Here is a 57,671-nt window from a genome sequence, read left to right as displayed (position 1 = left end):
TGACGATAAAATACGCCGCCGAGATCTGGAAGTAGCGCAGAAGGAATTCATGGACTACGGAAAGCAGTTGGATACGGCCGTTCAAAACCGTGACCGTTTACAAGACAAGGACTTCGATATGAAGTTCATTCAAGGGCAGATGCCTTCCCTTCAGGAAGTTCGGGGTCTGTTCAATCAACAGCAAAAAGCCCAGGAACGAATTGATGCCGCCAATAGGGAATTAAAAAAAATGCCGAATCCTGATGAATTAAAAAAGCAAATAGATAACTTATCTAAAATTCCATTCCAAGGGATAGATATTCTTGATAATTCGCGTTCTGCTTTACTCAAAGAACTTAAAGAGAAACAAGAGAAACAGCAACGCCTTTTGTCTGCCCGTGATACCGCCCAGGATGAAGGAAACGCCGCCAATGTCAGAATAGATGAACTCCGGGATTTGTTTCGTCAATCCGGCGTGAACTTTGAACCCTCCTACAAGCGGGGAACGGACGTAACCAGCCGAACCGGGGAATATCAAAAAGCCCTGGAAGACCAGAACAGCAAGGCAAAAGAACTTGCGGACAAACTTGCCGATGCCAGAGAAGAAGCCGGGAAGCTGGGGGATATTATGGGGGCCTATGAACGCAACATTGTTGATCAGGAGCGGAGCATCAGGACGCAAGACCAGCTCAATTCAGCCAATATCGACTTGTTCAACAAGCGGGCCGACAAAAAGGAAGCTCAGGAAGCCAAGAAGGCCCAGGAAAAGCTTGAGAAAGAGCATGAGCGGGAATTGAAGAAGCTTCAGCGGGAACAGCAAAAAGATGCTAAAAATACGTCTAAAACTTTTGTACAAGGATTGCTTATGAAGACTGGCGAAAGCTCTAGCCCCCAGCAATCAGACCTAGCCAACAAGGCACTTGATGCCATACGTAAAAATATAGAAGCTGCGGCAGCTGATGGACACATTGATGAAGCTGAAATGAGAGAATTAGGTAAGCTCTACGTTGCTAAGCTTCAGGAATTAGGACTGGCAACAAAACGTGCCGTCAATGGACTAAAAGAGGAATTAACCCAGGGGCTTAGAGGAATCAATGCTCAAATTGACGCAATAGGAAAATGGGCTAATACTACCGAAAGGCAGAAACGCCCCGGGGGCATTGTTAATCTTCCTTACCGTAAAAGATGATGGACAAGCCCTTAGCATTCACGTCCTTATTTTAGGGGCGTTTTAATCTTTGTTCCCAACGTTATATAACCTCTTGGCTATTGTGGAAAGCAGGTCAACGACACGAGAGAGCAATTTGATAACCTTGGCACACCAGAAGCACCCAAGGCAGAAGAAGGCTCCGGAAAGCAGGTAAATAATACCAATAGCGGCATATCCTGGCCCCGTGTTGCATAAAGCTAGTATCACCCCAGCGAGTAGAGCAAGAATACCCATGATCTGGAATAATCCCTCAACAGTTATCTCCAACGGTTCAGATTCGCTTGGTCGCGTATCCTGTTGTTCATGAATCTTTTGCCAAGCAGGTTTATTTAATTGTGCCTGTGCTTCATCGAACCTTCTTCGTGCCTCTTCCTCTTTTTTACGGGTAGCCTCACCCCTTTGAAAGGCTTGTATTTTCCGCTCATGTTCTAAAAGGGCGTAAAATCGCATCCATCTTTGATCCCCAGCAATGCAAACAAGAGTATCATCATTTATCTTGCCTTCGGTGTAGAAGGTTTCCAAAGATTCAAAAGAATACGGCCCCTCCGTTTGCCCTTCCTCCGTTGCAATGTAATACCGTTCCATTGCTTTTTATCATTTCCAGATAGTATTTTTCTGCAAGTCCAAAATAGACAAGGCTGATTTTTTCTGGCACTCTTCCTTCTGGAAAGAATTACCGAGAATACGAGCGAGAAATGAATCGTAAAAACTGAAATAGTTACCCAGTAGTTACCTATGAATCGTTTTCTAATAAAAATATTGAAATACCAATATTTTGAATTTGTCTTAAAATCTGTTGTCCGCAAGGACGTACCGGTTCGAGTCCGGTCGGGGGTACTTCTCTAAATAACAGTAAATTATGTAAATTAAAGGCTCGTTTTTGGCGGGCCTTTTTTGTTTGGCTCCACTCACTATTTGCTGGCTGAAATGGAAACACGGAGTATGAAGTTGTTGGGTATCTTCAGGTCGGGAAAATCAGATGGTTCATGGTTCCCTGGAAAAAAGGGAATGCTGTTGGCGTTGAAAATAGCAGGAGGCATTCTTGCGGCTGCGGTTGTGATGTGCGTTGCTGCAGAATGGTACATTGATTCCGTTTCAGGGGGCAGGATTGTTGAGCATTCCAGGGATGTCCCCGTTCGTGCTCCTGTTCTGGTGTTAGGATGCTCCCCGACATTCATGGGCGCCCCTAACGGATATTTCCATAACAGGATGGATACGGCCTCGGAACTTTGGAAGAATGGAAAGGCAACGGTTTTCATCGTTTCCGGAGATAATAGTTCTCATGCTTACAATGAACCGGAATGGATGAAACAGGCTCTGGTGGAGCGTGGCGTCCCAGAGGAGCGGATTGTATGTGATTTTGCAGGGTTGCGGACTCTGGATTCTGTCGTGAGGATGAAGGAAATTTTTGGTGTTTCGGCGATGATTATTGTTTCTCAGGAATTTCACAATGAACGCGCCCTGGCAATCGCGGCGCATGAGGGGATGGATGCCTGGGCCGTCAGCGCGCCGGATGTTCCTAACCGCCGTTCCCGTATGAAAAGCTGGTTCAGGGAGCGTGCGGCCCGCGTATGGATGATGCTGGACTTGTGGGTTTGGAGTCGTGAACCTCGTTTTTTGGGTGAACCTGTGGTTTTGCCGGAAATAAAAGAGGAAAAATGAACAACACCTTAGCGGCAGGGCGCATCATAAGATGTCTTTTGATGCGGTACGATCACCCGGAAGGAGAGAGTACCCGCGCCTTGAATTATTAAATGCTGAATGGCCTGCTCATGTCGGTTACGTGGGATGATTGCCATGAAGGTGGGAAAGGAGCCAGAAGGGCTGAGTGAACAATTCATTATGAAAGACGGCAGGGGGATGGAATGGGAGAGGTTAAGACGGACGATTTTTCAGGGAAGCAACGTACTGCCAGTGAAAAAATGTTGATGTTTGCAGTCCATGCCGTGTGTCTGGAGGTCATGAACCAGTTCGTGCGCAAAAATACGGTCAGAATTCAGGAGAGAGGCTGGGCTGGCAGTGGAGGCCGTGCGCTTTATTGTCCTCCATAGAAAAAACAGGCGCAATCCTTCCCCTTATCTTATGCGTATGGGCGGGCAACGGTTGAAAAAAGGATGGTTGGAAAACATCAGAAAGCTGATGGTCTGGTTGGGATAAGCTTGTCTCCATGTCTTTGGAAAAAACACGCCTGAACAGGTTCTGTTGCGCTTTGAGGCGGCTGATAGCCTCCTGTTGGAATTCCTTGTTTGATTAAAAAGGAGAAAAAATACGGTGAAAATCATTGACTCTTTCCGGGGAAGTGCTATGCAAGCTGTAGCGGCTTGTGGGAAGCAGGCCGTTTTATTCCGCCTGTCATGTTCCCTTCTTCTAGCGGTCAGGAAGGCCGTCTCTCCAACGGCAAAGGCTCGGTTCAACTCCGGCAGGGAATGCCAGCGGCAGGCATGTTTTTTGTTTTTTCGTGAAGAGACGGCAATTTGCATCAGAAGAAGCAAGGCGCTGGGTTATGATGGGAACACGCTTTCAATGACTTTCCCCGTCCATTCCGGTAGTGGCTTTCCTCCGAATAAATGAAGAATCATGGGAGCGGTATTGGTGGTGTTGTTCGGTTCGGTGATCAGGAAATTTCTCTTAATGCCCGGGCCTGAAATTCCCCATGGAATTATCATTTCCGCTGCGCTCGTACCCCCGTGGCCTTTTCCGATTCCCCCATGATCCGTCAAAAATAAAAAATGCGTATCGTTGAATAAGTTTTCCTGCCTCAATTTCTGAAAAAAGATTCCAATTTGCTGATCCGCCTCTTCAATAGATTGAAGATATTCATTGGACATCCATCCGTACTTGTGCCCCGCATTATCTGTATGAACGGAATAGAGGAAAACCACAGTCGGGATGTGGCGGTGTTTCATGATGAATTGGAAAGCCTGGTTGTAATTGGGGATATAGGCATCGTCTTTCAGATACTTGATTTCATCCAGATATTTTTCGTTGAACGGATAGGCGAGAGGTTTCCAATTATAATAAAAGGCTGTTTTACAGGAAGGCTGGCATTGTTTCAGGGCCTGAAATACGGAGGGATAATATCCGTCTTCGTCTTTCCGTACGGCGGGGTAGGAGGAAGTCGCCAGCGTCCAGTTATTATTGAAGACACCGTGCTGTTCCGGGCCGCTGCCGGTTAAGTGACTGGTCCAGTTCGGCAAAGTGACGGAGGGCATCACAACCCTCGTATCCAGAGAGAAAGCTCCCTGTGACATCATTCCTTTTAAGGAGGGAGCATGCGCCTTTTGAAAACCTTCCAGACAAATCCCGTCCAGGGAAATCATGATCACTCTTTTGGCGGAATTGTCGGGAGTAATATCCGGTACGGAATTTTTAGGAATGCCGGAACCATATTGTGTGGCGGAAAGGGCTGTATCGCTCGTCGCCATTCCTGCCGCCGCCAGACCTAATTGATTCAGGAAATTCCGGCGGGTTGTTTGATGAGAAGAGTTTTCCATATAAAATACATACTGTCGGCTTGGAATATTTTTATCAACTCTTGCCAGCATGCCGGACAGGAGCGTGGTCTCAATCTGGACGTTTTACACAGGATGACATTTTCCGTGAGCGGGAGCAGATTTTCAGGGAAGTGGTGTTATGTGCCGCCGTTATTGAAATCAACCGATTAGCGTAATCATACCATGAGAGAGATACAAATACAGTTTTCCAAGCCCGGCAACTGGCGAGAATTCACGCTGACAGCCATCTACCAGGATTCGGATGGATATACCCGTATAGACCGCTATAAACAGAATGACATACCGGCCAACCAGGCCCCGGCTTTAGGCGCGGCTGTAGCCGTCATTGAGGACATGGGAGAGGACTGGCAAGCTGTCCAGGTATGGGCAAGGCTGGGAAATACCTCTGTGCTGAATCATTCCGCAGGAGATGATGAGGCCGTTGAGTTTGGTGAAGCCGTTCTGCTGACGATTGAGGCTGTCAATAGCCTTGGAGGCCGCCGTATTTTTACCCCTGTTAATTATGCACAGTTCATACTGGTGGATTTTGCCTCCATATCATTCTTCAAGTATTTTACCATCAGAAAATAATAAGGATATCAGCAAATAAGGTAGGACTGACTGCATGATGGCGGCTGGCTGGGGATATGTGATGCAGCGGCTTTAGAGCATGGCAATGAAGAGGGGGTGAATAGATGAAATATCTTGTTCCTTATCAAGGATGCTTCCTCCACATCCTTTTCCGCCTACTGCCTGGGAGAAAGGAGTATTCCTGCGTACAAATTGCAGCACATTGTTTCCAAAAGCCGTTATCATGTACTGCGGCTCTATAAAAACAACAACCGCAAGCATTCTGTTTCAAACGCTTGCGGTTGTTTTGAGATGGTGGAGGCGACACTATATCCTTATTGTTTCTAAAGTGTAAAACAACGTATTTACAACGTTTTTCTATGTCTTCAATGTTGCCAAAATGGGCTAAACAATCTATAAATGTCTTGCAGTTTGTCTTGCAGTATCATGGCTTCCTTATTCAAAAGAGACACAACAAAATATTGGTACGCCTCTTGGCGGAGCGGTGATAAACGAAAACTTGTCTCAACGAAGGTACCAGTAAAAGGTGAAATAATCAACGGCATCAAGGAGACTCCCTCCCAAGCCCGAACCCGTGCCCAAATCATTGCAGATGGATATGAGGCGGCTGACAAGGAAGGCGTCCATGCCATTAAGGTAAAAGCGACAATAGCCACCTTAGCCAACGAAGAAGCAAAAGAAGTTCCCAGTGTCAAAAAGTTCCTGAACGACTACATTGCCTCGCGAGAAGGGCAGCTCTCAAAAGGAACACTCGTCAACTCTAAAACCGCCATCAAACTCTTCTTGGAACACCTCGGAAAGAAAGCATCCATGCCAATCTCCTCCGTCAAAAGGTCGGACGTCAAAGACTTCGTCAACGAACAGGTCAAGCACGTCCGAAAGAAGACTGTCCAGAAGTACATGACCTCTCTGTCACCTGCATTCATGGCGGCTCTCGACAGCGAAATCATCGACAAAAACCCATTCTTCCGAATCAAAGTTCCCGACTCTCAAGCTTTTGAGGAAACGGAGAAGGAAGCATTCACCATTGAAGAAGTCACTCAAATGCTTCAAGAACTGCCTTCTGAATGGAAAAGCATGGTCATCTTCTCCCTCTACACCGGAGGGCAACGTCTCGGAGACATGGCAACCCTCAAATGGGAGCAAATAGACCTTGAAAACGGAATGATCATTCTCCGAACGGCCAAGACAAAAAGGCCAATGAGAATACCCATTGTTGCGACATTGGCCGAACATATCAAAACCCTGTCCCGCAATGGACAGTATGTCCACCCAGTAGCAGCAAGACGGTATGAGCGCAATGGTGCAGCCAATCTTTCCGAGCAATTCAGAAAAGAACTGGAATATTCCGGTATCGTCCCGAAACTCAAACCCTCGAATGGCAACCGTTCACGCACCGTCTCTCCCAAATCCTTCCACTGCCTCCGGGCTACTGCTGCCACTCTGTTACACACATCAGGGGTAGATGCAGCTTTGGCCCGTGAAGTAGTAGGTCATGACTCAAAGAAAGCCCACCAACTCTACATCAGGCCAGACGACGAACAACGCCGGGCTGCCCTCGAAAAACTCGCGGACGCTATGACTCCTCCGTCCCCCGAACCAACGGATCCGAAGGGAGAGATTTGAGCAGTGAGGAAAAAGACAACTCGCTCTTCACCTCAATTTTCTCTGGTTCGTAGGCTCCATCCATCTTATTCAGCTCCGCAATAGCGGACAGTTTGTTTGGCATCGTTATCTTGACAGTCGTGCCGAACTCGCTTTCTGTGACGCTGTGGGATTGGCACAAATCGGATTTTTCATCTACTTTGCCAATTGGAGTATTAACCACACGGGAAAGCCAGATCATGCGTTGTTGTTTAGTCAGAATGAGGGGGCTTTCCGCTTTTTTATTCAATTCGGAAAGATACTCCTGCACCTTAGCATTTTTTAGCAAACGTGACGCATTTGCAGAACATGTGGAGTCCTTGAGATGCTTTCCTCGTCCGTATGTATCACGGTATGCTTTGGAGCCATTCTTACCATTTTCAAAATAGCACCGGGCAAAATCCTTTAGCATTTCTTCCTTTTTCATAACTCAAAAATTTTCTTCGGATTCTGGACAATGGGAACGACACCAAATTGCCCATGTAAACTCCATCGCATGTGGCGAACCATTTTCACAATAGTCCTCACGCCCTGCTGTGTCACATAAAACTTCCGTCGTGTTGTTGGCGATATGTCTGCTCTGTTGGCATGCTTTTTGCGAGTGAAGACCACGTCTCCACTGCCAATCAGATACCCTAGAAGCCGCCCCACAGAAGGCAGGCTCAATCCTGTATGATTGGCAATGATGCCCGACGTGGCACCGGGGAACCGGGCAATCGTCGTCAGTACGGCCACCTGTGAAGCAAGTAACTGCTCCTCTGTAAAACAAATGGCGACATCGTTCAGAAGTTCCAAAGATGACAGTACCTTCTTCATGACAATCTCCTCTTCCTTTCAAAGCAATAATCCGGGGCGTTTTCCACTTCGCAGACCACATTGTCCCCCCTGTACATTCGGGAAGCTATTCGCACGTCAATCGTCTTGCCTATATCATCGCTCAACAAGTTTGACGTCCACAATGTCCATTTTCCAAGTCTACCGTCTGCAATTCGCACCAACATAGACCTTACGGCCTCTGTCGTATTTTCTGCCCCAATATCATCTAAAACCAGGACATATGGATTCTCCACCAAATGTTCCACAATCCCGAAATCTCCGTCTCGGTAAATAGAAACTACCTTCTGCCACTTCCAGCACTGCACAAGCCAGCCAGGCCGTTCCTTCTTCAAAATGGCCGCCACTGCTTCGGCAAGGTGTGTTTTACCTACACCGGACGCTCCCAGTAAGGAAAGCCACCGTCTCGGCCTTTGCTTGTTCAAAATATCATTTACGAACCATTGTGCGGCTCGGTGCATACCATGTACTTCTGGATGCACAGACTCGTCAAATCCTCCCATATCATAACGGACAGGCTTGTAGCCTCTCACAATCCCATCATGTGGATTATTGGCCGATTCCATAGCATCCCCAAGCAAAGAACTCGCATGCTTCATCATCGTCTGTAACTCCTTCCTTCGTTGGCATCCTTCCTGGGCACATTCCCTTGTCGCCCCTTCTGGATATTGTTCACAGCCCATGAACGGGCATATTTCCGGGCCGCAGGCTTCCAATCTGCAAGAGGAATGCCCCTCGAATCCTTCCAACCTCTGGCCGCGAAATCGTCAAAGAACGACTCCGCACACCGGGCCAGCTCATCCCCCTTCGGGGCCTCAAGCAAAGCCGCCATAAAGCGGTGAACCTCCTCGCTACACCGTGGAAACTGTTCTACACAGTGGCTCCCAGATAATATATTCGTCTCCGTCTTCTCCTGATCCTTCGTCTCCGCCTTCGCCTTCGTCTTAGCCGCGAGTGGCGGCGGTTCGCCGCAGTCCGCCGCGCTTCGCCGCGAATCGCCGCGCAACTCCGCAAACTGCGGAAAATCGCTGAACAATTCCGCAACCTCTGGCGTGACAGGGTAACGCGGTTTCGATTCCTTGCGAATGCGCTGCCCGTAATTCACAATTACCCCATATTGCTTTCCTTTGACCTCATAGAGACGGACAAGCCCGGCTGCCGAACAATCGTTCAGGCAACGTTGAATGTTGGTCTCCCTCATCTGGTCAAGTTTCAGCGGGTATAGGGATGGACGAAGAATTGCGGGGCGAGCATCGAATAATCCGAAATCGTCACCAACCGACAGCAAGCGGCGATAAAACACCTCCGCTTCCCAATCGAGCATATTCACTCTTTCGGAAGTCAAAATCCCATCTCGCAGAATTCTTGTAGGCATAATCAGGCAACATCCTCCTTTCCGATTTGAAAAACTCTCCTACTGATAGATGATCTAATTTTCAGAGGCTTATGAATAGCAAGACAGGCTGTCAGGAGACTTAGTTCTTCGGCGCGATCCGCCTCAAACCGTTGACTTCTTCGAAGTTCGCGCACTCGGCCGCCTTGCAGTACATGGAGTAACCCCCAACGCTCCGGCAAGTCATCTATCGTGATGACATCAGGCTCGCAAATGTAGTAACGGTAGATGCCCATGCCATCTTGAGGATTGGCTCTAAAAGGCTTCTTGGCATCTGCCAAAAAGTCAGAACGGCTTGTCTTTGCTTCCACGAGTACGCTGACCCGCCCATGCCATCCGATTGCATCCGGTTGTTCCGTGGTGATGATGCAATTTGGTTCCGCGATAGCAATACGGCATCCATATTTGCCAATGAGCCAACGTTCCGCAATTTCGCACAGCTCGCGGTGTGAACGAGGAATTAAAAGTGTGGATTTTTTACGAGCCATATTACTCAACCTCCTTTCCTTCAAGATCCTTCATCATCTTCCCCCTGTTCTGTTTCTTCTGGTTTGAAATCGTCACAGGCCGGATGATCCGCGGGCATTTCTTCCCACAAGTGACCGGATGCGAGAGACATGCAACAACCGTCCCAGCCGCTCCACAACTGGCATTCAACACACATCTTTGAAGTCAATGACGCTGCCTTTTCCAAAATGACCGCCTGCTCCGGGCTGATGTACTGCCACGACAGCGGCGGGCGGGTCAGGCCGATGACAGAGAGCGGCACGGCGGCGGGGAGCCTCACGGGGTCCTGGACTCCCCAGGCGTAGCAGGGGAGATAGGTCCGCAGGCGAGTTTTAGAGACGCAAGCATCTTTGATGAATAATCCAAGAGCTTTCCCGAATGGCATGTGGCGCATGTACACATAGGAAACCATCCGGCACTTGCCGATGATGGCCCGTTTTCCGTCTTTCCCGGACTCGTAGAGCCACAGCGTTACGGAGTCGCCTTTTTTTAAGCGCGGTACGTTTTTCCGCAACTCCCATCTCTTTTCCCCGGACAAAATTTTCTCGGAGAAAGGCCGCCTGACGGATAATAGGATGTTAATCATTGCTGGCCTCCTTTCATGCAAGCTGAACATCCCTGATCATGGCCGCGCAAAGAACACTTGTCGTTCACACAATCTTCACAGCGTCCAAAACTCAATTTAGGGGAATGAGGCGTCAGAGCATCCCAGCCTTTACGGCGGTCCTCAAACACGATTTCCACTTGTCCGGCGCGGGCCAGGTCATGCACGCGGTCAATCCCGGCACAATCCAGCGTCCTGTCATCAATGCCCAGGGCCTTGCATGCCCCGTCCAGGTAAGCCTTGCAGCGGGCAAGGCAGTTGTCCGCATCCGGCTTATTACCCTTGTAAAACCAGATCACCCGGTAATGCGTTGGTTGCATCCTCCGGCCATTCAGGGCTTCACAGGTGCGGCCCCAGGCTATATTCCGGGCGCGGCTCTTGGCAGCCGTCTTCTTGTATTCGGCCACCATGGCCCCCCTCGGAGTGAGAGGGGCCTTGGCATTGGGAGACAGGCAGCGCGGCGTGTGGGGCAAGGTAATTTTTAGTGAATCCATTTATATATCTCCCTTTAAATGCTGCTTACAAACTCACGTAATTTCGCGCGGTATTCGCTCCTTTCTTCCGATTCCTGCTCGTTCAGCTCGTCGTACAGACTGCGATCAAACAATTCTTCAATCGCATCCGTGCACAACCTTTGGAGCTTCTCGGGCATGACGGCATCAAGTTCCACCTGGCCCAACCCGTCCCAGTTGGCCGTGCGACTGTCCGTTTCCTTGGCGGGAGCCGGAGGCAGGTTCCAGTCAAGAACCTGGTGTTTCATCAGAGCGATACGTCGGACTTCGATGCTTTCGCATCCAAGCTTCCTGATATTTTCCTCAATGGCCCGCGGTATATCCTCACCGGATGGGTCGTAATCCCCAAAATACAGGATGACGGGCATTTTCCCTCTTTCCTCCGCTTCCCGGAAACGCTGTGTGGCTTCGTTCAAAAACGTAAGGGAGGGGTACCCTTTGCATGCTCCAAGGGCGACATCATAGCGCATACACGGGCTTTGAAACACGCCTTGCAGGGCTTTCTTCTCGATAAATACTTCGGGATAATACGGCTGGTTCTCCCATCGGTTTTTACAATAGAAATCCATCCATGCCTGAATCTGCTCCTTGGCTTTGTCGATAGAATCGTCAAGGTTGGTTTGTTCATAATCCGTCTTGCCGACCATCGTCCTGTCAAGGTCGGAAAAAGCATCGAAATCGACCAGTCCGGCCCAACGCGCTTCGATCATGGCGGCCACAACGCGCTTGTAGTGCTTGATGCTGTTGGTCAATCCCATGGACACAAGCTGATAATGCAGTGCACGGATGGTTAAAATGCCTTTTTGATAACGGTCTAACACGTCGATAGCGTTCTCCGTTATCCACGCCCGCGTGAATTCGTCTCGGCTCATGCCGCACCTCCCCCTATCTCCTTCACGGAGCCTTCGGAAACCTTCGTAGAAGCACACCCGGCAAGAGTCTTCCGCAGCCATTTCTTCGATTCGTCCACAGTGGTCGGGATTCCTTGGAGCTTTCTGACGGAGTGCACCAGCTTATCTAGCTCTGTAATCCCCACTTTGCAGCAAGAGGTGAACGCAGCCGCCCCGATAGAATCGGGGAACAGCTCATGCAAAACATTGAAAGCGGCTGCCGGGTCTGTTACCGTAAATGCCTTCTTCCCGGAAGTAAGACACAACCCTGGAATTTCCAGTTCGGCCTTCAAATCGGCTTTTACCTTCGCCTCCACAGAAGCGGCCCATTTCTTGGCGAGTTGAGCGAGGTCGTAGGCTTCTCTACGTTTTTCCGGGGACCACTGTTCCCATGAGGCAGTCAAATCCCCGGACGTCACATTTACCAGGGCCATCTTCACTGCCGGGCATGCCGTCTTGGCACGACAATACCGACAAGCTTTTTCATCGGGGCGCAGTGGAGCGTTGGGAACCTCCGCATCGGCAATAATCTTTCGCAGATACCTTTCTGCTCCATCCAAATGTTCGGGGAGGAACTTCACAAGCTGGGGCTTCCGGCGGCTCACGTAAGGCTGGATAATCCCTGCAAAAATGGTAGAGGGACAAGAACCCAGCTTATACCGGAGCAAGACGGCAAGGGCGGCAAGCTGGCGGTTCTGTTCAACAGGATCCACGGCAAGACGTCCGAACTTGTAATCCAGAATCAGGGCAATGTCTTTGAGGGGGGAATAATACACCTTATCCGGCTTACCGGAGAAAATGACATTACCGTCTTCATCCGTAGCGAACATCCGCTCTTCCCGGATGATTGTCAGATTGCAAGCTTCTGCGTCGAAAATATCCTCTACAAGCTCTCCTTCCACTTGGAAGCAGAACTCAATGAGTTCTGCCTGTTCCGGGTCGTCCGGTGTCCGGTTATGCTCCATGCAATCATGCAGGTATGTCCCCGTGGCTGCATCCTCGCTTTCTTCTTCCGGGGGACATTTTGATTCAGCAAGCCAACTTCCGGGACATTGTGCAAGGCGGAAAATACCGGATGCAGAAGGACGTCCCATGCGGGAATCTTTGTTAATAAGAGTAGTCTTCATATATACTTTATCCTTTCTATATTTTTGATTATTAGGACTAATATTAACGTCGTCTAATGGTCTAGCATAGTTCCAAACATGCCTCCTCCTTCTGGAACATCCAGACCGGGAATACCATCTTTGAAATTGTTAGATGCGGGGTCCGGGGAAGGGGCAGGAGCTTCCGGTACTGATGGAATGTTGGGATCCTTCACCTCACTCTGTTCTTCCGTCGGAAAAACATCATTCATGCGTATCATCCCGTCGGCAATGGACGTATAAACCCTTCCAAGACGATACACTTCGGCCATCGTCATATCGTTGGGTTCCAAGGAATGCCCCAACTTCTTCTCAAGCTGGGCGCGCGATACACCCAATTCGAGGAACTTGGCTTCCATAGACTGGATTCTTTCAGGCAGCTTTTCTGCATTGTCATCCTTCTTCAAGGTTGCGGAAACTATTTCCAAGGCTTCTTCGGTAAGCCAGCCGGGCACAACCTGTAAAATACAGGCACGGATGCGGCGGCTCGCCATATTGGCACACAGTTCGTAAATATCCCGCTCGTTGTCGAGGGCGACGCGCAGCATTTTTCCGGTCTTTTTCCCTCTGGAATCGGTCTCATTCTTGTCGCGGGTATGAGGCACGGAAAAAGAAATTTCTCTCCTTACGTTAGTCTCTTTATCAAAACAATAAGCGACACATTCCGATACATTGCAGCCGTTTCCGTCCGCGCCTTTGGGATCCCAGTGCCGGGCAACTTCCTTCCACCCGGCTTCTGCATTTCCCCAGGCGGAAATAAGGGCCTCCGCCAGTCGGATGCTCGGCCCCTCCACAGAAGTTCCCCCTCTCGGAAAAACATAAGTGGCAGATCTGGCTAAAGACAACTGGGAACAAGACTGCTTCATGCGGTCTTTAACATCATCCACATTACGCGGAAATTGCTTGGCAATCCAGATAGATGCCAGAACCTCGGTTACGGCTGCATTGCCAGTGATAGCAGCCAAGGCTCCACCTCCGGCGGAAGCCTGTATGGCAAACGGATTGCCCTGTGCTTGTGGTTGAAGAGGATTTGTAGTATTCATAGCCTTGTTACTTTGTTTGTTGGTCATTTCAATTTACGGGTAACATGGCCGGAAGTCCGTTGCCGCGGACTTCCGGCAACATTCAATTACATTCGGTACAAAATACCGATCGCGTCCGGACAATTGATGGCGATCGCTTCCATTTGTTTTCGTGAAAACCGAAGCTCATTTGTTCCATCGAAATAAGAGAGGATATTCCGTGTGCGTTCACTGAATATCCTGATAGCTTGCGATGGGGTTGCAACAACCTCACAATCACATGCTCTGAGATAATTACCCCTCCACCCCGTTGATGATGCAGCATGGCAATCGCCATCACTATCTATGTCAACAATCTTGTATTCTTCCCCTATTGTGTAATATGATCGTTTGAATTATTTGTAACTTTCACGATCGCTCCAATCTTCATGCCTTCTACAATCGGTCTGGGAGAAGGTTCAATATGCTGTGATTTGAACGAACAGCCTCTCAGCATGTATGCAAGAGCTGATTCACTATTTATTGATAGAGAGCTGTAGCCATCCATCTCGGATAGTACCTTGAACTCATTTGCGGGGAGGCAGGATTTCAGCAAATCCAATCCAATTTCCATGTAAGGTTTCACATGTCGTGGGTTTATGTAACCTCTTACGGCTTCACCTTGATAACTTAATCGGTAGTCTCCATCCGAATCAATACCTCTGACCGTAAACACTGTCCCTGCGGGATGGCCTTCAAATGATCGATTAAGTACTACTTTTGATCCGACTTGTATTGTCATAATTATTAGTTCTATTGGTTAATAAATGAGAGCGTTTCAGTCTTCGCATTCTTCACATTCGCAGCCCGCCGATTCCGAGCATGGCTGCAATGGGGTTCATCCGATCCTTCATTTTCTCTTTCCTTTGTGCCTCAAGGAATAGACGAACTCCTTCTCCTATGGTTTTTGCATTAGAATCAAAGCATTCATTTGCTTTAAGGAGATAGCCGCAGGCTCCCGTCCAAGCATAAACCTTATTATTCGCTCCATCCGACACAAACAGGGCATCAGAAGCTCTGAATATCCGGCGGATTTTTTCTTCATCTTCAAGGATGGCTGCAACGGCAACGTGTCCGTCGTAACGGCCAACCAGATCCATGACATGATCGATCGCTTTCTTGAGTTCTTCCTTTGTGACGGGTGCTTGTTCGGCAGTAGGATGGCAGTAGGCTTCGTCCGGCGTGCAGGTCTGCGTATTATTTTCTTCGGTATTGTCCATTGTATTGGTTTTCTATTGGTTATTGCTTTCCCCAGTCCGTAGGGAGCGGGACGGTTTTTCAAAGCCGTCAAAAGCTTTCATTGGCGTGGGAGACTCCGGGCAAAACCCGGAATGAGGAGACTTCCCTGCCTTCAACTCCGTATCGTCCTGGCTCACTACAAGCCAGTAAACCCATCCCACAAGCGCACCAAAAGCCGCTGCGCCAAGACATTCTCCGATAAACTTCAAAACCTTTTTCATGACGCTTGGAAATGGGCTGCTAAATACTCATCCAGACTCTTCTTCTGGATTCGGATAAAAGGGCGTCTCCTGCTATTCCTCGCTCCATTGCGGAAATCCAGCACAGCCGTTTTAATAGGCATTCCCTTTTCTTCCGCATCCTTCATGAGTCGGAACAGCGTAGTTCGGGAAATCCCGTAAACCGCTTCAACATCCTTCGGGCTATACCATTCCCGCTTTTCTGATATGGGCAACAGCTTAGGCATGGCACACCTCCTCCTTTCCGTCTTCTTGCTTTTTGAATGAAAGTAACGGGGAGGAAGTCTTATCGGGGAATGATGGCAGCATGCGGCGGGCAACGACCTCTAAAACGACCTTCAAAGCTTCATCCGGGGTGACATGATAAGCAGTCGCCACACCGAGAAGATAGACGCTCGCCCGATGGCTGAACTCCGAAGGGTTAATCTCAATGGCTGATTTCGTCTGCATGAATAAAAATTAGGTCTATAGACACATAATGTCAACATATATGTGTCCAAGGACACAAAATAATAGCTTTACAAATGTGTCGCGTGACCTATAATCGCCTCATGCCCAGCGATGAAGAAAATTTCAAAAAAAGTGTGAAGGATTGGCTGAAAGCCACCAAAAGGGACAGAGAATGGCTTGCGGAACAATGTGGAGTAAAAAAATCAGCCGTGGATGAATGGTTTAAGAAAAGAAGGGACATACCAACACCCTCGGCCATCATCATCAAAAAACTGATGGAAGAATCTCCCATTAAGGACTTCGGAAACCCTCCCGGACTCCCGGAAAATATCTTGGACAACAAACTCTATTTATCCATCTCGCCTGACCTTCACGAAACGCTTGAAACGCAGGCATTTCTCAACAACATGACACTGTCCGCATATTGTTCCCTCATCATCGAATGGGCGGCAGACCATGAAGGAATCATCCTCAATGACATCCTCGCCATGTTTGAAAAGAAGTGGAAGGATAGAGAAGAAGACGGAGAAAAGTAAACACTCTGCTCAACGCAGTAACCCCCACACAAGTAGGGCGGCAGCTTGTATGGCAAAAATCCATACTGCCGCCTTATCGTGTTTCTTGGCAAGCTCCGTCAGAAACACAATTTCGCCTATGCCTACCCATAGGCTCCATAAAAGAATAACAGGGAAATGGAACCAAGCATCCTTGGAAATGTGGAATACTCCATAGCCTCCGGCTATTGCAACAGCAGCCCATATCAAACAGCACTGAATGGCAGGCTTACACATATTTTCCCCTTTCTTCCTTTCTCCCAAAATACCACGGAAACAACTTCTTCGCCCCCTCTTCGGACAACGCACGGCGTGTAAACTTCGCCGCTACCCACTCATCGCGCTCCTCTCCGGTAGTGAACATCCGCAGGCGTAAGGTGGGAATCCGTGTTTCTTCGATGGCGTAAAACCTGATCATTCGCAGAAAAACGTAACAAAAGCGGAAGCGAATGTCAGGCCCTTTTTAACACCGTGAGCATATCCGGGGTACGGTGGCCCGCTCTATCATGGCCCCATGAAAAGAGTGGCCTTCAACGGCGGAGAACTGTCACCGGAACTCGCCCTGCGCTCGGACATGGACGTCTACATGCGCGGCGCGCAAACCTTGGAAAACTTCGACGTCTCCCAAATGGGCGGCATCCGCCGCCGCCGTGGCATGCGCCCCTTTGCCGATGCCTTGGATGGCTCCCGAATCATCCCCTACATCTACTCCACGGATGACCGTTATATCGTGGAAATCAACTCGGAAAAACTCCGCGTCTTCAACACCTCCGGCGCGGTCATCTCGGAACATGACTCCTACATCGGCAGCATAGACAAGCTGCGTTTCAAGCAAGTCAACAGCCTGCTCGTTCTCACATCGCCGGATTACCCCGTCATGGTACTCAAGCGCAACGGTGCAGGGGAATGGACATTTGAGGAATTCCAATTCAAAAGCGTCCCATGGCGTGAGGAAGGCTACCGGGACTACCCCGTCACCGTCTCGCGCGATGCTTCCGGGGACTACTCCGTTTCCTTTCCTGAAGAACTCGAAGATGTCGAAAGGGAATGCAGCTCTGGCGACCTCCTCCGCGTCTCCTACTACACCACCCAGCAAGACCTCTTCAACTACGCCTCCCAGCTTCTCAACGGCGTCTCCATCATCACCGTCCTCTCGCCATCCTCCAACATCGCCAAAGGGCAGAAAATCGCCCGGCGCACGGATGAAACCAAACGCTACTACTCCTGCACGGATGACTGGACAGGATCCACCTCATTTGTCACCGGATTAACGGCCCCGGAAAACTACCCGGACAACTTCCTCGCCGCAGAATCCATAGACGGCTACGACCAAGTCACTCCCATCAATGCACTCGCCCAGGGAATGAGTTTCAAAAAGGGAGACAAAATCGTCTTGGACTCCGGTTACTGGGAATACTGGACGTGCATCAGAGACTTCAACGCTGCCTCCTACGTCTCCGGTTCCGTCGCTCCGGAAGACTACCCCGGCCACTTCATCCGGGGCCTTGCCATTGGCTCTGCCGCCCCATGCCGGGGAACATGGCAATTCTACTGCTCCGGTTCTTGGATTGGCGAATACGAAGTCCGCCGCTCCTACGAAGGCCGGGAACTCACCGACGAATGGGAAACTCTCGGAAACTCCTACTCCCGCATCGGTTCCACCTCCAACACCCTCCTCACCGGAGACGAACAAAAAGAAGAATGCTGGCTGCGCCTCTTCATCACCCGCTCCCGGTATGAAGGAACTTCCATCATCAACGGCTTTCCTGCGGACTCGTGCAGCAACCGTCTCGTTATCTCACCATACAAACATGACATGCTCCTCCGTTACACCACCGTCGAAGACGAAAGCGGGGAAATCATCTCCTACTCGTGGGACTACATCAACGACATCAAGCTCAACTACACCGGATCCCGCGACGTCATCGACTGGTCTTGGCAGGCGTATAGCGACAAATACGGCTATCCCTCCCTCTGTGACGTCTACAACCAACGCCTCGTCTTCGCATCCACCGCAGCCCAGCCTCAAACAATCTGGATGTCCGCCACGGACGACATCAACAACTTCCATGTCGGAAAAACGGATGACTCCGCCTTGGCCGTGACCATGTCCACCACCACACAGAACCCTATCTGCTGGCTCATGGCGCAGGGAGCGCGCCTCTTGCTCGGCACCTCGGACGCGGAATGGGTTGTCTCATCCGGTGGCAGCCAGTCCATCACCTATGCCAACGCCCGTATCGACAACCACGGCTACGTTGGCTCCGCAGACACCCCGGCAATCATGGCTACGGACAAAGTCGTCTACTTTGAGCGCGGTTCGGGCCGTCTTTACCAATACGGATATGACTTCTCCTCGGACGCTTACGTCTCCCGTGACCTCACTGTCTTCTCTGACCATATCCTCCGCAATGGCGGTGGCGTCCGGGACGGCTGCTTCATCCGCAAGCCGGACTCCCGCGCCTTCTTCGTCCTGAACAACGGCACCGCCGCCCTCATGACCTACAACTCCCTTCATGAAGTCAACTGCTGGCATCGCTACACCACCGCTGGAACCATGGAATACTGCGCCGTTCTCCCCAACGGCACGGAATCGGACTCCCTCTACCTCATCGTCCGGCGGGCCGACGGACGATACATTGAAGTCATCGACGACCAAAGCCCCTATATAGACCGCTACGAACACGACTACACCTCCACCATGATCACCAACGCCCTCACCAGCGTTGAATACCGGGCCAAGCAGCAACCATCGGCGGAAATTAAATTCTGCTTCGCGGAAGAAACGGAAGTGGAAGGCATCCAAATCACCACGGACGGCACCACATGGGACAACCTTGACCGCAATGACCCCACCATCCCCAAAGGCTGGAACTCCCTTGTCTCCTCCGGGCACTGGGACTATGACGTCATCGTCGGCATCCGCGTCACCGGAGAACGTCCCCTCCACATCCTCGCCATACAAGGCTGAAACATGGAGCTGACCCCGGAACAATATGCCACCCTGAAAATCCTCCTATCCAACCGCGAATGGCGGTTGAACCACCTCTACCATGTCGTCAACAAAGACGGAAAAATCGTCCGCTTCTCTCTCAACTGGGCGCAGCGGCAAATCCACAGCGGCCTCCACCACTACAACAACGTCCTCAAAGCCCGTCAGCTTGGCATCTCCACATACACCGCCTTGCTCATCCTGGACATGTGCATGTTCACGCCCAACTACACAGCGGGCATCGTAGACCGCACCGGGCCGGAATCCAAAAAGAAACTCGCCAAAATAAAATTCGCCTTCGACCACCTTGACCATCTTCCTCAAACCCCCACAGAACAAGACAGGGAACTTGCCCTCATCGGCGCATGGCTCAAGGAAGAAATGAAAGGCTGCTACATCGGAGCCACGGAAGCCAAATTCCCCAACGGCTCCACCATCTACGCCGGAACATCCCTGCGCGGCGGCACCCACCAATTCATTCATGTCTCTGAACTCGGATCCGTCGCCGTACATAACCCCTCCAAGGCGGAGGAAACCATCACGGGTACCCTCAACTCCATTGACCAAACCGGAGTCGTCATCTTGGAATCCACCCATGAAGGCGGCCAATACGGCCTCAACTACCGCCTCGTCACGGAAGCAATGGACTTGGTAGGCAAACCACTCACACCTCTTGACCCTAAATTCTGGTTCTTTAGCTGGGTGGAGCAACCCGAATACCGCATCAAGGGTGGCAAATTCTCCGGCGCGCCGGAACTCGCCAAATACTTTCATAGTCTGGAAACCGACTACGGCATCATACTCGATGATGAACAAAAAGCCTGGTACGAATCCAAAAGCCGCACACAAGGTTATAAAATGAGACAGGAATATCCCACCGTCCCGGATGAAGCCCTCAACCCCATAGCCAGCGGGGCCATCTACGGCAGCCAGATCAACCGCCTCCGGGAACTGGGCCGCCTCACCGCGGAATATGAACCGGATCCCTACCGCCCCATCTACGCTGTCTTTGATAAAGGCATGGCGGACTTTACGTCCATCTGGTGGATCCAGCCCCGCCCGGACGGCCTCTTCTCCTTCCTGGACAACTACACCGCCAACGGTCTCCCCCTTGACCACTACATCGCGGAACTCCGTAAAAGGGACGCCCTCTTTGGCCGTGTCAAAGACGTTATCCTCCCGCATGACGGTGTCAACCGTGACTACAACGGCGTCAAATACTATGAAAAACTCGAACAGGCGGGCTACTCGACTATTCTCGTCAAACGCACCTCGGACGTGTGGGCCTCTATCGACAGTACGCGCACCCTGCTGCGCCATGCCGTCATTCACGCCCGTTGTTCGCAGAAAACAACCCTCCCCAACATGAAAGAAGGCTACATCTCCGGGGTGGATGCGTTGGCCAACTACAAAATGGCTCCGCCGGGTAAGAACGGCGTTACCCGGAACGAACCTCTGCATGACATCTGCTCTCACGCCTGCGACTCCCTCCGCACCTTTGGCGATGCTTGGGCCGCTGGATATATTGCCAAAGAGACCGGATGGAAGAACGATGATGACGAAGGAGTCCGTTCTCCATACACGGGTCTCGCTCGTGGAGCTGAATCACTTTATCTGTAATTTTTTTGTGAAACCGATAAAAATGTGCTATAATTAAGGAATGGAAGAAGAAACCATGCTCAAAATAGACGGGATTAAAGCATCAGATAATGCCAAGAAAGAAAATATGACAACTGATGAATGGATCAAAAAAATGGAAGAAAAATTCGATAAAGTTGTCATCCACTCATTTGGAGTTCCTGAAAGTATCCTATATGTGACAGGTAAAGGATGGGTGGATGATCGCAGATATTGATCGCTATCCTACAAAAAAAAGCCCCGTCCGGCATCACACCGGGCGGGGCTTTGACTATGTGCAATAACCAACATGCAGGGAAACTAGACGACCTCCTTGCAAGGCATCAGGAAGAACATCTCCTTATCCTTTCGGGTGGCACCGGAAGCAGCCTTCACAAGAATCTGTTCCCGCACGCCGATATATTCGGGCCGCGGTTCAATGCGGAACTGGGCATCCTTCCAAACGCCGAACTCCACGCGGGACTTCAACCAGGCAACGCACATGCGGTTCCCGTCTTCATCCAGCGGCAGCATATTCGTCACCAGGAACTTCACGCCCAGGAAAGCGTTCACCTCCCCGTTCGTCAGGCTCTGGAAACCGTAATTGCGGTTCTGCGTCTGTTCCAGCAGCAGCATATCCATGTGTTGTGCCGGAGTAATGGCAACCACGATCTCTTCACCGCGGCCAGCCTTGAACATGTCAAGCATCTGGTAACGGGCGCGGAGCAGGGCAATCTTGTCAATCAGCATCCCGGCGGCGGTCTTCGTGCCTTTGGCGGCATAATCAACCGGAATCACATTGAAGGAATCGGGAGCCGTATCAAGTTCTTCAATAGTCGCTCCGTCATCACCCGTATAATTAGGTGCCAGAATCCCGCCGCACACGCCGTCTGCCTGTGTGCGGACGCGGTACTTCCCGGATGTCTTATCCTTCATCACGCCCAAAATGACCTCATCATTCATTCGGGCCAGGGCCTTCCTTTGCTCGCTCATGACATGGGACGCCGTGAAATCCAGCGTGTCCATATCCATCTTGTCGTCCTCTTCCAGCGGAATCGCATTGTAGAACTTGCGCTTCCTCATCGTGCGCTTGCCGAACGGAATATCCTTCCATTCAACCTTCTCAAAGCGTCCTTCGTACTCCTGCATTTCCGTCTTGCCATAGGCGGGCATTTCGACGGCCTTGCCGGAACAGTTGGGATGAATCGTCACATACGGCTTCACCAGCTCGGTATCTTGCTGAATCTGCGTCTGCCACTTCGTTTCCCGCTTGGTGCGGAACAACTTTGTAATATCTGGGGTAAGTTCCATGCACCGCTTATCGCATCCCTCAGCCTCCCGGCTGCATGCTTGCCCCGTTAAAAAGCTTCCTCACGTTGTTAAAAACGCCCCCAAACTTAACACCGCAAGCATACACGCACGGCATCCCCCTTGCTTAATATGCCCGGTATGGACAAGGTCACCTTCTTTCAACAAAGTCTTCAAACTCTTGGAGACCGCGAATACAAGCGGGACTCCCCCACAGGGAAAGCCTGTGACCTCTGGTTCCCCTCCGTCATGCACGAAGCCCTCAACTACGGAGCATGGAGCTTTGCGACAAAAACCATGGAACTCCCGCCGGAAGAAGACGGCACCTACACCCTCCCGGAAGACTGCCTCCGTCCCTTCAAAATAGACGCGCTGCGATACCGGATTGACGGAAACAAAATCATCGTGGAACAAAGCCGGAACGCCCCAGGTAAAAACACCCTGACCCTCCGCTACATCTCCAACGCGCTTGCCAAGGCGGAACACCTCCCGGAAACTCAACCCCTTTTTATCCGCGGCGTTTCCCTTCTGCTCGCTGCCCGTATGGCCGTTAAAATCACTGGGGAACCACAGCTTGCCTTGAACCTGGAACAAATGGCGGCGGCTGCCCTCTCAAACGCCCTTCATCAAGACGCGCTCACCCAGTACAGCAATGACCAGCATCCGCTGGACGACATCCTTCAATCCTCCATCATCAGCTAACCATGGGACAAATCATTGGCAACCTCGGACAGGCCAAAACCTACAAGGCCCAGGCATCCGCTGTGCTCGCACAGGGCCGCGCCCAAAAAGCCGCAGCCAGTAAGCGGGCCTTCAACCTTGAAGAAGAAGCCCGTTCTGACTCCATCCTTGCGGGAAAGAACATGATGCGCCAGCGGGAAAACCAGACCGCCGCGCAGGCCACTGTCCGCAACGCCGTCGCATCCTCCGGCTTCACCAGTCAGGGATCCGGACAGCAGGCGGAAATCGCCACGGCGGACATCTTTGAAACTGCCATCCGTGACATGGCCCTCTCCAACGCCATCAGCGACTCCAACAAACGGTATGCGGCGGACGTTTCCCGCTATCAGGGAGACCTTGCCATGCAGCAGGCGGAAGCCGCGGCCTCACAATACAACAGCTTGGCAAAAACGGCCAGGACATCCGCGCTCATTCAGGGCATCGGTTCTGTGGGGGCGGGTGCCCTTGGCTACGCGCTGGGCTACCAGCAGACGGACCCCGTCACGGGCAAAACGACCACCATGTCGGGGTGGAAAGGCGCACAGGCCGCATACAGCAATGCCTATGACCTATCCGGCTCCATGCTGCAATGGGCACCCGGTACAGTAACGGCAGGCCGCAACTCCTCGGTCAATGCGGGTAACTCCATCTTCCAGCTCTTCGCTCAACTCTTTCCCGGAAAATAACCATGCGTCACTGTCCAACGGATGCCTACACCTACCTTGAAGCCAGGGAACCTGGCCTCTACCAAACCCTCATACGCACCACCATCGCGGCAGGCGGCATCATTCACTCCGCTCCTGACTGCTTCTGTCTGGCAATTCCCGCGCCGGATGACCCGCGTACCGTCGTCATCCTCTTCCAATGCTCGGAACTCCCCGCCCTTTGGCGGTTGGCGAAAATGTACCGCCATCGTTTCGACAAAGTCCGCTTCCGTCGCGACTTCAAAAACCGCTACCCGGAGCGCACCGTCCACATTGTCCGCTTCATGCGTAAAAGAAAACTCGCTGCCCTTGCTGCAAAGAAATCTTAACTATTCACTTTTAACTATTAACTTCAATATTCCCTATGCCGGAACTTCCTATGTACACCGGGGCGCATGCCCAGCTCGGAAACGGGGCATCCCCGCTCCCCACGCCTGACATCGGCATACAGGCTGCCCAGCACGCCAACCAGCGCGGGGCCGCCGCTCTGGATGAAACTGCCAACCAATACTACCGAATCCAGGACTTCGGGGAATCACAAAAAATAGAAAGCCGTCTCCGTGAACAAATCGCTGACTTCGACGTGGAATTCAAACGCCGGGCCGCCCTCGCCCCCGGCTCGGAAGACGCCCTTTATGACGACCGTGGAACTCTTATGGAAGACCAGCTCGATAAACTCGTCGGAGAATACACTGACAACATCGGGGAACTCCAAGGCAACTTCATCAACCCGGAAGCCCGTATGCGTTCCGATGCCATGCGCTTCCACGTCAGCGGCGACCTGAAAAAAAGGGCCTACGGGAAAGCGGCGGAACTCGGCATTCAGCGCACGCGGGAACACTTCCAAAACAACTATGACCTCGCCATTCGTAACGAAGACTACTCCGGGGCCGGGTACGCCATCACGGACGCACGTGACAACGGCGTCATCACCGCAGAAAAAGCGGACATCATGCTCCTTGACCTTCGGGACACAGCTCTCATGGCCCGCGCCCAAAAACAAAGCGAAGAAGACCCCGTCGCCTTCTGGAATGAACTGGACGACGACGGCAGCCCTTACGCCGTTCTCCCCTCCTCCAAACGCATGCAGCTCCAACGCCTCGCTTCCCTCTCCATGCAGGGATTCAGCCGTTCCTTCGTCAAATCCGTGGAAGCAGGCAACGCCAAGGCGGAAAAAATCCCCGGATCCAAAACCTCAACAACATCCACAGGCAGCGCGAAAAAAGAAAAGGAAATCTACAACCCGGCTCCCTCCAACATCACCCGCAACCTTCATGCCCTCTGGCGCAAATACAACGGAGACTTCAAGGAAGGACAGGGAAAAATAGACGCCATGCCCTTCCTTGCGGAACAGGGTCGCGCCATGATCACGTCACCCCATGACGAAACGGAGGCGGAAATGGTCATCGCCCTCTACAAGCAATTCGGGCAGGGGGAAGACTACGCCAAAGCCATGGTCAAGCAATGGCAGGAAGACCTCGCGCGACCGAAGGGCCTTGATCCCAAAGTCACCTTATCCCATGCAGCCCAGGTGGGCTACTTCACCAGGGCGGAAGACGCGGCCATCCTTGCTCTTGAACAGGAAAAAGTGCAGAAACAGGAAGATGACGAATGGACGCCGGAAGATGAAGCCCGGCTCAAGGCCGCCAAAGACCGGAGAAAAGCCGCTGCGGAAAACGCCCAATCCCTCCTCCTCGCCAATCTGGACATCTGGAAAAACGACCAGCAATACAACGGCGGAAAAGAAAAAAAGGAACTTACGGAACTCGAAATTGCCAACCGCCTGTGGGACACCATCGCCAACTACACCCCAGGCAACAGGGATCAGGTTCAGCAAGACAGCTACCGACAACAGGAAGCAGTCAACATCACAGCGGCCAGTGACAACTACATTCGGAAGCAGGCCGCAGCCCAAAGCCGAAACCTTGACCTGAAAGCGGAACTGTCCGTTACCAACCGCCTCAATGAAGAAGAACGGAAAGCCGCAGAAAAAATGATCGCGGACATCAGGCGCAGGGAAGAAGAAGCCTACCGCCGCACGCAGCCCGTGGACTCCATCTTGCCCGTCAGCCGGAACAAAGACCTCCCCGCCCAATGGGGGGACGACGGGCAGGAAGCCGTTCTCTACGTTCCGGAAGGCTGGTACGCGGAAGGAATCACCGTGGGCGTCACCACCCCCGGCCGCCGCTACGCGGAAGCGAAAATCGTCTCCAAACCGGACTGCACCTCTCCCACCATGTCTAAAGCCCTTCGCCGTCAGCTTGGCACCATGAACATCAACTACGACCAAATTACCGTCACCGCATCCGGTACCAAAGCCAATACTGCCGCCGGAAACGCCGCTGCCCTCATCATCGGCAATGAAGCCCGCCGTGACAAACAGGGCAACCTCTCCATCTACAAACTTCCAGCCGGAGACGGCGGAGGAACGCATGAAATCGCCGGAATCAACAACGGCAGCCACCCGGCGGAATACGCCAAACTGGAAACCCTCGTCAAAGCGGGCAAACACGCGGAGGCGGAACAGGAAGCCAAACGGTACATCATGCAATATACCCAGCCCGTCGGAAACATCCTGCAAACCGCAGGCGTCACTTCCTCCGGCATAGACTACTTCCTCCGGGACATGTACTTCAACGGCGGCGAATATGGGGCCGTCCGCGTCATTCATCGCGCCCTCGGAGTGGAAGACTCCAAAAACTTCAATGCGGACACCGTGGAAGCCGTAAAAAACTACCTCAAGACCCACACGGAACAGCAGCTCTTGGAACGCCTCAAAAACGCACGGGAACGCCTCTACAAATCCATCGCCGCCAACAACCCGGACAAACGGCAATTCCTCTCCGGCTGGCTCAACCGGAACAACCGCGTCTACGGGCAGGCCGCGGAGATGGCTTAACCCTCACCACCTCTTTCCACCATGGACTACTTGCAGGAAAACACCTTCTTCATCCCGTCCCCCGCGCCCGCGCCGGAACAACTCGCCTCCCCGGACTATGAGCAGCAGCGGAAACAGGACATGGACTACCTCTCCAACTACCTCCTCTCCGGCCAGTACCCGGAACACCGCGCCTTGGCGGAACAGGCCCACGGCCATGACCCCTATGCCCATGCGCCGGAACAAGAACGCAAATGCTTCGTTGGGCGTAAAGCCTGCGGCGTCCTCCTCGGCAACGACCAGGTCCCGGACATGTACTTCCGCCAGCAAAACCTCCCCATCCCGGAGGGGGCGGACACGCGGGAAAAAATGTACATGGCCGTCTATGACCACCTTGACGGCGTCGTCAAGCAGGCCAAGCAGAAACAGGTGGAAGAACAAAAAGCCCTGGAACAATACGGCCAGCAGTTATTGGGGCGCATTGACCGCGCCTGCAAAGGCAGCGGAGAACAATGGACGCCCAAAGACATAGACATGATGGGCCGCGCCGGAATCACACCGGACATCATCAACCGCGTCCGCGCCGCCTATGCCAAACTCCCCGTCGGCAGTTTCATCCTCGATGACGCCGATGCGGCAAACGTCATGACGGCAGCCGGACTCAACAAAGACGACCTCACGCCGGATGACAAAAAAGTGGAAGACATCCTCATGAGCCTGTGGGGCAAGGCCATCTATGACAACTACGGGGCCAACATCGACAGACAATATGAAAACCCCGTCGCTCAATATGCCTACGAAAGCATCAAGCCCATCCACAACCTCTACTACTCCACGCTCTCCGGCGCAATGGGCGTCTTGGAAAACCTCCGCAATGTAGACGCGGACGTCCCCTCCTTCATGATGCCGGGGGACAGCATGGCATACGGCCATATCCCCTTTGACAACAAAAACCCCTTCCTCTCGGCGGAAGAAATGAGGCAGGACAAGGGACTCCTCCGCACCATCGACTTCCGGGCAAAAATGAAAAACGTCCGCAAGGCGGCCCAGCAGGCATACACCGAAGGGCGGCAAACCTGGGGAATCAACAAATTCGCCGTCACCCTTGGCGACATGGTCGGTCAATCCGTCCCCAACGCCATACCCTACTTTGGCGTGTACAGCCTCCTCAAAGGATCCGGCACGCAACGCTATGAAGAAGGCGTTGCCCTCGGACTCTCCCGTGAAGAAAACGTCAAACGTGCATCCCTCTTCGGGGCAGCGGACACCCTGGAAGAAAAAATCGGCATGGGCGTCCTTGGCAAAGTCCCCGTGCTGGGGCGTCTCCTGAACGCCGGACTCAACAAAACGGGCCTCCCGTACAACTCCATCCGCGCCAAATACCTCGCCAGTGAAACCGCCCAAATATGGGGTAACACCGCGGCGGGCGTGCTGGAAGAAGGCATTGCGGAACCCATCGTCGGGGGTACTACCCGCGCTCTCATGAGCAACATACTTGACGATGAACGGGGCAAAACCTCCTTCTCCGCCATCCCCGGCGACATCCTCCAAAACTTTGAAGGCTACCAGGGCCTCGCCCTTGCCTTCTACTCCCGCGGCTTCGTCAAACTCGCGGAACCACAAATCCGGGAAAACGTCAAGCACTTCGCGGAATCCCTGAACGGATTCACCGCTCTCGGCGGTTCGGAATCCGGCTACCTTCGCGCCTTGGAAATCAAAGACACCGACGCCCGCAACGACTTCATCGCCGAACACCTCAAAACCGAATGGGCAAACAACCCGGAACAGGCAGCCCGCCGGGCGGAACAGGGAAACGCCGCCCTCCTCGGTACACAGGAAATCGCTCAGCTCCGCGAACTCGAATCCTTCCGCGCCTTGCAGGAGCGCGGCGTCATTCCCCGCTTTGAGCCAGCGCAGGAAACGGGCAAATACCGTGTCTACCTTGACGCGGAAACAGCGGAAACCCGCAGGAAGGCCCAACCTTCGGAGGAAGGAATTTCCGCGGAGAACCCCGTGGCGGAACAAACGCGGCAGGGGCAGGACTACGCCCTCATGACGGAAGACCAGCTCAACACCCTCCTCACCCTCTCCATCGGAGAACGTGAGCGGGACACCATCCTGTGGGCGCAAAACCTCCTCGCGGCGGAAAACGTCGTGGACTACCTCGAACAACAGGGATGGAAAACGGAAAACATCGGCCAGACGGAAACCACAGCCACCCTCCGCACGCTCGCCCGGCAGGCTACCGCCACCGTCCGCCTGCTGGAAGCCTCCGGCATCACCCGGCAGGAAGCCCTTGCCTCGGTCAACCCGGACATCTCGGAACATGCCAGCCTCCAAAGCATCATCACCGCCTACTCCGGGTCCAAGGGCAGGGCGGCCACCGCCCGCCGCCGCGGAGAACAAACCTCCTTTGCCTCGAATGCCTATGTCATCCGCCAGCAGGATCCGGTCAACGGAGGCTTCCAGCAAATACTGCGCTTCTCCCGTGGAGAAGCCACGGTGGAAAACCTGTGGGAAGAAACCATGGAACAGGCCGCCATCAACTGGTGCGCCCAGGAAAACCTCTCCCCGTCCACCTTCGGCAGCCAGCTACAGGACATGCAGCGCGCCGTCAACCAGCTCTACGGAGAAGAAGGGGGCGTTCAATTCATCGGCCTTGACGTCGTCCCCACCTCCGGCGACGTCGTGGAAGCCCTCTCCCTCATCGGACGTTCCCGCCTCATGCACGACGTGGTAACTGGCACCAGCAGCCTCCCCTCGTGGATCCAGAAACTTGTCCGCTTCGTCTCCTCCTTCCTCGAACAATTCCGGGCCAAGGCGGAACTCGGCCACGCCATCGCCAAACTGGAATCATCCGGCCAGCTCACCCCGGAAATGCAAAACCTCATCAACGCCATGACCGGGGCCGTGGACTCCATCCACGCGCGGGACATCCGGCAGGAAGCGGACATCGTCACCGCTGTGGAAAGCTCCATCGCGGAACATGAAGCCGCCTTCACCCGTGCGGGCACCTCCCAAACGAAAACGCTGGAAGACATCCGGGCGGAACTTGACGACGTTGCCGCCCAGCAGGAACAGGCGGAACCTCCAACCACGGAAACCCCGCCGGATCCTGCCCAGCCGGAACCGGACGCCAATGCCTTCATCGCCCCTGACGGCACAGTCCTTGCTCCCGGACAGGACAGCCGGAAAGACGCTGCCTCTGATAGCCCCTTCATCGGCGGCAACTACATCCAGATCGGGGAAGCCCGCCTCGGAGCCGTCCCCACGGCTTCCATCCTCCATGCGGAAGACCTCGCTCAAACCAAACGCAATGCGGACGCCAGCGGCCTCACCAAGCCCCTCACTGGAAAATTCAAAAGGGAAACCGCCCCCGTCTACCTCCTCCATCGCAACAACGGAGAACTTCATATCTTCTCCGGCAGGCATAAACTCGCCCTAGCCAGAGAAAACGGCATCGACCGTGTCGCCGCCTACGTCTATGAAGAAGACGCTACCCACACCCCGGAATGGGCGCGGTATGAAGACATCCGCCTCAACATCCTCGATGAACAGGCCACCATCACGGAAGTAGCCCTCTACGCCTGCCATCTCAAGGAAGCCAGCCCGGAAGCGGACGTCGTCGCAGACATGACTCACGAAGGACTGGTACGCATTCACCCCCAGCCGTGGCGGCGTACCCCCACCCAAATAGGCGCATTCATCGGGGCCAACGCCAGCCCTGACTTGCTCGACCGCCTCAAAAATCCGGACAACTCCCTCATGGATGAAAAGGCGGCCTACACCATCTGCCAGCTCACCACGGACGCGACCGTCCAGCAATGGGCCGGGGGACAAATCCAGCAGGGGCAGCCCATTGACGACATCGTCGCAGGCATCCAGCAGCGGGACGCCGCCGTCTCCGGCGGTCAAATCGAATACGACATGTTCGGCAACGCCATCTTCAACAACGCCGAATTTGACCACGTCACCCGCTATGTCAACGCCTGCAAGGCGGAAATCTCCCGCGTGGAAGCCCTCCTCAAAAGCAAAAACCGCATCGCCAAAAACCAGCCGCTTGCCCGCCAGCTCGGCCTCTCCATTGACCAGCACACGGACGTTGCCTCCATCCGCAAGCAAATCGCGTCCCTCAAAATCGCCTACAACAACATCGGCGTCCACCCGGAAATCACCGCAGCGGGCCGCCTCTGGAAAGAAGGGGAACCCGTTCACCCGCTCAAGGACATCCCGGAACTCCGTCTTGAAAACGTAGAGAAAACGGACACGGAACCCATTCGGGAACCCAGGCCCTTCGATGACGGGGAAATGCTCTTCTCCGCCAGCCTCACCCCTATCCGGGAATCCGCCGCAAACGTCCAGCCGGAAGGCTCTCGCTCGCCGCGTATCGACATCTTCCATCATGGAATGGATGACTACAAAAACCTCCCACTTGAGGAGCAGCAGCGTCTCGCCAACCGCGGTCTCGATGAACTCTACCCCATGGCCCAGGCCGTCATGCAGGACTTTGACACCATCGTCCGCAGTATCGGGGAACGCCTCGGCCTGCGCGTCATGATGCGGAAAACTCTCAAGGGACGGGAACGCGCCCTGCAGAAAACCATGGAAGACAACGACGGCGATGCGGGAAAACTCCTGGACGTCTTCGGGGGCACCCTCATCATGCCAGACAATGCGGACTTCTCACAAGTCGTCTCCGCGGTCAAGGAAGCAGGAATGGAAATGGCCCGCATCAAAAACGGTTATAAATCTCACGACCCTTACGGCTACGCGGACATCAAGCTCAACGTCCAAATGCCCAATGGGTTCATCGGAGAAATCATCCTCATTGAAGAACACATGATGCGGATGAAAGAAGGCCCCGGCCATAAAATCTATGAAGTTGGGCGCAATCTGGAAATAGAACTCAACCAGAACAAAGACAACCCGGACTACGGGGAAAAACGCCGTCAGCTCGTCGCACGTTATGTGGAGTCCCTGCAACAACTCTCCCGCGCCTACTACGGCAATCAGGGACAGGACTCAATCAGGGAAGCGGAGCAGGAAGCCCGGAAAGCTCATTCATCGCTTCCGCATTCCTGGGCATTCTCCAATGCCTCTTCCAGTGAGGAAAGCGGAATCGTCCCATTAGCTGGATTGGGAGAAGGGGTATACGTGGCTTCAATGAGCTTGACCGTTCCTTCGGGATCCACAAGCACGCGGTATGTATTCCCGGACTTGTCCGTGGCCCAGGAAGCGTCTCCGTCTCCTCTAGTCCAGAACTCGACCAGTTCCACATCTGATGCTCTCAATAACATATCCACGGATAATGTAGCATCGTCCCTGAACAATGTCAAATCAGCCCTTGAACAAGCGGGGGAACGCGCATCCTCCCCATCCCCGGAACAGGACGGCCCCGGCGTCAGCTTCTCCCTTGCTCAAGCCTCCGTCATTTCAAGGCTCATTCTTGCTCCTCGCGCCAACGAAGCCAAAGCCCGTTCCCTCATGCGTGGCATCGACGAAGCCATGAACCGCTGGAACATTGCTGCATCCGTGGACATCACCCATGACAGCGCGGCCCGCACCTTCGGGGAACTCAACTCCATCCTCGCGGAAATCCAGCGAGTCCTGCCGGACAACTACAAAATCAACATGCGCCCCTACCTCAACTTCGGAGCAGCCTACGCCCGCATGCTGGAAACCGGACGCATCCGCTCCTATGGCAAACTCTCCCCGGAACAAAGAAACACCCTTGCGGCGGAACTTCAAACCCTCATGGACTCGCCGGACGTTCTCACCGCCATCCGCGGGGAAGTGGCTGATCAAATCTCCATTCGCCAGGAAACAACAGGAAGGGGAGGCCCGGAATACGCGCAGGCATACCGCACCCAACAGGAAGACATCGTCCGCCAGCTCGCCGAAGGAAGGCTCAACACCCTCCTTACCTCCATCATGACCGACGTTCGCGGGCAGCTCGAACAATACCTCAAGGACGAAAGCGTTGCCAAGGTACTTGACCGCATCGCCCGTCTCATGCCCAAAAAGAAAGACAACGGAAAATACGGTAAAGGCTCCCTCCCGGCGGACGCCTACCGCACCCTCGGCCAATACCTTGCCATGCTCGATGCGGATGCCTCCGCCGTAGAAGCGGAAACAGCCAGACTGGAAGCACTTATCCGGGACGCCTCCCTCAACCAGACGGAAGCGGCGGAAGGAGAAACCATCTCCATCCCCTACGAATATGCGGGAAGAAAAGAAAACCTCACCCTTGACCAGTTGGAAAGCAAACTCGCGGACTGGCAAACCTTCGGAAACTTGGCGGACATGAACCTCGATGAAACCCGCGCCGCCATGGAAGCCATCATGACCTACATCCAGCTCAACCGCACGGCCTGGGTACAGAAAAACCAGCAGGAAGCATGGCAGAACGAAAAACTTGCCTACGACATCTCCGGCTCCATCCGGCAGCATGTCACCGTAGATGAACAAGCCGTCCGCGACGCCAACGAAAACGCGGACAGCTCCCGCGTGGAATGGGCGCGTGCCTGGTTCTCCGGCCTGCAATCCTTCTCTCAAATGCTCGAAAGCCTCTCCGCCATCGACGGCATGAAGGAACTCTCCCAATACGGCATCTCGGAAATAGCCAAAGCCAACGTCTCTCTCAACACGCGGGAAAACAACCATGCCGCCGCCTTCGCGCAAATCATTCGGGAATCTGCCGGACTGCGGACGAAACGCGACATAGAACGATGGATTCTTGACGCCAAGCTCACCCGCGACACCGGGGCCGTCACCGCCCCTGTCAGGGAAAAAACCGTGACCCTCGACGTCCAGACCGCACAGGAATACATCGACCTCATCGAAGCTGACGACAGGGAAGGCTTTGAAGCCAAGCGGCAGCACATCATGGAAACCGCCCGCCGCCAGGGCATTCGCCCCGAACGCCTCGGCCTCATCTCGGAAATGGACATCCCCGCTCTCATGAATGAACTCGCCGTCCATCCCAGGGCCGGGAAAATCACCATCACCAGCCGCATCCTTGACAAAAAGGGAACAGCCCGCCCGCTGCGCCTCTCCAAAGCGCAGGCCATGTACCAAATCCTCCTCTACGAACAGGACAGGTACAAGCCCAACTTCGAGCGGCACGGCTACACCGGGCAAACCATGCAGGCCCTCTACCGCTACGTCGGACAGGACGGACTCGCCGTTGCCTACGGCCTCCGCGACTACATCAACCAATGCGGCATAGAACTCGCAGACGTCTTTGAAAAACTCACCGGAGTCCCGTTCCCCAAAGAAGAAAAATACTTCCGCGCCAAATTCAACCACCACGAAGGCGACGCCAAAACCGCCGTCATCGGAGAAGGCAACAACATCATGGGGCATAAATACTCCATGCTCATCACCCGTAAAAAACACAACCTCGGTCTTGACCTCTCCGCGGACGTCTTCACCGTCGCCAACGCCTCCTTGGCGGAAACGGACAACTACATCTGCACCAAACACATCACATCCAAATTCCGCGGCGTCCTCTCCCATGGTTACGCGGCGGACGCCCTCAAGGTCAAAATGGGAGCGCAGCGATACCGTCAGCTCGTCACGTGGCTTGACCTCATCGACGGGGCGGGCACCCTCGAAGCAGCCCAGCTCATGGCCCACTCCAAATTCGTAGGCCACATGCAGGGAGCCAAGGCAAACGCCCTCCTTGCCTACAATCTCCTCACCTGCATCAAGCAGACTTCCGCCATCCTCCACCCGCTCGCCTCCGGTAAAATCGGCCTCGGAGAACTCATGAAAGAATACTCCCTCATGCTCTCCGGCAACAGCCACTTCACCTTCGCGGACATGATGCGGACAGACGCCTTCCAATCCCGTTTCAGAAAAGAACCCGTCATCCGGGAAATCCTCAATTACGGAGCAGACCAGCACTTCGGCTATGGTAAAAGAATCGCCATGTCCGGAATGGTCCCTCTGGAAAAAATGGACGTATGGAGCAACGCCGTTTCCCATACCGCCCTTGCAAACGCCGTCTTCCGCAAGCTGGAAAAGGAAAACGCCGCCCGCATTCGCAATGGGGAAGAGCCAATGACCACCGCAGACATGGAGCAAATCGCCCTCGACGAAGTCCGCCAATCCCTCGAACTCGCAGCCCAGCCCACGCGCACCGCGCAGAAATCGCAGCTCCAGGCCATGGGCGGCACCTTCGTCCGCCTCTGGACATTCATGGGCAGCGAAGCCATCAACAAATTCGGCAACCTCGTCACCTTCGCCCAAAAAGGCCAGTGGGGTAAGCTCGCTGCCGCATGGGCCAGCCTCTCCCTGTGGGAACAAACCATGGTAACGCTCTGGATGCTCCTCATGAACCCGCCGGGAGATAAAGACAAGGACAAGGAAAAATGGTGGAAAACGCAGGCTGTGGCTCTCCCCTCCGCCATGCTCGGATCCGTTCCTGTCGTGGGAGCAACCATTCAGACAGCCCTTCAAACCTTCGGCCTTGCTCCCTACTACGGCAACTACGGATCCCAAATCATCCCCGCCGGAACAGCCGTCTCCAAAATCAAAAGGGCCACGAAGAAAAAAGCCACTTGGCAGGACACCTTCAACGCCTCCCTTGCCGTCCTCCAATGCCTCGCCATCGGCGGCGGCGTCTTCTCGGACTCCCGCTCCAAGCCAGTTGCAGAAACCGCCTCCGCCCTCATTGGACTATCCGCCGCGGCCAACATCCCAAAAGTCGCCGTTAAGGCAACCGAAGAACCCAAAAAGAAAAGGCGGTAAAAAGTATCGCCGCGGCTCCGGAGAACCGCGACGACCTTTGGACACTTGCCTGAAACGAGGCAAGGCGTTCAGCATATCACCTCCTTTCACGTTCTCGGAAGAACTTCCTTGTGTCATACAAAAAAGAAACAGAAGAAAAACCTTGTTTTAGTATCGTAACGATACTAAATTAACCATGTCGGCAGGAGATTGGACACCTCCTCCCGATGGGTTCCGGCCTCCGGGACTCAACGCCTGAAACGAAAAAACAATGAACACCGAAATCAAAAATGAAAACGTCGTGGCTCTGCTTCATGCGGTAGCCGTTTCCTCCGGTCTTGTCAAAAAAGGCCTGCCATGGTGCAAGCGCGTAAAAGTCGCTCCCGGTTCGATCTCCTTCAACATGTTCGGGCCTACGGAAGACGCCAATGCCTGGCAGGTCTCCTTTCATCTCTCCTCCCTTCGTTCCAGAAAGAAGGTAGATGAACTCCTGCACAACCTCGCCATTGCCGCCATGGACTTCAAACTCTGCGACGGCTACGAACTCCGCTTCTGCAAGGCGGACAAATACGTCAGCATCATTATCCCGGACAATGAAAAATATGCAGCCTGAACCGAACGCCAACCAAGGAAACAAAGCCATGAACGAATACATCAACGACATTTCCCAGCAAACCGCGGAACGCGCCTTCAACGGAACCAGCTTCTCCCCTGACAGACGCGGGGAAAGCCTGCGGCGCGAATACGCAAATGACCTCGCCTCCTTCCAATCCGTCTTGGAAAAATACATGAAGGGGGAAGACGAAGACAAAATCGACGAAGAATTCGAGCGTTTCCGCTCCGGCCTCAAGCAAAGATACCTTGCCTACTGCTCGTCACACTCCCGCTGCATGTCCGCCTTCATCGTCGGCCCGGCCCGATTTCCATCGGCACGCATGCAAAAATACTCCGGCTGGGCAGACAACAAAATGAGGGAAATCAGCTCCTTCATCGAACGGGCGGAAAAATCCGTCAAAAGGAGATACTTCAAAGACCCCAACGGCCCCATCAAATCCAGTGACCCGGATGCCGTGGAGCGGCTGGAAGCCAAGCTTTCTGCTTGCCGCAAAACGCAGGAAACCATGAAAGCCGCAAACGCCGTCATCCGCAAAGCCAAGGGAGACAAGGATAAGGCTATGGCTGGACTCGTTGAAATGGGATTAAGTGAACAGACCGCCTCCAAAATCCTCACGCCGGACTACTGCGGCAGAATCGGCTTTTCGACTTACACTCTCGCTGGCAACAACGCGGAAATAAGAAGACTCGAAGGCCGCCTCCGTAAAATCAAAACTGCCAAAGAAACCACCCCGGAAAAAATAGAAACGCAAACCGGAATCATCATTGAAAAATGCCCGGAAGAGAATAGAATAAGGCTCTACTTCCCGGACAAGCCGGACGAAACTGTCAGGGGCAGCCTCAAGGCAAACGGATTCCGCTGGTCGCCTCGCCTCAAGGCATGGCAGTCCTACATCAACTGGAAGACGGAACGCTACGTCCAGAAAGAAATTGTCGCATCACAAACTGGTGCGCTCATTGAGACATGACCACTCCTGAACAATTCATTGACTGGGTAAAACAAATACTCAACATCAGGAAAACCCCCGCCGTTGAAAAAGCGGCGGGGATACTTGGAGTTACGCGCCTCACCATCTTCCGCTGGCTCAACGGAACCATGCCCCCCAGCAAAACCGCATCCCTCCTCATGGAACGCATCATCAGGGACAACACGGACTGGCTCCCCGAACGTGCCACCGCCTTCGCCCGGCAGGCCCATGAAGGCCAGACCAGAAAATTCACGGGTGCCCCCTACTACACCCACGTCGAAAGGGTGGCTGCTCTTGTCAGGGAACGCACGGACAGGCCGGAACTCATCGCCGCTGCCTATCTCCACGACACGATGGAAGACTGCGGCGTCACCTATGAAACCCTCGCGCAGCACTTCGGCCATGCCGTCGCAAACATCGTCCACGCCCTCACCAATGACGATGCGCGGAAAAAGCAACAGGGAAAAGTACGCTACATGATCGACAAACTCACTGCCATGAACCCGGATGCTCTCCTGGTCAAACTCTGCGACATCCTCAACAACATCTCGGAAACCCAGTCCGCCAATCAGGCTCGCAACTACATCCTCATCATGGACGGTCTTCTCTCCAACCCTCCCCCTGCCTGGAACAAAACGCACGCGGACATTGCAGCGCAAATCCTCGCGGCCTACCGGAAAAACTGGACGCAGGAATAACAACCCCGTTTTTAACACCGTGAGCATACCACGCCGGATAACTGGCATGGTATCTCGAAGTCATGCTTGACTTCCTCGGTGTCACTGAAAACTGGTCAGCCATTGAAAACATCCCGTGGACGCAACGCTGGACATTCAGCGATGAATCCACCTTGGAACCCGTATCTCTGGACGGCGTCACTTTCACCGGGCGCGTCCATCTTGAAGGCAGGGCGGAACCCGTCGAACTCGACATCCAGAAATCCGCAGCAGCGGAAGAAGCCAACGTCCTCATTGTCTCCTGCATAGGACTCCCGGAAGGCCGCCACGCTTACGAAATCTACTCCGTCTCGGAATCCGGCAACCAGAACCGTCTCATCAGCGGCTACATCGGCGTCATCAAATCCATTGACAAACTCGTCGATGAACTCAAAACCTATGCCTCCCGCACCCTCTCCATCCGCCTCCCCGGCCACGTCACGCGGCAAATACGCCTCGAATGGCTCTCCTGCACCCTTGCCGCCGCATCCGCGCAGCAGGCATGGGAATACTACGAACAGGTCAAACAAAAAGCGGAGGACATGGAAGAAACCGCCCGGAAAGCGGAAGAAGCCGTGGAAAAACTCTCCGGTCTTGACGAAAAACTCGGCACCCTTGACCAAGCAGTACAAGACGCCCGTGACGCTGCCGCAGAGGCGGAACAATGGGCCACGGACGCCAGCCGCAAAGGAGACCCTGGACTCACCCCTTACGTCGGCCCTAATGGCAACTGGTGGACTGGGGAAGGGGAACAGGCCGTAGACTCCGGCATCCGGGCCGTTCCTGTGGATGGAATGGACGGAAGGGACGGTCAGGACGGAGAAGACGGAAAATCTCCTGTCATCCGCTACTTTGAGGGAACCGTTGCAGGCATCAGCTACAGCGGCAACTATTGGTACGTGTGGGGGCTTGACCCGGACACGGGGGAACACGCCTACATATTCACTGGCATCCTTGCGGAAGGTAAAAACGGCACGCCCGGCCGGGATGGACTCGACGCCGACTCCATCACGCGCCTCTACCTGGACTCGGCGGACGATCTCCCGCGTCCCGGCAACCACGGCACCGTCTGCTACATCCCTGTATTGGATCCGGAAACTCACCAGCCCACCGGACAATACACCGTCTACTGCTGGCTGCTCCAACAGGACGGCACGGCAGACTGGCTACCCGTCAATCAGGACTTGCATGACTACTCCCGCTACGCCCTTACGGACATGTCCAACCTGTCCGCCGGGGCGGACGACTACGAAACCCAGTACCCGGATAACTACCTCCCGCGCCTCTCCTACCTCAAAAGGGCTTTGGCTGCTGCCATTCAAAACACGATTACCCAAATTGCCCGCGCCGCTACCACTCAACTACTCGGCATGATCAAGCTTGGCACCGCCACGGTGCAGGATCCGGCTCATGCAGGCATGCTCGGCATCAACCAGGACGGAAACGCCATGACGCCGGAAGCCAAAGTAAACTCTCATGGAACCGTGCGTCTTGGAACATCCGTCAAACAGGACGCTGCTTCCTGCGCTGTAGTCGGCGTCAATGAAGCCGGGCAACTCCTCGTGCCGGAAGGAAAAATCAACTCCTATGGAACCGCCAAATACCGCAACAACAAAAACGTTGTCAATGGTGCCTTGGTGGACACCAACGCCAACGGTGCCCTCATTGTACCGCTGGCAGGCTACCGTTCCTATGGAACCGTCTGCTTCGGTACGCAATACGACATCACCATCAACAACGCTCCGCACGTCCTCACCCTCCCCAAATGCAACGGGGAAGCCACCTACAACAAATATGCGGGCAACATGGTCAACGCCATCTGCATCAACCTCGCGCAGCAGGGATGCCTTAAATACAACGGTAGCGGCCCAAATGGCCCCAACACGGGAAACAGTCTCTACCTCTCCCACAACAACTCCCTGACCATCTCCGGCGGCAGCCTTGGCGTCGTCCGCTATCAGGACATCGTCTTCCACGACAGCTACGCCTCCGCAGACAAAGGCGGATCCGTCAAGATAGGCTCCAATCTGGAAATCTCGCAGGAAGGCGTCTTGACCGTCAACATCGGAACAATGGACTCGGAACTCCCTGTCTCCGGCCAGACTGTCAAGCAGCACATCGGCAGTCTCGGTCATGTCACTACCTCCGAACTGGAAGCCAAAAACTACGTTACCAGACCCCAGCACGACGCCGACCTTGCCTCCCGTGTCGAATGCGCCGGAGGCATCAAAAAACTCGCCTACATGAGTGAAGACGAATACGGCAAACTCGCCGTCAAAGACGCCTCCACCCTCTACCTCCTCTATTAACTATTCCTGCCATGAAAGCGGCCCTCGGCACCATCCCGGATAAATACGTCTACTCCGCCTACCTCGGAGAAAGGCCGCTTGCATCCATCTACCAGGGCACCACAAAAATCTGGCCGGACAACGCCCAGCGTGTCACCCGTATGACCCTGGACGTGGCATCCCTGGACGGAACCCTCAACGGCATCTACTGGCAGCTTGCTCTGGACGCCGTGGACACCGGATGCACCGCCTCCAAATTCATCCGCTTCACCTGCGACCGCACCTACAACGTCAACCACACCTACGGCAGCTACCCGCTCGTTTACCACATGGGCAACGGCGAATTCTCCTTCCTCAATGAACAAGGTCCGCTTGCCCGCAACGTTCATGTCGGAGACGCCGTAGCAATCAACCTCGTCATCCCCAGCCGCGACAGCATCCGCACCGGAGGACTCGACAATGTCACCGTCAGCTACGACTACCCTTCCTGCATCCCCGGCACCACGGTGCGCGGTTACTTCAACAAAGGAAGAAAAAAAGTAAGTACAGGAGTGCGCCTCATTGTTGCCAGCCTGCCATCCAATAAAACACTGCTGGATCGCCACCAGCAGCAAAACGGACATGTCCGCGGAGACCGTGACTGGGAATACGGATCCGTCGGCTACATCCCCGGAGAAACAGGAGTGCGCCTTACCGTCACCCCGCATCAGCCTGTAGGCGGAGCCTGGGGCGGTTACTTCCGTTATCCCGCCTTCCGCGTCACTCTTCATCTCAACATCCTTCGTATAGAAACCACGCCATGACCATTCAAACAACCATCGGAAAAACCTACGCTGTCACTTCGGCGGCGGAATGCACTGTCACCACCCCGGAAGGCATCCTCATTGCTACCTGCCCGGCAGGAGAACAAACGCTCTTCGTTGCCCCGACAACGGAAATTGAAATCAGTGACGATGCCGCCCTTGTCACAGAATCTTTTAAAGGTGCCCCTGCCGGATCCGCTGCCGCCGGGGGCCTCAATAACAGGCAGGTCGCCGCCGTTTCGGACATTGTTGAAAACCATCTCAACGACACCATTACCGAGCCGCACACCACCGCTACTGGAACCGACAACGCCAATTTCAAATGGTGCCAGTTTGCTCCTACTCGCGTCCTGCCCGGTACCGTCGTTGCTGTTTCCATGCCGTGCCGCAGGACCGCCTCTGCCCAAATGACCGCGAACCCGGTTTACCTATCTGTTTTTCAGCTCAATGCAGGCGGAGAATATGAACATGTGGCAACCAGTGAAAACGCCGTGGTGCAGGCCATCGGCCAGACCAGCCGCTGGACCTTCCGCAAGCTTCAGCTCACAGGCCGCACGACGCGCCTTTGTCCCGTCCCGGACACGGCAACCAAATGGACTGACAAGCTTGTACTGGGCGGACGCGTGACCCCGGTTTCCGGGGAGGATAGCAAAATCACGCCCATTTCCGGCTCCGGGGCTTACGTCGCGGAAGCCGTCTTGGAATATGCTCACCAAGAACCCAAATATGCAACGGCTCCGGCAGTGGAAAGCCACGTTTCCGATACTGCCGTTCACATTACGGAAGAGGAGCGTACTACTTGGAACAACAAGGCGGACGCCTCCGCCCTGTCCGGCAAGGTCAACACAGCTACCTTTAATTCCCATACCGGAAATAGTACCGTCCATGTGACGGCGGAGGAACGCACTGCCTGGAACGCAAAACAGGATTCCATTGTGGATGAAAATGGAATGGCGACCTTCTTCCGCTGCGCCATCTACAACGAGAGCTACAGCCTGTTTGCTGTACTGACAGGGGAAGCCGTCTGGCAAAACAAATCCAGCGGCACATTTTGCCTGCGCGGTGACGATGCCTACTCGATGGGGGTCACTTTGTCGGTCGGGCGTTCCAATGGGGAATCTGCGCGGATTATCAAGCAGAACCAGAAGGCCCCCCTTAGCCCTACGGACGTTCCCAACCGCGAGGAAGGCAACACCTGCTGGGTCAAATTCAGGATAGACATGACTGATGCCCAGTATGAAGAGGCGGCATCCGCAGGCACCCTCGATGCAACCACCCTTTATGTAACTTCCGACGGCGGGAAAGTCTATATCGGAACCCACGCACTCAATTAAACAACCAAAACAAATCCATGACTACAAACCACAACCACACCGAAGAAATCGCAAAGGACATGTACAACATGTACCAATCCGCCATATCCCACGCCCCGAAACAAACGGGCTGGGAAGATGAAACGCCCACCGTCAAGCAGGCATGGTATCACGTCGCAGACCAAGCTCTTCCCATCATCGGCAGGCATGCTCTTCAAGACGTGCAGAACTATCTCAAGGACAAGGCAACCTCCTCCTCCGGCTGGAAAAAAGCTCTCTACTGGGCAGCCTCCATCATTGCCGCCGGGTTGGCCGTTCTTGGCATCTCATCCTCCCTTGCTGGATGCGGGCATGACGTCACCATCACGCCTGATCATACGGAAATCTGCAAAGACGGCTCCTGCCTCGTCCTGGACAAAAACGGCCAAAGCATCACCTACCGCCAGAACGCACCGGAACCTCCGGCCACCGTGGAACAAACCCCAGTCGTCATCAAACAGGAAAAATAACCCCTGCACATGGATAACATCTCGCGTGCCTCCTACATTGTCGGCTCTATCCTTGCCACCGTTCCGGCCACAACGGAACTCGAAGGCTGGGTATCGGCAGTCGGTTCCCTCGGAGGCTTCGGCGTCCTTGTCTACGCCGTCAGTTACACCATCAAACTGCTCAAGCGGAAAGACGACATCATCGACGCCCGCGACCGCCAAATCAGGGAACTCACCATGCAGCTCATCAGCAACTGCAAAAACTGCGACCTCGCCAAAGCGGCCAACAAAGCCCTCATTGACGACGAAAACTAACCCCAACTGTAAAGTTTTTCTTACAAGTTCGACTACCGAGGATTCCTCGTCAGTTCTAGCAAAAACAACTTATAACCATGAATATCGCTTTAGACATCGGACACGCCAACAACACCGGAAGCCGCGGAAACGGCTTGGAGGAACATGCCACCGCCTCCGTCATCGTTGACCACCTCGCCCCCATGCTGCGGGCGCAGGGACACAACGTCACCGTTATTGACTACCCTTACATGGACAACGACGACGACCTTGAAGCTACTGTCAAGGCCATCAACGCCGGAGGCTATGATATTTCCATCTCCATACACTGTGACTCCTCGGACTCTCCCTCGCCCCGTGGAGCGCATGTCTGCCATCACCGGACTTATCACGACGACGGCACCTGTACCGACTCCGCACAGGGGAAAGCCCTTGCCGAAGCTATTGCCGGGCCACTCTGCAAAATCCTTCCGGGCCGCGCTGACCATGTACAGGCCCGTCCTGACCGTTCCTGCACCCCTCCGAAAAGCAGTCTCTACGTCCTCCGTAAAACCAACCCTCCCGCCGTCCTTGTAGAATGTGGCTTCATCTCCAACGCCGGAAATGCAGACCTCATGAAAAATAACCCCGCAGCCATCGCCCGCGCTATCGCGTGGGGCGTCAACACCTACACCCAGCGCAAATAACCATGGGACTTGGAGCAGCAGCAATAGCAGGTATCGCCTCCGCAGTCGTCGGGGCGGGCAGTGCGGCCTACGGCATGCACCAGAGCAACAAACAGGCCAAGGCCCAGGCATCCGCAGCGAATGCCATGGCAGATGCCATGGAACAGCAGCCTACCGTACAAACCTCGAAAGTGGCTGAACAGCAGACGCAGGACACGCAGGCATCGGAACAGGCAGTCAACACCGAAGCCCGCCGCCGATACTCCCTTGCCCAAACCGTCAACAAACGCCCCAGCCTCAACAGCGGCATCCTCACCGGGCGTAAAACACTCGGCTAATAACCCTATGGACTACATCAAAACATCCGAAGCCCTACTCGATGAAATGAACTCCCAGTCCGGCGAATGGAACTGGTTGCGTCGTCACATCATGCCTCGTACACAGGCCGCTTCTGAAATGGAGGAACGTCCAACTCCATCATCTCGCCGTAAACATTGCACAGTCGCATTCGAATCCGTTCATACTTTTGTAGGAGCCTGCATGATGTACATCATCCCGGCAGGGCAACAGTGGTTCAAACTCAAATCTGGTAAAAAAGGAAAAGGTAAATCCTCGCGTTACGACGACTGGTTCTCCAAGGCATCCGAAATCACACACGAAGAACTGGCAAAATCCAACTTCTACACCGTCATGCATGAATGCCTCCTCGACTGGGCACTTTGCGGAACAGGCTGCGTCTACAGCGACACATTGCCCGACGGCACCCTCAACTTCACCTATGTCCCCACAGGTACCTACGGCGGCTCCGAAGGCCGCAATAAAAAACCTGACACACTCGCGCGTCTATTCAAACTCTCCCCATATCAGGCCGTCAAGCAATTCGGCTACAACAAACTTCCCCAGCGTATACGCGATGCCTACGATGACGACAAACGCCGCTATACGGAAAAACACCAATACCTTCACATCGTCCTCCCTCGCCATACATCCGACTTCGGCCACGACCTTATCAACCCCCTCCGCATGAAATACGCGTCCGTCTATATCGCATGGGACGCAGACAAAGTCATCATTAACGAAAGCGGTTATAACGAATTTCCCTACTTCGTCCCACGCTTTTTGAGATACGGAGAAGGCTTCTTCGGCTATGCCCCTGGAATGAGTGTTAAAGAAGAAATAGAAGCCATTCTCAAGCTCGAAAGAGTCATGGACGTTCTTGGAGAAGTCGCCGCCTTCCCCCGTCTCCTGACCTTAGCCGACCAAATCGGAGAAATAGATATGCGTGCCGGAGGCCGTACCGTCGTCAAACCACAGGCAGCGGGAATGAACATGCCCCGCGAATGGGCCACCTCCGGACGTTACGACATCGGAAAAGACCGCATCCAGGACAAGGAAGAAAAAATTCGGCAGGCATACTTCATTCCCTTCATCCGGGTCATCAGCAACGTAGACCGCCAAATGACCGCTACCGAAGTTGTCGCTCGGCAGGAAGAACAAGTCACCGCCATCACCCCGGCCATGACGCTCTTCATGACCGAATGCAATACCCTTATACACCGTATTTTCTCTATCCTCTTCCGGCAGGGAAAATTCCCTATCGAAGACATGCCCGACGAACTCGTCGTCCGAGATCAGGGCGGAAGTGAAAACTTCGAAATCAAAATCCCTGCTGTCTCCTACAATGGAAAAATCAGTCAGGCCATTGAACGTGCCCAGCGTAACGGAGGCGACTACTACATCCAGAACGCCCTTGCCTACACCCAGGCCACAGGCGACCCATCCATGATTGAAATCGTGGACATGCGTAAATATGGCCGGTTCCTCTATGAAAGCACGGGTGCCCCCACGGACTGCCTCCGCAAAGAAAAAGAACTCGAAGCCCTCGACCAGCAACGCGCCGCCGCTGCCCAGCAGCAAGCCCAGCTTGAAGCCATGCAGGGAACCGCCAAAGCAGGCCGTGACATCGCAGCAGCACAAAAATAACAGCCATGACCGAAGAAGAACAATTCGAGCAGGACTACAAAGCCTACGTTGCCACCCGGCGCGCCCATCTTGCCGCCCACATCACCCCGGAAACAATCGCCTACCTCGAAGCCGAATTCCAAACAAACCTGCCTTGCTACCAGACAAGGAACCCAGCCACCGGGGAACCTGTAGAACCCAACCCCATCATGGCCGCCATCCGCGACGGCCAGCGGGAAGTCATCCTCTGGCTCAAACACGAGCTATCCCAATACGAAAAACAACAACAGAAAACCAACCAATAAACCATCATGCACACCAACCTATTCAACCCATTCCGCCCACTCCTTCGAGAAGAAGTCCCCGAAAACGTTACCCCTCCCGGAGAGCAGAACCCGGCCCCCACGCCTACCGACCCTCCGGCCCCGGCTGTTGGGGACGAAAACCCGGCAGCCGGAGAAGGGGAAGACGCCAACTTCAACCTCGATGCTGATCCTGAACCGGATCCCGCACCCGGCGACGAACCCAATCCGAAGGATCCAGCCAAAGAAGAAAACCCGGACGACGCCGGAGAATACGCTGTTGAACTCCCGGAAGACTTCCAGGCATCCGACGACTTCCGCAACCTCGTCACCGAACAGGCCAAGGCCGCGGGGCTTGACGGCAAAGCCGCTGGGAAATACGTCTCCGGCGTCATCACTGCTCTTCAAAAAGCCGAACAGGAAGCCCTCGCCCAGTCCACAAAGGCACTCAAGGAAGAATGGGGCACCAACTTCAACGCCAACATGGGAGCCGTCAAACAATTCACGGCCAAGCTCCGCGCCAAATCCGGCCTCACCACCGAAGACCTCGCCCCGCTGCAAAGCCCCAAAGGCTTCAAACTTTTGCATGCCCTCATGACCGCCACCAGCGAAGACGCCTTCGTCGGCAGCAAAACCGCCGCCCCTGGCCGCAGCAACGCAGAAGAAGCCCATGCCATGCTCACCGACCCCAACCACCCGGACTACGCTGCTCTTGACGACCCGGAACACCCCCGGCACATGGAAGCCAACCGCAAATACAACCGCCTCGTCGGCCTCTCCTGACCTCCCAGCAACTAAGCAAATGCCCCCTGTTCCGAATCAGGGAACAGTCCCCACCGAAGCCCTCTCCCGCCCACCACAGGGGAGGGCTTCTTCATGCCTGCAAGACATACCTTCGACTGCAAGACATTGTTTCCAAAACGGATTTCAATGTCTTGCAGTTTGTCTTGCAGTTTTATAAAAACAAAAACCGCAAGCGTTCTTTTTCAAACGCTTGCGGTTGTTTTGAGATGGTGGAGGCGACGGGAGTCGAACCCGTGTCCTGAAGGCCATTGATGACGGCATCTCCATGTTCAGACGCATATTGCTGCTTTCGCGGCTGCTTCGCCATGCGTCAACTAGGCAAGCTCGCTAGTTGCCTGTGGAAGTCTCGTGCGTTGCGCGGCAACCCCGCATTGCACCAGCCTGCTGTCTCTTCGTCGTCCCCTCTAGCAGGCGTTGAGGTTCTGACGCGGCTGAACTAATTAAGCAGCCAGAGCAAGGTCGTTAGACTCTGCATTTATTTTTTTAATCGGCTTTTTAGAAGGCCAGCCGATTAACCTTCACATGCAGCCAGCACCGCAGACTTCCAGTCGAAACCATGGCGCCCCCATATGTATTTACCAGTAGAGACAAAAAATCCCGCCGTGATGTTCAGGCAGGAATCATTTTATTTGCTGGTAGTGATGCAAGTGGCACGCCCGTAGGGATTCGAACCCCAAACCTTCTGATCCGTAGTCAGACGCTCTATCCAATTGAGCTACGGGCGCTTTGACTTGCGTCGTTTACCGCGTAAGCGGTGAGAGAAATATAGATTTTTCTTCGGGAAAGTCAAGATGTTTGTAAGATGATTTGAGAAAAAAAATTCATTTTTCTCTTTTCGAGAAAATAAATTTTCAGAAAAGGAACCGTTGACTGCGGGATGGAGAAAGAGGGGAAAGTCGTTGCGTCATGGAATGGCCTGTGGCACACTAAATGGAGGAAATGAGCGAGTTTAAGGTGATCAGGTCGCCGATGGAGGCATTGAAGAAGTTCTTCGGCTTTTCCGTCTTGAGAGAGGGCCAGGATCAAGTGGTGGCTTCCATTATGGAAGGCCGCAATGTATTGGTAGTGATGCCCACGGGAGGAGGAAAATCCCTGTGTTACCAGCTTCCTTCCTTGTGCCGGGACGGGGTTTGCCTGGTTGTCAGCCCTCTAATTTCTTTAATGAAAGATCAGGTGGATGCCCTTGCCGCCAGGGGGATTCCCGCCACCATGATTAACAGCTCCCTAAGTTTTTCTGAGCAAAAGGAACGTTTGGACGGAATGAGGAAGGGAGCGTTCAAGCTGGTGTATGTGGCTCCTGAACGTTTTGGTCATGAAGGGTTCATGCATGCTCTGGCGGAGGTGGATGTAAATATGGTGGCTGTGGATGAAGCGCATTGCCTGAGCCAGTGGGGGCACGATTTCCGTCCGGATTATCTGAAGCTGGGAAGAGCTGTTGAGATGCTGGGGAGGCCCCAGGTGGCTGCGCTGACCGCTACGGCCACGCCGCGTGTGCGGGAAGATATTCTGAAACATCTGGGGCTGGATGACCCGGTGACTATTGTGCGCGGGTTTGCGCGGGAAAATCTGCATTTCCGCATTACTGCGTGCGATACGCACAAAGACAAGTACAGGAGATTGTATGAATTGGTGAAGCGTCACAAGACGGGCATTATTTATTGCTCCACCCGCAAAAAAGTGGAGCAGGTATATGAGGCTCTTTCCGAGCTTGGATTGAGCGTGACTGCCTACCACGCCGGCATGACGGATGAGCAGAGGGAGGAGGCCCAGAACGCTTTCATGAACCGTCATGCGGATATTGTTATTGCCACAAATGCGTTTGGCATGGGCATTGACCGGGCGGACGTCAGGTTTGTGGCTCATTTTGAAATTCCCGGCAGTGTGGAGGCCTATTATCAGGAGGCCGGACGAGCCGGACGAGACGGGAATGAAGCGTATTGCGAACTTTTGTTCAACCATGCGGATTTGCGGACCCAGGAATTTTTTATTGAAGGAGTAAATCCGGGAATTCCATTGATTGTGGAGCTGTACGAGTTGCTCAGGAAGCATTGCAGTGCGGAAACCCACGATGTCATGTGGTCTCTGGAGGAAATGGCGGAGCGTCTCAAATGCCGTAATGCCATGCAGGTGGGGGCAGCTTTATCCGTGCTTATACGCAATGGAGCGATCAGCCGTCATGACGTTCCGGGACAACGCGTGAAGCTTACCAGAGTAACGGATCCTTCCATAAGCGGTTTGAAAATTCCTCTGGATGGAGACGCCCTGAGGGAAAAGGAAGTGAGGGACCGGGAGAAACTGAAGGCAATGACGGAGTTCGCTTATTCCTCCGGCTGCCGTCAGCAATGGATTTTGAATTATTTCGGGGAGGAAGATGGAGTTCCGTGCGGCCGCTGTGATCAGTGCCTGACGCTGGGCGTTGAGGAAGGCCAATCTCTGGGAGAGGAAGAGACCTTGGTGGTGCGGCAGGCGTTGAGCGGGATTGCGCGCGCGTCCGTGCGTCTGGCTGATGGTTCATGGCAGGGAAGATGGGGCAAGACGAAGATTATTCAGATGCTCAAAGGGGCGAAAACCCAGGAGTTGTTAAGAACATCCCTGGTCCGGCTGAGTACTTATGGCATCCTTTCCCGATGGAGCGAGGACGATATCCGCCAGTTGTTCCGTGCCATGCAGATGGCGGGATTGACCAGAATGAGCGGAGAGGCGGATCGTCCCCTGATTACCCTGAGTCCGAAAGGCAATGAAGTGATGATGGGGCGCAAGAAGGCATCTTTGGTTTGGCCTTTTGCCCGCCGGGGAAAAATACCCGTATTTATGGAGCAGGCCAGAGTCCGGTCTACGGGAAATTTGGCTGCCCTGGGCGAGTTTGACGAGGATTTGTTTTTGAAGTTGAAGGAACTGAGGAATGAACTGGCTCGGGAAGCCGGGATTCCGGCTTATGCCGTATTTCACAATTCTACGCTGGAAGGTCTGGCCAGGTTGAAACCTACCACCCGCCGTGGCGCTATGAATGTTCACGGCATTGGAGAGCAGAAAGCTGCCCGTTACCTGGATGATTTCCTGGAAGTTATTGCCGAGCATTGCGGGGTTTAAATAGGTCTTTCCTGCTATTTTTCCAATCAGGTGTGCGCCGTTTCCGGAAAATGGCGTTCATGCTATGCTGAATATATTTTTCGGAAAAAAACGGATGTTTATTTCAATAATATATTTATTGATATGAAGTTGTGTATATTTTTTTCTCTTTCAAGGAGATTGTTTTTTTGTCCGAATGGAACAATCAAATGAATAGCTGTCTATCCCAATCCAGTAGAACCGAGAGGATTGCTTGATCGATATTTTTGACTGTATTATTTATGTATTGACTTCATTTTGGGAAGCGTGTAGTTTCTTTTCCACACATTACTCAAGACGGAGCGGTGGCTGAGAGGCTGAAAGCACTCCTTTGCTAAAGGAACGTACTGGCAAAACCGGTACCGAGGGTTCGAATCCCTCCCGCTCCGCCAAAACCTTTCTTTTTTTAAGAGCCTGCATCTCCATGGTGCAGGCTCTTTTTTGCTTGTAAATCAATGGATTAAGTTCTGGTAAAAATGGCGGGTGACAGGATATGACGGGATATGAATTATTGCTTTTTAATGCCATTTATGATGTCATTGGGATATGGCCTTTTTGCGAGAAAGAAAAAAGTCTCCTTATTGGTATGCTTGTTTCAATGTACATGAACCGTCTGGCAGATGGAAACAAGTGTCCAAGTGTACTAAAATCAGAAAAGAACCCATTGCTGGATTGAGCGAGCGAGAGGAAGGGCGGTTGCTTGCTGCTGGCATGGAAGAAGAGAAAATAAAGGAGTTGAGAGAGGTAGGAATGTCCGCTGCTGAAGCACGGAAACTGGCCCAAAAGGTGGCCGATGCGTGGGAGTCTGCTATGAAAAAGTGTTGGACAGTTACTCATATCCGCAGGGTTATGAGTGATTTAACATTTGACGTAGCAGGTGATGATCTGGTTGTTCCTTCTGTTCGTGGCTGGTTTGAAGAGTATATTTCCGGATTGTCCAGAAGGGGGAAAGCTATGGCAACGGTACGAAATTATCGTAATGCGAGGGAGAGGTTTTTTGCTTTTTTAGGAGAGCGGGCAGATTGGCCGATGGATCGTATTACTCCTAAAATGATGAATGATTTTATGATGGATTTAGCTGGAATGTATGCTGTACGTACAGTAAAGAAAGAATTCCAGATTGTTTGTGGCATATTTAATGCTGCTGTACGATTAGGGCTGTTAGACAGGTGTCCGGGACAGGGAGTGGAGCTGCCGAGGGATAAAAAGACGGATTCTGGAAGAATTGCCCGGCGCGGTTTTACGCTGGAAGAGTTGCGGAGAGTGTTGGAGCGATGTGATGAGGAGTGGAGGAGTATGGTGTTGTGTTCTCTTTATCTTGGCGGCCAGAGGTTGGGGGATGTGGCGATGCTGAGGTGGGATGCTGTGGATTGGGAAAAGGGAGTGGTGAAATTGGTGACTCAGAAGACGGGCCGGGAGATGGTGGTGCCGATGGTTCCGGCTTTGGCCGGAGTGTTGCGCGAGCGGCAAACTGTCTGTGGAGAGGATGCCGTGTTTGTTCATCCGTCCCGTGCCGGGATGTATGAGCGGTCAGGGAGCGGCAGGTTGTCAGCGGAGTTTTCCGGGATGTTGTTTGATGCCGGTTTGATTGACCGTGATCCACGATTGGCCGGGAAAAGATACAGGAAATTAACTCCGGCCAGAGACGGAAAGAGAAGGGTGAAGAATGAGCTGTCTTTCCACTCTTTGCGTTATACTGTGGCGACGATGCTGCATGATGCAGGAGTGGTTCCGGCGATGGTGCAGGAGATTGTAGGGCACTCTTCCGCCGCCGTGCATGCCGGGTATATTAAGTTTGGAGCGGAAGCGACGGAGAAGGCGTTGGAGAAGTTGCCGGAGTTGTAAAATTTTTTCTTTATCTGATTTAAATTATAATTATTGTGACGATATGTGTGCAATGCGATTGGTAAGTAAGAAGGAGAATCCTGTTAGTGCGCTTTTGGCTTCTGAAAGTAGAGAACACGCAAAAAGGTTTATAGATATACGGGTATTGTCTACCGAAGGGATAGAGGATGAAATAGATGTTTTGAGAAAATTGGCTAGAGATTATTATGAGGTGTGTGATGAAAATGTAAAACTCAAGAAAAAACTATCCGATGTTAATGATGAATTGAGTAAATTAAATTCTATAAGAGAAAAAGAGATTGAATTGTTAGAAGTTTTAAAGGAGAAATTATATTCTTGTTGGGTGAATTCTAATTGTTTTATTCAAGGGACAATTTTCTTTTTTGCTGTAATTTTAAGTGTCATAGGATTTATATACGATGGTTCTTTTATTGGCCCTTTCGTGTTGTTTTTAATTGGGAGTCTGTTATCTCTTCTGAAGGGGTGGGATAGAAATGAACATTATGATTCAATGATGTATATTTGTTCAAAATTGTTGCTTGATAATAAAGTTGTGGGTAGTAATGGAGATGATAGCCCTTTAACAATGAAAGAGCGTCTTGGTATAGTAATAGTTGCTGTGCTAGTGACAATTTTTTTGAGTTTCATTACTGTGGATTGGTCAGTTATTTTTTAATGGAAGGAGTTTGAGCGCGTGTTTTGTTTCTCCTAAAGTATCATTATTGTTTTTTGCATGCCGAAGAAAAAAGCCGCCCAGAATAAGGCGGCATGAAAAATTCACTTCTAGGGCGGTTGTTTTGGCGACCGCCTTATGTTTTGTTATTGTTCGTTGTCAAGGACGATCCATACGTTGTTCAGGGTGTCTCTGACCCATGTGGTTACTTTCCTACCTTGGCGGGTAGTCCATGTGAGCACAATGGCTGATTCCTTGAGGTGGTATATGGGTTTGTCTGTGTCTCCTGTTTCCCATGGCATATCCGGGGATATGACGGCAATGAATCCTTTCATGGGCAGAAGGCAGTCTTGGTTGTTCGTAGTTACTGTGTGTACAGGCGTGGACATGATACAGTTTTGTTGATTTACAGTTGTTTGTCGAGTTTTTTAGGAAGAAAAGGGAACATGGTGAGAATTTGAGAGCGTGTTTTGTTTCTCCTAAAGTCTCATCATTGTTTTTGTATTTGTTAGAAAAATGCAGATTCTAACAAATATTTCTTGAAGAGAAGGTGTAATTGTGGCAAGGAGTGGCTTAGTTTATTGGGGACAGTTTTTCCCAAATATCCAAGTCAAAATCACAATTAGAGAAGTAATAACCGATGATGTTACGCAGAGCCTGATTTTCTCTTTGCGCCCGGATTAGTTCCGATGCGCAGTATGCCGAGAGTTTCTTCGGTTGTGCGTTTCCGGGTGGCGGGATCGGAAGATTCCGTATGGGAGGGGAGGCCTTGTTTGGCTGTCTCCTGTTTTTCCGTGCCTTGTTGTTGAGAGGCCAGCCGGGCAGCAAGGCGTTCTCCTATATCTTCTTGTTCACTGCACCACTCCACCGCCATTGTACAGTAAGCGGAGAGTTCCATGCGGAGGCGTAGAGCTTCTTTTTCCACCCGTCTTTGAGTGTCGTAGTCCAAGCGCAATTCCATTTTCCCGCGATTGTCCTGATTCGGTAAATTAGAAGGTTGTATAGAAGATTGATATTGTGTTTGAAGCATCAATTCATTAATTTTCAAAATGGCCTTAGCAGGGACAATACCTTTAGTTTCAAACCATTTTTCTACAGTTCTTTTAGATTTGGCTCCGCATTGTTTAGCGAGCCATTCTCGGTCTTTTCCTATTGTTTTGAGCCAAGATTTTATTTGTTCTTTGCTAGGCGTCATGCGCTAACAATACGGTCTTTTTGCGTATTGGCAAGATGATTTTATTTCTGAATTACGAAAAAAAACCGTGTTTTATTGTTGACGAACACGGTGTTTTTTCGTATTTGGGTGACATGCGAAAGACAGAGCGACCGGAAATAGATTGGTTGGGCCTGAGTCCGCGAGCAATGGCGCGGGTGATGGAGCTGAGTGAGCAATTAAAAATTACTCCTAAAAAGGCGTTTGAGTTGATGGTGGCGGAAGCTGCCACACAGGGAGCCGATGTGAAAGAAGCATCCGCAAGCAGGAAGAAGCTGAGAGCGGGGACTGTGGCATGATGGATTTGATGGAGGAGGTTGAAGGATTGGAGGAGTTGGAAGAGGCGATGTTAGAGGAGTTGATGTTGCTGGGGTGGGATTACAGTCACAGTCCTTTTTATTGAAAAGATTTTATCTCCCGGCTCCAAGGTGGAGGCCAAGAACAACAACCAACAACTGAATGATATGGGTGTAATTGAAGATGATGGCTGGCATGGGGGGAATCCCTGTCCGGGAGGCCATTTTCTGGCGCAGGATGAGGAGAGCATCAAGCCCAGCCTGCGGAGGGATGAGAGGGCATGGTGTCCTTTGGTTCCCTCCGCAGGAAGGGTGCTCCCGGTGAGGATGGGTGATTTGCCTTGGGGAGGCAGGCCTTGCATGCGGGCGTATGGTTCTCCGGGGAGGTGCTGCCGGGTGAGAGGGTGGTTGTGGGGGATTGGGGTAGTGGTGTGTTTTGTGTTGATTGGAGGTGTTTATGTCTGCGGCTGATGATTTTAACAAGATTTTGTTTGCGGATGCCGTGCTGGATTTGCTGGCCGCGAAAGTAGTGGAACGGTTGGCTGCAACGGGAGGCGGGCAGGATAAGGCTGCCGGGGTACAGGTGAAGGTGGAGAGTGGGCAGGATTGGGTGAGTGCGAAGGTGGCCCGTGCGGTGCTGGGACGTAGTGATTCATGGCTTCACCGGACGGCCCAGCAGCATCCAGAGATTAAGCGATCCATGAAGCAACCGCACCAGAAGGTGGGGCGTCCGTTGTACAGTCTGCGAAGGATTTACCGAATTTTGGAAGATTCCGAAACAACCAAGAACCAAGACCATGAATAACAATGTGAAAGAACGGCCCATTCTGTTCAGCGCGGACATGATCTGCGCGCTATTGCAGGAATACAGCATGCCCGGCCAGTACAAGAACCAGACGCGCCGCACGCGCGGCCTGAACCGGTTTAATAATTTCCCGGAGCACCTGAAAGAAAGAGGCTGGGAGATTCAGGATTTCATTGAAGCTGACACCGGCTTATGGCTTGCCGTCTCCAATGACGAAAGTGGGGAATTTCCGGATGATGATTTTAATCCGTGGGTAAGATGCCCCTATGGAAAAGCGGGTGATCGATTGTGGGTGAGGGAAACCATTTTTTTACCAATGAAATCTCCCAAAAGATGGAAGTCAAAGGTTGCCCTCAAGTGTTCCATTCCGTCGATTCACATGCCGCGTTGGGCCGCCCGAATTTTATTGGAAATTACAGAAGTAAGAATTGAGCGGCTGTTAGACATTACACCGCAGGATGCCCGGATGGAAGGCATTGAAAGCGTCTGGCACGACGAAGAAACGGATGTCTGTTTATGGAAGGATTATTCAGGGAGATCCAATGGGTACATTTTTGCCCAGGAGTCTTACTTTTCCCTGTGGGATAAATTAAAGGGAGCCGGAGCATCTAAAATGAATCCGTGGGTATGGGTTATTAAATTTAAGGTTTTAACTATTAACGGAGTATGCGATGAATAGCGTTGAGTGTGTAAGCAGATTTGCGTGCAATGTGAGGCGGCTGGGGTTGCGTCTGAGCGGGGCGCAGGTGCTGGTAGCATTGGCAAAGGGGATAAGGCGTCACAAGGGTATTGTTTCAGATACCGGGTTACACGGGAATACCGTGACTAATGTGCTGGCGGTATTGATAGATCAGGGGCTTGTAAAATATGCGAGTGCGCTGAAGCCGAGAGTGTACTTGTTGACAGAACGGGGGATGCGGGAGGCGAAGGATTTGATGGATATGAGGAGAGAGGAGGAGAGCAATGGGTAAGGCATCTTCTGTAGAGTTTGACATGGAGGAGGAGATTTCCTGTTTGCGCCGTGATGCTGATTGTTGCAGGGCGCGTGCGTGCTGGATTGAAAGGCAATTCCTGAAGAGAGAAGGAGAGTCGGCACCTCAGATTTTCCGGGATATGGCCGCCCGGTACGAATGGATAGCGGCCCGTCTGGAAGAATTACAAGAACTGAAAGGAAAAAGAAAACCATGAATCCTGAACGAATAGCCGAGTTGAAAAAAGCAACTAGAAAGAGCTACACGCAACGCCGTAAGAGGCTGGTTTCCATTATTAAAGCTAGAATAGAGCAAATCGAGAAACAAAAGATTAGGGATTTGGGTGATGCTTTGGAAATCGCTCGGCAGTCCAGGCGGTGGAGAAATAGGCTGAGTAAGTTTGTTAAATTAACAATAACCGTCCGGCCAACTCATGTTCTGATGGTAAATTTGTGGGGCAAGGATACGTTTTTCCGAGCTGGAACGCAGCAGCAAATGGAGAATCTTATTGAGGAGTTTCCGTCCTTGGTTGTTGCTGGCTATAGCATAATTTGCATTAGCGGAATGGCAAAGGTTTTACAGAAAGGAGAATTACCGGATGAGGCTTAAATTTGAATACGGGAAAGCCTTGGGGAGGTTGGAAGAGTTCAGAAAGAATTATCAAAACCATCCCTGTGTGCAAAATCTCACCATGCGTCATTTTTGGAGGACGGCCCAGGTTTGCTGCGGCCAAAAGACGATCACCAACAGGCACGCCGAACTAATCAAGAATGCGCACCGGCTATGGGCCATGCTCAGGCGTACCTGCTGGACTTGCGAACACCTACAAATTCGACGTATTGGGAAAAATTATGAAGACCTAACTTGTCCAGTCAAAAGTATAAGAATTTTCAACTCTCAGATAAACCGTGCCCGAAATTGCGATTGCTATAAGCTCAGAAAGGAGAGTGTGGACAATGGATACTAAACGTCCCCGAAAGAGGGCTTTGGCTCGTTATTTAGGAGGAAAGAACAGGATAGCCCCCTGGATTATTAGTTTTTTCCCGGAACATCGGTTTTATGTTGAACCATTCGGGGGCTCCGGAGCAGTGCTTTTGAATAAGCAACCTGCATTTTTAGATGTGTATAACGATTTGGATGACCGGGTTGTTAATTTTTTTGAGGTGCTTAAAGATCCGGAAAAGGTTGAGCAGCTTATTAAGTTGCTTGAATTGACACCTTATTCTCAGGAAGCATACAAAAGGTCTTTTGCGGTCTCCGAAGACCCCGTTGAGAATGCCCTGCATTTCGCAGTTAACTCTATGATGAGCTACGGAGGAGGAATCCATAAACCGGGCTTTAAACGCAACGGATTGTACCGAACAACCCCTTATCCTCAAACGTGGCGTGAATATCCTGACGTAGTACGTGAGTGTGCTATTGAGTTACGGGCAAGGAATATCGAAATTAACAAAATGGATGCTCTGGAGATTATGTCCCGATACGATTCTGCTGATACCTTACATTACGTTGATCCTCCTTATGTACAATCAACAAGAGGCAAGAACGTAAGGTATGCGCATGAATATGATGAGGATGACCATGAAGAGCTCCTTAGGTTCCTTCAATCATTGAAAGGAAAAGTGATTTTGTCCGGCTATGATTCTGAGTTGTATTCCAAATATCTTTCTGGTTGGCAGAAAGAAACAAAGCTAACGCGCGACACGCAAGGTAACAAAAAGACGGAGTGTCTTTGGATGAATTTCACTAACCAATGGATGCTTTTTTGACGATGCCACGCAGGGAAATCAGAGACTGGTGTCAGGAGGTGGAGATGGATGAATTAAGCTCCACAGGAGAGCGTGTGTACGTTCGTCTGCGAATGGCGGCGGATAGTGCAGGGAGGTTCTACGGAGACGCGGAGTGGGTGCTGAGCAAGTGTTTTTCCTGCCGGGTGCATTTGTCCGTGGATGAGGTGGAACAGGCCCTGTGTGAGCTGGAGGCTGCCGGGATGGTCGTGAGGTATGAGGTAGAGGGTGGACGGTATCTGGCGATTACGGAGTGGGGCGTGAGACAGAGGAGCGAGCCTAAGTTTCCGGCTCCTCCTGTGAGGGTTGCGAGGCCCGGAGATGCCGTGTCAGACGGTTGTCCGTCAGCTGTCAGTCAGTTGTCAGACAAGCGTCAGTCAGTTGTCGGACATATGTCAGACAGTTGTCAGACAGTCCCCCTCTCCCCCTCCTGTCTCTTATACACATCTGACGCTGC

The 57,671-nt window shown here is 52.8% G+C and carries 56 protein-coding genes, 2 tRNA genes and 1 other RNA gene (1 of these 59 running past the window's edge); 36 read left to right on the top strand and 23 right to left on the bottom strand.

What is annotated here, in order from left to right:
* Positions 1-1,168 carry the 3' end of a hypothetical protein gene (locus tag CI070_RS08970; protein ID WP_065529079.1) on the top strand. It extends 1,349 nt beyond the left edge of the window, so the window shows 1,168 of its 2,517 coding nt (coding positions 1,350-2,517); its start codon lies beyond the left edge, outside the window; its stop codon occupies positions 1,166-1,168.
* Positions 1,169-1,210: 42 nt separating this feature from the next.
* Here CI070_RS08970 and CI070_RS08965 read toward each other — a convergent pair whose 3' ends face one another.
* Together CI070_RS08965 and CI070_RS13985 are read right to left on the bottom strand one after the other, a co-directional pair.
* Complete coding sequence (locus CI070_RS08965) at positions 1,211-1,774, bottom strand: GYF domain-containing protein (protein WP_065529080.1); 564 nt, start codon at positions 1,772-1,774, stop codon at positions 1,211-1,213.
* A gap of 326 nt (positions 1,775-2,100) precedes the next feature.
* Positions 2,101-2,448 (bottom strand): hypothetical protein, encoded by a 348-nt coding sequence (locus CI070_RS13985; RefSeq protein WP_218824897.1) that lies wholly within the window; start codon positions 2,446-2,448, stop codon positions 2,101-2,103.
* Between CI070_RS13985 and CI070_RS08960 the strand changes: the two genes are divergently transcribed.
* A complete protein-coding gene (locus CI070_RS08960; RefSeq protein WP_179218277.1) occupies positions 2,366-2,851 on the top strand; it encodes a SanA/YdcF family protein in 486 nt (161 codons plus the stop codon). The two genes, CI070_RS13985 and CI070_RS08960, sit on opposite strands and share 83 nt — an antisense overlap.
* Positions 2,852-3,264: 413 nt before the next feature.
* Here CI070_RS08960 and CI070_RS13980 read toward each other — a convergent pair whose 3' ends face one another.
* Both CI070_RS13980 and CI070_RS08955 read right to left on the bottom strand, forming a co-directional pair.
* The gene (locus tag CI070_RS13980) at positions 3,265-3,681 is read right to left on the bottom strand and encodes a hypothetical protein (protein WP_143247129.1); all 417 of its coding nucleotides are present in this window, start codon (positions 3,679-3,681) and stop codon (positions 3,265-3,267) included.
* Between the two features lie 9 nt (positions 3,682-3,690).
* Positions 3,691-4,683 (bottom strand): alkaline phosphatase family protein, encoded by a 993-nt coding sequence (locus tag CI070_RS08955; RefSeq protein ID WP_256943502.1) that lies wholly within the window; start codon positions 4,681-4,683, stop codon positions 3,691-3,693.
* A gap of 183 nt (positions 4,684-4,866) precedes the next feature.
* On the opposite strand from CI070_RS08955, the gene CI070_RS08950 reads away from it, so the two are divergent.
* Both CI070_RS08950 and CI070_RS08940 read left to right on the top strand, forming a co-directional pair.
* Positions 4,867-5,274 (top strand): hypothetical protein, encoded by a 408-nt coding sequence (locus tag CI070_RS08950; protein WP_094135245.1) that lies wholly within the window; start codon positions 4,867-4,869, stop codon positions 5,272-5,274.
* A gap of 426 nt (positions 5,275-5,700) precedes the next feature.
* Entirely contained in the window at positions 5,701-6,900 is a 1,200-nt protein-coding gene (locus CI070_RS08940; protein WP_179218276.1) for a tyrosine-type recombinase/integrase, read from the top strand.
* On the opposite strand, the gene CI070_RS08935 is transcribed toward CI070_RS08940, so the two are convergent.
* From CI070_RS08935 to CI070_RS08875, 14 genes are all read right to left on the bottom strand, one after another.
* Positions 6,851-7,345, bottom strand: coding sequence for a terminase small subunit (locus tag CI070_RS08935; RefSeq protein WP_094135242.1), 495 nt, complete (start codon positions 7,343-7,345; stop codon positions 6,851-6,853). The two genes, CI070_RS08940 and CI070_RS08935, sit on opposite strands and share 50 nt — an antisense overlap.
* Positions 7,342-7,734: a hypothetical protein gene (locus CI070_RS08930; RefSeq protein WP_094135241.1), complete on the bottom strand. Its 393-nt coding sequence runs from the start codon at positions 7,732-7,734 to the stop codon at positions 7,342-7,344. Before CI070_RS08930 ends, CI070_RS08935 begins: the two co-directional genes overlap by 4 nt.
* Positions 7,731-8,354 (bottom strand): ATP-binding protein, encoded by a 624-nt coding sequence (locus CI070_RS08925; RefSeq protein ID WP_179218275.1) that lies wholly within the window; start codon positions 8,352-8,354, stop codon positions 7,731-7,733. The genes CI070_RS08930 and CI070_RS08925 overlap by 4 nt, the downstream gene beginning before the upstream one ends.
* Complete coding sequence (locus CI070_RS13185; protein ID WP_094153246.1) at positions 8,351-9,127, bottom strand: hypothetical protein; 777 nt, start codon at positions 9,125-9,127, stop codon at positions 8,351-8,353. The genes CI070_RS08925 and CI070_RS13185 overlap by 4 nt, the downstream gene beginning before the upstream one ends.
* Positions 9,128-9,129: 2 nt before the next feature.
* The gene (locus CI070_RS08920) at positions 9,130-9,633 is read right to left on the bottom strand and encodes a hypothetical protein (RefSeq protein WP_094135239.1); all 504 of its coding nucleotides are present in this window, start codon (positions 9,631-9,633) and stop codon (positions 9,130-9,132) included.
* Positions 9,634-9,653: 20 nt separating this feature from the next.
* Positions 9,654-10,238 (bottom strand): ASCH domain-containing protein, encoded by a 585-nt coding sequence (locus CI070_RS08915; protein WP_094135238.1) that lies wholly within the window; start codon positions 10,236-10,238, stop codon positions 9,654-9,656.
* Positions 10,235-10,750, bottom strand: a complete 516-nt coding sequence (locus CI070_RS08910) for a hypothetical protein (protein WP_143245483.1) — start codon at positions 10,748-10,750, stop codon at positions 10,235-10,237. Before CI070_RS08910 ends, CI070_RS08915 begins: the two co-directional genes overlap by 4 nt.
* A 14-nt stretch (positions 10,751-10,764) precedes the next feature.
* Positions 10,765-11,640, bottom strand: a complete 876-nt coding sequence (locus CI070_RS08905) for a hypothetical protein (protein WP_094135236.1) — start codon at positions 11,638-11,640, stop codon at positions 10,765-10,767.
* Entirely contained in the window at positions 11,637-12,752 is a 1,116-nt protein-coding gene (locus CI070_RS08900; RefSeq protein WP_218824895.1) for a RecB family exonuclease, read from the bottom strand. Before CI070_RS08900 ends, CI070_RS08905 begins: the two co-directional genes overlap by 4 nt.
* A gap of 86 nt (positions 12,753-12,838) precedes the next feature.
* The gene (locus CI070_RS08895) at positions 12,839-13,873 is read right to left on the bottom strand and encodes a hypothetical protein (RefSeq protein WP_143245482.1); all 1,035 of its coding nucleotides are present in this window, start codon (positions 13,871-13,873) and stop codon (positions 12,839-12,841) included.
* Between the two features lie 322 nt (positions 13,874-14,195).
* Positions 14,196-14,606 (bottom strand): hypothetical protein, encoded by a 411-nt coding sequence (locus CI070_RS13975; protein ID WP_143247130.1) that lies wholly within the window; start codon positions 14,604-14,606, stop codon positions 14,196-14,198.
* Between the two features lie 52 nt (positions 14,607-14,658).
* Positions 14,659-15,084 carry a hypothetical protein gene (locus CI070_RS08890; protein WP_094135233.1) on the bottom strand — a complete coding sequence of 142 codons (426 nt, stop codon included), beginning with the start codon at positions 15,082-15,084 and terminating at the stop codon, positions 14,659-14,661.
* A 12-nt stretch (positions 15,085-15,096) separates the two neighbouring features.
* On the bottom strand, positions 15,097-15,324 hold the full coding sequence (locus CI070_RS13635) for a hypothetical protein (protein ID WP_094135232.1): 228 nt from the start codon (positions 15,322-15,324) through the stop codon (positions 15,097-15,099).
* A gap of 237 nt (positions 15,325-15,561) precedes the next feature.
* Positions 15,562-15,792 carry a hypothetical protein gene (locus CI070_RS08875; protein ID WP_094135230.1) on the bottom strand — a complete coding sequence of 77 codons (231 nt, stop codon included), beginning with the start codon at positions 15,790-15,792 and terminating at the stop codon, positions 15,562-15,564.
* Between the two features lie 83 nt (positions 15,793-15,875).
* Between CI070_RS08875 and CI070_RS08870 the strand changes: the two genes are divergently transcribed.
* Entirely contained in the window at positions 15,876-16,328 is a 453-nt protein-coding gene (locus CI070_RS08870; protein ID WP_143245481.1) for a homeobox domain-containing protein, read from the top strand.
* Between the two features lie 247 nt (positions 16,329-16,575).
* Here the strand turns inward: CI070_RS08870 and CI070_RS13970 are convergent, their stop codons facing one another.
* On the bottom strand, positions 16,576-16,764 hold the full coding sequence (locus tag CI070_RS13970; protein ID WP_218824894.1) for a hypothetical protein: 189 nt from the start codon (positions 16,762-16,764) through the stop codon (positions 16,576-16,578).
* 96 nt (positions 16,765-16,860) lie between these two features.
* On the opposite strand from CI070_RS13970, the gene CI070_RS08860 reads away from it, so the two are divergent.
* The 3 genes from CI070_RS08860 to CI070_RS08850 are packed head-to-tail and all read left to right on the top strand — an operon-like array spanning position 16,861 to position 21,193.
* On the top strand, positions 16,861-19,317 hold the full coding sequence (locus CI070_RS08860; RefSeq protein WP_143245480.1) for a hypothetical protein: 2,457 nt from the start codon (positions 16,861-16,863) through the stop codon (positions 19,315-19,317).
* Between the two features lie 3 nt (positions 19,318-19,320).
* Positions 19,321-20,958 (top strand): hypothetical protein, encoded by a 1,638-nt coding sequence (locus CI070_RS08855; protein WP_094135226.1) that lies wholly within the window; start codon positions 19,321-19,323, stop codon positions 20,956-20,958.
* Between the two features lie 40 nt (positions 20,959-20,998).
* Positions 20,999-21,193, top strand: coding sequence for a hypothetical protein (locus CI070_RS08850; RefSeq protein ID WP_094135225.1), 195 nt, complete (start codon positions 20,999-21,001; stop codon positions 21,191-21,193).
* A gap of 83 nt (positions 21,194-21,276) precedes the next feature.
* On the opposite strand, the gene CI070_RS08845 is transcribed toward CI070_RS08850, so the two are convergent.
* On the bottom strand, positions 21,277-22,266 hold the full coding sequence (locus tag CI070_RS08845) for a phage capsid protein (protein WP_094153248.1): 990 nt from the start codon (positions 22,264-22,266) through the stop codon (positions 21,277-21,279).
* Between the two features lie 138 nt (positions 22,267-22,404).
* Between CI070_RS08845 and CI070_RS08840 the strand changes: the two genes are divergently transcribed.
* The 18 genes from CI070_RS08840 to CI070_RS08760 all read left to right on the top strand — a co-directional run bounded on the left by CI070_RS08840 (position 22,405) and on the right by CI070_RS08760 (position 46,495).
* A complete protein-coding gene (locus CI070_RS08840; RefSeq protein WP_143245479.1) occupies positions 22,405-22,965 on the top strand; it encodes a hypothetical protein in 561 nt (186 codons plus the stop codon).
* A 2-nt stretch (positions 22,966-22,967) separates the two neighbouring features.
* Entirely contained in the window at positions 22,968-23,669 is a 702-nt protein-coding gene (locus CI070_RS08835) for a hypothetical protein (RefSeq protein ID WP_094135222.1), read from the top strand.
* A 2-nt stretch (positions 23,670-23,671) separates the two neighbouring features.
* Positions 23,672-24,016 (top strand): hypothetical protein, encoded by a 345-nt coding sequence (locus CI070_RS08830; protein ID WP_094135221.1) that lies wholly within the window; start codon positions 23,672-23,674, stop codon positions 24,014-24,016.
* A 35-nt stretch (positions 24,017-24,051) separates the two neighbouring features.
* A complete protein-coding gene (locus tag CI070_RS08825) occupies positions 24,052-26,586 on the top strand; it encodes a putative peptidoglycan-binding domain-containing protein (RefSeq protein WP_094135220.1) in 2,535 nt (844 codons plus the stop codon).
* A 21-nt stretch (positions 26,587-26,607) separates the two neighbouring features.
* Complete coding sequence (locus tag CI070_RS08820; RefSeq protein WP_094135219.1) at positions 26,608-35,319, top strand: hypothetical protein; 8,712 nt, start codon at positions 26,608-26,610, stop codon at positions 35,317-35,319.
* Positions 35,320-35,569: 250 nt separating this feature from the next.
* Positions 35,570-35,911 carry a hypothetical protein gene (locus tag CI070_RS08815; protein ID WP_094135218.1) on the top strand — a complete coding sequence of 114 codons (342 nt, stop codon included), beginning with the start codon at positions 35,570-35,572 and terminating at the stop codon, positions 35,909-35,911.
* A 28-nt stretch (positions 35,912-35,939) separates the two neighbouring features.
* Positions 35,940-36,881: a DUF3560 domain-containing protein gene (locus CI070_RS08810; RefSeq protein WP_143245478.1), complete on the top strand. Its 942-nt coding sequence runs from the start codon at positions 35,940-35,942 to the stop codon at positions 36,879-36,881.
* Complete coding sequence (locus tag CI070_RS08805) at positions 36,878-37,579, top strand: HD domain-containing protein (RefSeq protein ID WP_094135216.1); 702 nt, start codon at positions 36,878-36,880, stop codon at positions 37,577-37,579. Before CI070_RS08810 ends, CI070_RS08805 begins: the two co-directional genes overlap by 4 nt.
* Before the next feature lie 62 nt (positions 37,580-37,641).
* A complete protein-coding gene (locus CI070_RS08800) occupies positions 37,642-39,906 on the top strand; it encodes a hypothetical protein (protein WP_094135215.1) in 2,265 nt (754 codons plus the stop codon).
* 11 nt (positions 39,907-39,917) lie between these two features.
* The gene (locus CI070_RS08795) at positions 39,918-40,688 is read left to right on the top strand and encodes a hypothetical protein (protein WP_094135214.1); all 771 of its coding nucleotides are present in this window, start codon (positions 39,918-39,920) and stop codon (positions 40,686-40,688) included.
* Positions 40,685-42,022 (top strand): hypothetical protein, encoded by a 1,338-nt coding sequence (locus tag CI070_RS08790; RefSeq protein WP_094135213.1) that lies wholly within the window; start codon positions 40,685-40,687, stop codon positions 42,020-42,022. Before CI070_RS08795 ends, CI070_RS08790 begins: the two co-directional genes overlap by 4 nt.
* A gap of 17 nt (positions 42,023-42,039) precedes the next feature.
* On the top strand, positions 42,040-42,510 hold the full coding sequence (locus CI070_RS08785; protein WP_094135212.1) for a hypothetical protein: 471 nt from the start codon (positions 42,040-42,042) through the stop codon (positions 42,508-42,510).
* Between the two features lie 9 nt (positions 42,511-42,519).
* Positions 42,520-42,804: a hypothetical protein gene (locus tag CI070_RS08780; protein ID WP_094135211.1), complete on the top strand. Its 285-nt coding sequence runs from the start codon at positions 42,520-42,522 to the stop codon at positions 42,802-42,804.
* 77 nt (positions 42,805-42,881) lie between these two features.
* Positions 42,882-43,469, top strand: coding sequence for an N-acetylmuramoyl-L-alanine amidase family protein (locus tag CI070_RS08775; RefSeq protein ID WP_094135210.1), 588 nt, complete (start codon positions 42,882-42,884; stop codon positions 43,467-43,469).
* A gap of 2 nt (positions 43,470-43,471) precedes the next feature.
* On the top strand, positions 43,472-43,786 hold the full coding sequence (locus CI070_RS13630) for a hypothetical protein (protein ID WP_179218273.1): 315 nt from the start codon (positions 43,472-43,474) through the stop codon (positions 43,784-43,786).
* A 7-nt stretch (positions 43,787-43,793) separates the two neighbouring features.
* Complete coding sequence (locus tag CI070_RS08770; protein WP_179218272.1) at positions 43,794-45,431, top strand: portal protein; 1,638 nt, start codon at positions 43,794-43,796, stop codon at positions 45,429-45,431.
* 5 nt (positions 45,432-45,436) lie between these two features.
* Entirely contained in the window at positions 45,437-45,715 is a 279-nt protein-coding gene (locus CI070_RS08765; RefSeq protein WP_094135208.1) for a hypothetical protein, read from the top strand.
* Between the two features lie 6 nt (positions 45,716-45,721).
* Entirely contained in the window at positions 45,722-46,495 is a 774-nt protein-coding gene (locus CI070_RS08760) for a hypothetical protein (protein ID WP_094135207.1), read from the top strand.
* Between the two features lie 228 nt (positions 46,496-46,723).
* Here the strand turns inward: CI070_RS08760 and ssrA are convergent.
* Positions 46,724-47,083, bottom strand: a transfer-messenger RNA (tmRNA) gene (ssrA, locus tag CI070_RS08755).
* A gap of 81 nt (positions 47,084-47,164) precedes the next feature.
* Positions 47,165-47,241 (bottom strand) — tRNA-Arg (locus CI070_RS08750).
* Between the two features lie 214 nt (positions 47,242-47,455).
* On the opposite strand from CI070_RS08750, the gene CI070_RS08745 reads away from it, so the two are divergent.
* From CI070_RS08745 to CI070_RS08730, 4 genes are all read left to right on the top strand, one after another.
* A complete protein-coding gene (locus CI070_RS08745) occupies positions 47,456-49,606 on the top strand; it encodes a RecQ family ATP-dependent DNA helicase (RefSeq protein ID WP_094135396.1) in 2,151 nt (716 codons plus the stop codon).
* Between the two features lie 317 nt (positions 49,607-49,923).
* Positions 49,924-50,016: transfer RNA gene (locus CI070_RS08740), tRNA-Ser, on the top strand.
* A 154-nt stretch (positions 50,017-50,170) separates the two neighbouring features.
* Complete coding sequence (locus tag CI070_RS08735; protein ID WP_094135206.1) at positions 50,171-51,469, top strand: tyrosine-type recombinase/integrase; 1,299 nt, start codon at positions 50,171-50,173, stop codon at positions 51,467-51,469.
* Between the two features lie 43 nt (positions 51,470-51,512).
* The gene (locus CI070_RS08730) at positions 51,513-52,145 is read left to right on the top strand and encodes a hypothetical protein (protein WP_143245477.1); all 633 of its coding nucleotides are present in this window, start codon (positions 51,513-51,515) and stop codon (positions 52,143-52,145) included.
* A gap of 643 nt (positions 52,146-52,788) precedes the next feature.
* Here the strand turns inward: CI070_RS08730 and CI070_RS13180 are convergent.
* The gene (locus CI070_RS13180; protein WP_102747734.1) at positions 52,789-53,337 is read right to left on the bottom strand and encodes a hypothetical protein; all 549 of its coding nucleotides are present in this window, start codon (positions 53,335-53,337) and stop codon (positions 52,789-52,791) included.
* 35 nt (positions 53,338-53,372) lie between these two features.
* On the opposite strand from CI070_RS13180, the gene CI070_RS08715 reads away from it, so the two are divergent.
* The 6 genes from CI070_RS08715 to CI070_RS08680 all read left to right on the top strand — a co-directional run bounded on the left by CI070_RS08715 (position 53,373) and on the right by CI070_RS08680 (position 57,196).
* Positions 53,373-53,654 (top strand): hypothetical protein, encoded by a 282-nt coding sequence (locus tag CI070_RS08715; RefSeq protein ID WP_094135203.1) that lies wholly within the window; start codon positions 53,373-53,375, stop codon positions 53,652-53,654.
* Positions 53,655-53,819: 165 nt separating this feature from the next.
* The gene (locus tag CI070_RS13965; RefSeq protein ID WP_218824893.1) at positions 53,820-54,122 is read left to right on the top strand and encodes a hypothetical protein; all 303 of its coding nucleotides are present in this window, start codon (positions 53,820-53,822) and stop codon (positions 54,120-54,122) included.
* Positions 54,109-54,456 (top strand): hypothetical protein, encoded by a 348-nt coding sequence (locus CI070_RS08710; RefSeq protein ID WP_046435212.1) that lies wholly within the window; start codon positions 54,109-54,111, stop codon positions 54,454-54,456. Before CI070_RS13965 ends, CI070_RS08710 begins: the two co-directional genes overlap by 14 nt.
* Positions 54,449-55,135 (top strand): hypothetical protein, encoded by a 687-nt coding sequence (locus CI070_RS08705; protein WP_094135202.1) that lies wholly within the window; start codon positions 54,449-54,451, stop codon positions 55,133-55,135. The genes CI070_RS08710 and CI070_RS08705 overlap by 8 nt, the downstream gene beginning before the upstream one ends.
* A 505-nt stretch (positions 55,136-55,640) precedes the next feature.
* A complete protein-coding gene (locus CI070_RS08690) occupies positions 55,641-56,036 on the top strand; it encodes a hypothetical protein (RefSeq protein WP_094135199.1) in 396 nt (131 codons plus the stop codon).
* A gap of 299 nt (positions 56,037-56,335) precedes the next feature.
* Positions 56,336-57,196, top strand: coding sequence for a DNA adenine methylase (locus tag CI070_RS08680; RefSeq protein ID WP_143247131.1), 861 nt, complete (start codon positions 56,336-56,338; stop codon positions 57,194-57,196).
* Positions 57,197-57,671 lie beyond the last annotated feature (475 nt).

This window comes from Akkermansia muciniphila (assembly GCF_900184965.1).
GTDB lineage: Bacteria > Verrucomicrobiota > Verrucomicrobiia > Verrucomicrobiales > Akkermansiaceae > Akkermansia > Akkermansia muciniphila_A.
The sequence above is the reverse complement of the archived record's forward strand: the minus strand, read 5'-3'. Positions and strand labels throughout refer to the sequence as shown.

What these genes read in the sequence shown, in the direction of transcription:
- CI070_RS08965 (WP_065529080.1), bottom strand. Translation starts at nt 1,774, where the DNA reads ATGGAACGGTATTACATTGCAACGGAGGAAGGGCAAACGGAGGGGCCG.
- CI070_RS08960 (WP_179218277.1), top strand. Translation starts at nt 2,366, where the DNA reads ATGGGCGCCCCTAACGGATATTTCCATAACAGGATGGATACGGCCTCG.
- CI070_RS13985 (WP_218824897.1), bottom strand. Translation starts at nt 2,448, where the DNA reads ATGAAAACCGTTGCCTTTCCATTCTTCCAAAGTTCCGAGGCCGTATCC.
- CI070_RS08955 (WP_256943502.1), bottom strand. Translation starts at nt 4,683, where the DNA reads ATGGAAAACTCTTCTCATCAAACAACCCGCCGGAATTTCCTGAATCAA.
- CI070_RS08950 (WP_094135245.1), top strand. Translation starts at nt 4,867, where the DNA reads ATGAGAGAGATACAAATACAGTTTTCCAAGCCCGGCAACTGGCGAGAA.
- CI070_RS08940 (WP_179218276.1), top strand. Translation starts at nt 5,701, where the DNA reads ATGGCTTCCTTATTCAAAAGAGACACAACAAAATATTGGTACGCCTCT.
- CI070_RS08935 (WP_094135242.1), bottom strand. Translation starts at nt 7,345, where the DNA reads ATGAAAAAGGAAGAAATGCTAAAGGATTTTGCCCGGTGCTATTTTGAA.
- CI070_RS08930 (WP_094135241.1), bottom strand. Translation starts at nt 7,734, where the DNA reads ATGAAGAAGGTACTGTCATCTTTGGAACTTCTGAACGATGTCGCCATT.
- CI070_RS08925 (WP_179218275.1), bottom strand. Translation starts at nt 8,354, where the DNA reads ATGATGAAGCATGCGAGTTCTTTGCTTGGGGATGCTATGGAATCGGCC.
- CI070_RS13185 (WP_094153246.1), bottom strand. Translation starts at nt 9,127, where the DNA reads ATGCCTACAAGAATTCTGCGAGATGGGATTTTGACTTCCGAAAGAGTG.
- CI070_RS08920 (WP_094135239.1), bottom strand. Translation starts at nt 9,633, where the DNA reads ATGGCTCGTAAAAAATCCACACTTTTAATTCCTCGTTCACACCGCGAG.
- CI070_RS08915 (WP_094135238.1), bottom strand. Translation starts at nt 10,238, where the DNA reads ATGATTAACATCCTATTATCCGTCAGGCGGCCTTTCTCCGAGAAAATT.
- CI070_RS08910 (WP_143245483.1), bottom strand. Translation starts at nt 10,750, where the DNA reads ATGGATTCACTAAAAATTACCTTGCCCCACACGCCGCGCTGCCTGTCT.
- CI070_RS08905 (WP_094135236.1), bottom strand. Translation starts at nt 11,640, where the DNA reads ATGAGCCGAGACGAATTCACGCGGGCGTGGATAACGGAGAACGCTATC.
- CI070_RS08900 (WP_218824895.1), bottom strand. Translation starts at nt 12,752, where the DNA reads ATGGGACGTCCTTCTGCATCCGGTATTTTCCGCCTTGCACAATGTCCC.
- CI070_RS08895 (WP_143245482.1), bottom strand. Translation starts at nt 13,873, where the DNA reads ATGACCAACAAACAAAGTAACAAGGCTATGAATACTACAAATCCTCTT.
- CI070_RS13975 (WP_143247130.1), bottom strand. Translation starts at nt 14,606, where the DNA reads ATGACAATACAAGTCGGATCAAAAGTAGTACTTAATCGATCATTTGAA.
- CI070_RS08890 (WP_094135233.1), bottom strand. Translation starts at nt 15,084, where the DNA reads ATGGACAATACCGAAGAAAATAATACGCAGACCTGCACGCCGGACGAA.
- CI070_RS13635 (WP_094135232.1), bottom strand. Translation starts at nt 15,324, where the DNA reads ATGAAAAAGGTTTTGAAGTTTATCGGAGAATGTCTTGGCGCAGCGGCT.
- CI070_RS08875 (WP_094135230.1), bottom strand. Translation starts at nt 15,792, where the DNA reads ATGCAGACGAAATCAGCCATTGAGATTAACCCTTCGGAGTTCAGCCAT.
- CI070_RS13970 (WP_218824894.1), bottom strand. Translation starts at nt 16,764, where the DNA reads ATGATCAGGTTTTACGCCATCGAAGAAACACGGATTCCCACCTTACGC.
- CI070_RS08860 (WP_143245480.1), top strand. Translation starts at nt 16,861, where the DNA reads ATGAAAAGAGTGGCCTTCAACGGCGGAGAACTGTCACCGGAACTCGCC.
- CI070_RS08855 (WP_094135226.1), top strand. Translation starts at nt 19,321, where the DNA reads ATGGAGCTGACCCCGGAACAATATGCCACCCTGAAAATCCTCCTATCC.
- CI070_RS08850 (WP_094135225.1), top strand. Translation starts at nt 20,999, where the DNA reads ATGGAAGAAGAAACCATGCTCAAAATAGACGGGATTAAAGCATCAGAT.
- CI070_RS08845 (WP_094153248.1), bottom strand. Translation starts at nt 22,266, where the DNA reads ATGGAACTTACCCCAGATATTACAAAGTTGTTCCGCACCAAGCGGGAA.
- CI070_RS08840 (WP_143245479.1), top strand. Translation starts at nt 22,405, where the DNA reads ATGGACAAGGTCACCTTCTTTCAACAAAGTCTTCAAACTCTTGGAGAC.
- CI070_RS08835 (WP_094135222.1), top strand. Translation starts at nt 22,968, where the DNA reads ATGGGACAAATCATTGGCAACCTCGGACAGGCCAAAACCTACAAGGCC.
- CI070_RS08830 (WP_094135221.1), top strand. Translation starts at nt 23,672, where the DNA reads ATGCGTCACTGTCCAACGGATGCCTACACCTACCTTGAAGCCAGGGAA.
- CI070_RS08825 (WP_094135220.1), top strand. Translation starts at nt 24,052, where the DNA reads ATGCCGGAACTTCCTATGTACACCGGGGCGCATGCCCAGCTCGGAAAC.
- CI070_RS08820 (WP_094135219.1), top strand. Translation starts at nt 26,608, where the DNA reads ATGGACTACTTGCAGGAAAACACCTTCTTCATCCCGTCCCCCGCGCCC.
- CI070_RS08815 (WP_094135218.1), top strand. Translation starts at nt 35,570, where the DNA reads ATGAACACCGAAATCAAAAATGAAAACGTCGTGGCTCTGCTTCATGCG.
- CI070_RS08810 (WP_143245478.1), top strand. Translation starts at nt 35,940, where the DNA reads ATGAACGAATACATCAACGACATTTCCCAGCAAACCGCGGAACGCGCC.
- CI070_RS08805 (WP_094135216.1), top strand. Translation starts at nt 36,878, where the DNA reads ATGACCACTCCTGAACAATTCATTGACTGGGTAAAACAAATACTCAAC.
- CI070_RS08800 (WP_094135215.1), top strand. Translation starts at nt 37,642, where the DNA reads ATGCTTGACTTCCTCGGTGTCACTGAAAACTGGTCAGCCATTGAAAAC.
- CI070_RS08795 (WP_094135214.1), top strand. Translation starts at nt 39,918, where the DNA reads ATGAAAGCGGCCCTCGGCACCATCCCGGATAAATACGTCTACTCCGCC.
- CI070_RS08790 (WP_094135213.1), top strand. Translation starts at nt 40,685, where the DNA reads ATGACCATTCAAACAACCATCGGAAAAACCTACGCTGTCACTTCGGCG.
- CI070_RS08785 (WP_094135212.1), top strand. Translation starts at nt 42,040, where the DNA reads ATGACTACAAACCACAACCACACCGAAGAAATCGCAAAGGACATGTAC.
- CI070_RS08780 (WP_094135211.1), top strand. Translation starts at nt 42,520, where the DNA reads ATGGATAACATCTCGCGTGCCTCCTACATTGTCGGCTCTATCCTTGCC.
- CI070_RS08775 (WP_094135210.1), top strand. Translation starts at nt 42,882, where the DNA reads ATGAATATCGCTTTAGACATCGGACACGCCAACAACACCGGAAGCCGC.
- CI070_RS13630 (WP_179218273.1), top strand. Translation starts at nt 43,472, where the DNA reads ATGGGACTTGGAGCAGCAGCAATAGCAGGTATCGCCTCCGCAGTCGTC.
- CI070_RS08770 (WP_179218272.1), top strand. Translation starts at nt 43,794, where the DNA reads ATGGACTACATCAAAACATCCGAAGCCCTACTCGATGAAATGAACTCC.
- CI070_RS08765 (WP_094135208.1), top strand. Translation starts at nt 45,437, where the DNA reads ATGACCGAAGAAGAACAATTCGAGCAGGACTACAAAGCCTACGTTGCC.
- CI070_RS08760 (WP_094135207.1), top strand. Translation starts at nt 45,722, where the DNA reads ATGCACACCAACCTATTCAACCCATTCCGCCCACTCCTTCGAGAAGAA.
- CI070_RS08745 (WP_094135396.1), top strand. Translation starts at nt 47,456, where the DNA reads ATGAGCGAGTTTAAGGTGATCAGGTCGCCGATGGAGGCATTGAAGAAG.
- CI070_RS08735 (WP_094135206.1), top strand. Translation starts at nt 50,171, where the DNA reads ATGGCCTTTTTGCGAGAAAGAAAAAAGTCTCCTTATTGGTATGCTTGT.
- CI070_RS08730 (WP_143245477.1), top strand. Translation starts at nt 51,513, where the DNA reads ATGTGTGCAATGCGATTGGTAAGTAAGAAGGAGAATCCTGTTAGTGCG.
- CI070_RS13180 (WP_102747734.1), bottom strand. Translation starts at nt 53,337, where the DNA reads ATGACGCCTAGCAAAGAACAAATAAAATCTTGGCTCAAAACAATAGGA.
- CI070_RS08715 (WP_094135203.1), top strand. Translation starts at nt 53,373, where the DNA reads ATGATTTTATTTCTGAATTACGAAAAAAAACCGTGTTTTATTGTTGAC.
- CI070_RS13965 (WP_218824893.1), top strand. Translation starts at nt 53,820, where the DNA reads ATGGGTGTAATTGAAGATGATGGCTGGCATGGGGGGAATCCCTGTCCG.
- CI070_RS08710 (WP_046435212.1), top strand. Translation starts at nt 54,109, where the DNA reads ATGTCTGCGGCTGATGATTTTAACAAGATTTTGTTTGCGGATGCCGTG.
- CI070_RS08705 (WP_094135202.1), top strand. Translation starts at nt 54,449, where the DNA reads ATGAATAACAATGTGAAAGAACGGCCCATTCTGTTCAGCGCGGACATG.
- CI070_RS08690 (WP_094135199.1), top strand. Translation starts at nt 55,641, where the DNA reads ATGAATCCTGAACGAATAGCCGAGTTGAAAAAAGCAACTAGAAAGAGC.